This window comes from Dermacoccus abyssi, from assembly GCF_003515945.1.
GTDB classification, from domain to species: Bacteria; Actinomycetota; Actinomycetes; order Actinomycetales; family Dermatophilaceae; genus Dermacoccus; species Dermacoccus abyssi.
The window spans coordinates 56,168-113,010 of sequence record NZ_QWLM01000001.1 but is presented as its reverse complement, the minus strand read 5'-3'; the positions used below and the strand labels follow the sequence as shown (position 1 = coordinate 113,010).

General features: G+C 69.4%; 49 protein-coding genes, 1 tRNA gene and 1 pseudogene (1 of these 51 cut by a window edge). 26 read left to right on the top strand and 25 right to left on the bottom strand.

Going from position 1 to position 56,843, the window contains the following annotated elements:
- The first annotated feature begins 228 nt into the window (after positions 1–228).
- Positions 229–396: a DUF3117 domain-containing protein gene (locus D1832_RS00535; protein ID WP_082128596.1), complete on the top strand. Its 168-nt coding sequence runs from the start codon at positions 229–231 to the stop codon at positions 394–396.
- Between the two features lie 90 nt (positions 397–486).
- Here D1832_RS00535 and D1832_RS00530 read toward each other — a convergent pair whose 3' ends face one another.
- Positions 487–1,119, bottom strand: coding sequence for an O-methyltransferase (locus D1832_RS00530; RefSeq protein WP_118912166.1), 633 nt, complete (start codon positions 1,117–1,119; stop codon positions 487–489).
- A gap of 205 nt (positions 1,120–1,324) precedes the next feature.
- Here D1832_RS00530 and sigE point away from each other — a divergent pair, with 205 nt between their 5' ends.
- The 3 genes from sigE to D1832_RS00515 are packed head-to-tail and all read left to right on the top strand — an operon-like array spanning position 1,325 to position 3,121.
- Entirely contained in the window at positions 1,325–2,014 is a 690-nt protein-coding gene (sigE, locus tag D1832_RS00525) for an RNA polymerase sigma factor SigE (RefSeq protein WP_118912165.1), read from the top strand.
- Positions 2,011–2,595, top strand: a complete 585-nt coding sequence (locus tag D1832_RS00520) for an anti-sigma factor (protein WP_118912164.1) — start codon at positions 2,011–2,013, stop codon at positions 2,593–2,595. The genes sigE and D1832_RS00520 overlap by 4 nt, the downstream gene beginning before the upstream one ends.
- A gap of 31 nt (positions 2,596–2,626) precedes the next feature.
- On the top strand, positions 2,627–3,121 hold the full coding sequence (locus D1832_RS00515; RefSeq protein ID WP_182434598.1) for a twin-arginine translocase TatA/TatE family subunit: 495 nt from the start codon (positions 2,627–2,629) through the stop codon (positions 3,119–3,121).
- Positions 3,122–3,422: 301 nt separating this feature from the next.
- Here the strand turns inward: D1832_RS00515 and D1832_RS00510 are convergent, their stop codons facing one another.
- From D1832_RS00510 to D1832_RS00495, 4 genes are all read right to left on the bottom strand, one after another.
- Complete coding sequence (locus D1832_RS00510) at positions 3,423–4,556, bottom strand: Mrp/NBP35 family ATP-binding protein (protein ID WP_118912163.1); 1,134 nt, start codon at positions 4,554–4,556, stop codon at positions 3,423–3,425.
- A 99-nt stretch (positions 4,557–4,655) separates the two neighbouring features.
- Positions 4,656–5,255, bottom strand: coding sequence for a DUF1003 domain-containing protein (locus tag D1832_RS00505; RefSeq protein ID WP_118912328.1), 600 nt, complete (start codon positions 5,253–5,255; stop codon positions 4,656–4,658).
- 77 nt (positions 5,256–5,332) lie between these two features.
- Complete coding sequence (locus D1832_RS00500; protein ID WP_118912162.1) at positions 5,333–6,640, bottom strand: magnesium transporter MgtE N-terminal domain-containing protein; 1,308 nt, start codon at positions 6,638–6,640, stop codon at positions 5,333–5,335.
- Positions 6,637–7,281, bottom strand: coding sequence for a hypothetical protein (locus D1832_RS00495; protein WP_118912161.1), 645 nt, complete (start codon positions 7,279–7,281; stop codon positions 6,637–6,639). The genes D1832_RS00500 and D1832_RS00495 overlap by 4 nt, the downstream gene beginning before the upstream one ends.
- 258 nt (positions 7,282–7,539) lie before the next feature.
- On the opposite strand from D1832_RS00495, the gene D1832_RS00490 reads away from it, so the two are divergent.
- Positions 7,540–8,241 (top strand): L,D-transpeptidase family protein, encoded by a 702-nt coding sequence (locus D1832_RS00490; protein WP_182434597.1) that lies wholly within the window; start codon positions 7,540–7,542, stop codon positions 8,239–8,241.
- A gap of 79 nt (positions 8,242–8,320) precedes the next feature.
- Here the strand turns inward: D1832_RS00490 and D1832_RS00485 are convergent, their stop codons facing one another.
- Positions 8,321–9,823, bottom strand: coding sequence for an aminopeptidase P family protein (locus D1832_RS00485; protein WP_370562647.1), 1,503 nt, complete (start codon positions 9,821–9,823; stop codon positions 8,321–8,323).
- A gap of 107 nt (positions 9,824–9,930) precedes the next feature.
- On the opposite strand from D1832_RS00485, the gene D1832_RS00480 reads away from it, so the two are divergent.
- Positions 9,931–11,397: a threonine/serine exporter family protein gene (locus tag D1832_RS00480; protein ID WP_118912159.1), complete on the top strand. Its 1,467-nt coding sequence runs from the start codon at positions 9,931–9,933 to the stop codon at positions 11,395–11,397.
- Positions 11,398–11,403: 6 nt separating this feature from the next.
- Here D1832_RS00480 and D1832_RS00475 read toward each other — a convergent pair whose 3' ends face one another.
- Both D1832_RS00475 and D1832_RS00470 read right to left on the bottom strand, forming a co-directional pair.
- Complete coding sequence (locus tag D1832_RS00475; protein WP_118912158.1) at positions 11,404–12,225, bottom strand: hypothetical protein; 822 nt, start codon at positions 12,223–12,225, stop codon at positions 11,404–11,406.
- 23 nt (positions 12,226–12,248) lie between these two features.
- On the bottom strand, positions 12,249–12,755 hold the full coding sequence (locus D1832_RS00470) for a hypothetical protein (RefSeq protein ID WP_147362579.1): 507 nt from the start codon (positions 12,753–12,755) through the stop codon (positions 12,249–12,251).
- A gap of 24 nt (positions 12,756–12,779) precedes the next feature.
- Here D1832_RS00470 and D1832_RS00465 point away from each other — a divergent pair, with 24 nt between their 5' ends.
- Entirely contained in the window at positions 12,780–13,631 is an 852-nt protein-coding gene (locus tag D1832_RS00465; RefSeq protein WP_118912326.1) for a PHP domain-containing protein, read from the top strand.
- 95 nt (positions 13,632–13,726) lie between these two features.
- Here the strand turns inward: D1832_RS00465 and D1832_RS00460 are convergent, their stop codons facing one another.
- The 3 genes from D1832_RS00460 to D1832_RS00450 form a co-directional block, all read right to left on the bottom strand.
- Positions 13,727–15,544, bottom strand: a complete 1,818-nt coding sequence (locus tag D1832_RS00460; protein ID WP_118912156.1) for a BCCT family transporter — start codon at positions 15,542–15,544, stop codon at positions 13,727–13,729.
- Between the two features lie 332 nt (positions 15,545–15,876).
- Positions 15,877–17,385 (bottom strand): AI-2E family transporter, encoded by a 1,509-nt coding sequence (locus tag D1832_RS00455; RefSeq protein WP_241510792.1) that lies wholly within the window; start codon positions 17,383–17,385, stop codon positions 15,877–15,879.
- Between the two features lie 136 nt (positions 17,386–17,521).
- Positions 17,522–19,177: a DEAD/DEAH box helicase gene (locus D1832_RS00450; protein ID WP_118912324.1), complete on the bottom strand. Its 1,656-nt coding sequence runs from the start codon at positions 19,175–19,177 to the stop codon at positions 17,522–17,524.
- Positions 19,178–19,379: 202 nt separating this feature from the next.
- On the opposite strand from D1832_RS00450, the gene D1832_RS00445 reads away from it, so the two are divergent.
- Positions 19,380–20,093, top strand: coding sequence for a ferritin-like fold-containing protein (locus D1832_RS00445; RefSeq protein ID WP_241510791.1), 714 nt, complete (start codon positions 19,380–19,382; stop codon positions 20,091–20,093).
- A 79-nt stretch (positions 20,094–20,172) separates the two neighbouring features.
- Here the strand turns inward: D1832_RS00445 and D1832_RS00440 are convergent, their stop codons facing one another.
- The 3 genes from D1832_RS00440 to D1832_RS00430 all read right to left on the bottom strand — a co-directional run bounded on the left by D1832_RS00440 (position 20,173) and on the right by D1832_RS00430 (position 21,622).
- Positions 20,173–20,451, bottom strand: a complete 279-nt coding sequence (locus D1832_RS00440) for a GlsB/YeaQ/YmgE family stress response membrane protein (RefSeq protein WP_118912155.1) — start codon at positions 20,449–20,451, stop codon at positions 20,173–20,175.
- Positions 20,452–20,671: 220 nt separating this feature from the next.
- The gene (locus tag D1832_RS00435; protein WP_118912154.1) at positions 20,672–20,893 is read right to left on the bottom strand and encodes a DUF3107 domain-containing protein; all 222 of its coding nucleotides are present in this window, start codon (positions 20,891–20,893) and stop codon (positions 20,672–20,674) included.
- Positions 20,894–20,986: 93 nt separating this feature from the next.
- Positions 20,987–21,622, bottom strand: coding sequence for a TetR/AcrR family transcriptional regulator (locus D1832_RS00430; protein WP_118912153.1), 636 nt, complete (start codon positions 21,620–21,622; stop codon positions 20,987–20,989).
- 93 nt (positions 21,623–21,715) lie between these two features.
- On the opposite strand from D1832_RS00430, the gene D1832_RS00425 reads away from it, so the two are divergent.
- From D1832_RS00425 to D1832_RS00410, 5 genes and pseudogenes are all read left to right on the top strand, one after another.
- The gene (locus D1832_RS00425; protein WP_118912152.1) at positions 21,716–22,900 is read left to right on the top strand and encodes a ThiF family adenylyltransferase; all 1,185 of its coding nucleotides are present in this window, start codon (positions 21,716–21,718) and stop codon (positions 22,898–22,900) included.
- Positions 22,897–23,244: an MGMT family protein gene (locus tag D1832_RS00420; protein WP_118912151.1), complete on the top strand. Its 348-nt coding sequence runs from the start codon at positions 22,897–22,899 to the stop codon at positions 23,242–23,244. The genes D1832_RS00425 and D1832_RS00420 overlap by 4 nt, the downstream gene beginning before the upstream one ends.
- 36 nt (positions 23,245–23,280) lie before the next feature.
- Positions 23,281–23,643 (top strand): annotated as a pseudogene (locus tag D1832_RS16060) (UvrD-helicase domain-containing protein); the annotation flags it as partial.
- Between the two features lie 185 nt (positions 23,644–23,828).
- The gene (locus tag D1832_RS00415) at positions 23,829–26,486 is read left to right on the top strand and encodes an ATP-dependent DNA helicase (protein WP_241510790.1); all 2,658 of its coding nucleotides are present in this window, start codon (positions 23,829–23,831) and stop codon (positions 26,484–26,486) included.
- The gene (locus D1832_RS00410; protein ID WP_241510789.1) at positions 26,483–29,953 is read left to right on the top strand and encodes an ATP-dependent helicase; all 3,471 of its coding nucleotides are present in this window, start codon (positions 26,483–26,485) and stop codon (positions 29,951–29,953) included. Before D1832_RS00415 ends, D1832_RS00410 begins: the two co-directional genes overlap by 4 nt.
- A 16-nt stretch (positions 29,954–29,969) precedes the next feature.
- Here D1832_RS00410 and D1832_RS00405 read toward each other — a convergent pair whose 3' ends face one another.
- On the bottom strand, positions 29,970–31,124 hold the full coding sequence (locus D1832_RS00405) for a phosphotransferase (RefSeq protein ID WP_118912149.1): 1,155 nt from the start codon (positions 31,122–31,124) through the stop codon (positions 29,970–29,972).
- A gap of 41 nt (positions 31,125–31,165) precedes the next feature.
- Here D1832_RS00405 and nudC point away from each other — a divergent pair, with 41 nt between their 5' ends.
- The 4 genes from nudC (at position 31,166) to D1832_RS00385 (ending at position 35,079) form a co-directional block, all read left to right on the top strand.
- Positions 31,166–32,107, top strand: coding sequence for an NAD(+) diphosphatase (gene nudC / locus D1832_RS00400; protein WP_118912148.1), 942 nt, complete (start codon positions 31,166–31,168; stop codon positions 32,105–32,107).
- Positions 32,108–32,127: 20 nt separating this feature from the next.
- Entirely contained in the window at positions 32,128–34,248 is a 2,121-nt protein-coding gene (locus D1832_RS00395; protein ID WP_118912147.1) for an ATP-dependent DNA helicase UvrD2, read from the top strand.
- 160 nt (positions 34,249–34,408) lie between these two features.
- Positions 34,409–34,651: a hypothetical protein gene (locus D1832_RS00390; protein ID WP_118912146.1), complete on the top strand. Its 243-nt coding sequence runs from the start codon at positions 34,409–34,411 to the stop codon at positions 34,649–34,651.
- Between the two features lie 152 nt (positions 34,652–34,803).
- Positions 34,804–35,079, top strand: a complete 276-nt coding sequence (locus D1832_RS00385; RefSeq protein ID WP_118912145.1) for a WhiB family transcriptional regulator — start codon at positions 34,804–34,806, stop codon at positions 35,077–35,079.
- 41 nt (positions 35,080–35,120) lie between these two features.
- On the opposite strand, the gene D1832_RS00380 is transcribed toward D1832_RS00385, so the two are convergent.
- Positions 35,121–35,783, bottom strand: coding sequence for a hypothetical protein (locus tag D1832_RS00380; RefSeq protein WP_047310291.1), 663 nt, complete (start codon positions 35,781–35,783; stop codon positions 35,121–35,123).
- Between the two features lie 155 nt (positions 35,784–35,938).
- On the opposite strand from D1832_RS00380, the gene D1832_RS00375 reads away from it, so the two are divergent.
- Complete coding sequence (locus tag D1832_RS00375) at positions 35,939–36,586, top strand: M48 metallopeptidase family protein (RefSeq protein ID WP_206609324.1); 648 nt, start codon at positions 35,939–35,941, stop codon at positions 36,584–36,586.
- Positions 36,587–36,727: 141 nt separating this feature from the next.
- Positions 36,728–37,714 (top strand): NAD(P)H-dependent flavin oxidoreductase, encoded by a 987-nt coding sequence (locus D1832_RS00370; protein ID WP_118912144.1) that lies wholly within the window; start codon positions 36,728–36,730, stop codon positions 37,712–37,714.
- Between the two features lie 64 nt (positions 37,715–37,778).
- Here D1832_RS00370 and D1832_RS00365 read toward each other — a convergent pair whose 3' ends face one another.
- Positions 37,779–38,369 carry an NUDIX hydrolase gene (locus D1832_RS00365; RefSeq protein ID WP_118912143.1) on the bottom strand — a complete coding sequence of 197 codons (591 nt, stop codon included), beginning with the start codon at positions 38,367–38,369 and terminating at the stop codon, positions 37,779–37,781.
- Positions 38,366–39,970, bottom strand: a complete 1,605-nt coding sequence (locus D1832_RS00360) for a zinc-dependent metalloprotease (RefSeq protein ID WP_118912142.1) — start codon at positions 39,968–39,970, stop codon at positions 38,366–38,368. Before D1832_RS00360 ends, D1832_RS00365 begins: the two co-directional genes overlap by 4 nt.
- Positions 39,971–40,159: 189 nt before the next feature.
- On the opposite strand from D1832_RS00360, the gene D1832_RS00355 reads away from it, so the two are divergent.
- Positions 40,160–41,206 (top strand): YlbL family protein, encoded by a 1,047-nt coding sequence (locus D1832_RS00355; RefSeq protein WP_118912141.1) that lies wholly within the window; start codon positions 40,160–40,162, stop codon positions 41,204–41,206.
- 15 nt (positions 41,207–41,221) lie between these two features.
- Here the strand turns inward: D1832_RS00355 and D1832_RS00350 are convergent, their stop codons facing one another.
- Positions 41,222–41,749 carry a PPA1309 family protein gene (locus D1832_RS00350; RefSeq protein ID WP_227484842.1) on the bottom strand — a complete coding sequence of 176 codons (528 nt, stop codon included), beginning with the start codon at positions 41,747–41,749 and terminating at the stop codon, positions 41,222–41,224.
- Positions 41,750–41,888: 139 nt separating this feature from the next.
- Here D1832_RS00350 and D1832_RS00345 point away from each other — a divergent pair, with 139 nt between their 5' ends.
- The 5 genes from D1832_RS00345 to D1832_RS00325 all read left to right on the top strand — a co-directional run bounded on the left by D1832_RS00345 (position 41,889) and on the right by D1832_RS00325 (position 47,863).
- Positions 41,889–44,885, top strand: a complete 2,997-nt coding sequence (locus D1832_RS00345; RefSeq protein WP_241510788.1) for a UPF0182 family membrane protein — start codon at positions 41,889–41,891, stop codon at positions 44,883–44,885.
- Positions 44,886–44,971: 86 nt separating this feature from the next.
- Positions 44,972–45,045: transfer RNA gene (locus D1832_RS00340), tRNA-Met, on the top strand.
- Between the two features lie 180 nt (positions 45,046–45,225).
- The gene (locus tag D1832_RS00335) at positions 45,226–46,305 is read left to right on the top strand and encodes a hypothetical protein (protein WP_118912139.1); all 1,080 of its coding nucleotides are present in this window, start codon (positions 45,226–45,228) and stop codon (positions 46,303–46,305) included.
- Positions 46,306–46,439: 134 nt separating this feature from the next.
- Complete coding sequence (locus tag D1832_RS00330; RefSeq protein ID WP_118912138.1) at positions 46,440–46,826, top strand: RNA-binding S4 domain-containing protein; 387 nt, start codon at positions 46,440–46,442, stop codon at positions 46,824–46,826.
- Entirely contained in the window at positions 46,823–47,863 is a 1,041-nt protein-coding gene (locus D1832_RS00325; RefSeq protein ID WP_118912137.1) for an endonuclease/exonuclease/phosphatase family protein, read from the top strand. The genes D1832_RS00330 and D1832_RS00325 overlap by 4 nt, the downstream gene beginning before the upstream one ends.
- A 42-nt stretch (positions 47,864–47,905) precedes the next feature.
- Here D1832_RS00325 and D1832_RS00320 read toward each other — a convergent pair whose 3' ends face one another.
- Both D1832_RS00320 and D1832_RS00315 read right to left on the bottom strand, forming a co-directional pair.
- Positions 47,906–50,503 carry an FHA domain-containing protein gene (locus D1832_RS00320; RefSeq protein ID WP_118912136.1) on the bottom strand — a complete coding sequence of 866 codons (2,598 nt, stop codon included), beginning with the start codon at positions 50,501–50,503 and terminating at the stop codon, positions 47,906–47,908.
- 77 nt (positions 50,504–50,580) lie between these two features.
- Positions 50,581–51,663 (bottom strand): FHA domain-containing protein, encoded by a 1,083-nt coding sequence (locus D1832_RS00315; protein ID WP_182434596.1) that lies wholly within the window; start codon positions 51,661–51,663, stop codon positions 50,581–50,583.
- A gap of 214 nt (positions 51,664–51,877) precedes the next feature.
- Between D1832_RS00315 and D1832_RS00310 the strand changes: the two genes are divergently transcribed.
- Positions 51,878–53,317, top strand: coding sequence for an NAD(P)/FAD-dependent oxidoreductase (locus D1832_RS00310; protein ID WP_118912319.1), 1,440 nt, complete (start codon positions 51,878–51,880; stop codon positions 53,315–53,317).
- A gap of 76 nt (positions 53,318–53,393) precedes the next feature.
- Here D1832_RS00310 and hisN read toward each other — a convergent pair whose 3' ends face one another.
- The 4 genes in view from hisN to aroA are tightly spaced (at most 60 nt apart) and all read right to left on the bottom strand, a layout consistent with a single transcriptional unit that may run on beyond the window.
- Complete coding sequence (gene hisN / locus D1832_RS00305; RefSeq protein ID WP_047311030.1) at positions 53,394–54,221, bottom strand: histidinol-phosphatase; 828 nt, start codon at positions 54,219–54,221, stop codon at positions 53,394–53,396.
- A 60-nt stretch (positions 54,222–54,281) separates the two neighbouring features.
- The gene (locus tag D1832_RS00300) at positions 54,282–55,115 is read right to left on the bottom strand and encodes a phosphatase PAP2 family protein (protein ID WP_118912135.1); all 834 of its coding nucleotides are present in this window, start codon (positions 55,113–55,115) and stop codon (positions 54,282–54,284) included.
- Complete coding sequence (gene rsgA, locus D1832_RS00295; protein WP_047310281.1) at positions 55,112–56,185, bottom strand: ribosome small subunit-dependent GTPase A; 1,074 nt, start codon at positions 56,183–56,185, stop codon at positions 55,112–55,114. The genes D1832_RS00300 and rsgA overlap by 4 nt, the downstream gene beginning before the upstream one ends.
- Position 56,186: 1 nt before the next feature.
- On the bottom strand, positions 56,187–56,843 hold the end of the coding sequence (gene aroA, locus D1832_RS00290) for a 3-phosphoshikimate 1-carboxyvinyltransferase (RefSeq protein ID WP_118912134.1). Its footprint extends 690 nt past the window's final position; the window shows 657 of its 1,347 coding nt (coding positions 691–1,347); its start codon lies off the right edge, out of view; it ends in the stop codon at positions 56,187–56,189.

Genomic DNA, 56,843 nt, shown 5'->3' with positions numbered 1-56,843 from the left:
CCCGATTCAATCGCATTCACCCCGACGAATGGTGACGCGCGCCACTCCGCGATTTCGTCTGGCCGAAAAAGCGCGTCATACTAGTAGCAACAAGCCCCGTCGCGCACGCGCGACACGGCCCGTCACACCCGGTGGGCCCGTCGGTGAGCCCTCGTGGAACACCCGGTGGACGGCGGAGCGCGATCGAGAACGGCACGCGCCCGCGCGTGCACCTGAAAGGGGTCACCCATGGCAGCCATGAAGCCTCGGACCGGCGACGGTCCGCTCGAGGTCACCAAGGAGGGTCGCAGCATCCTGCTGCGTATGCCTCTCGAGGGCGGCGGCCGTCTCGTCGTCGAAATGAACGCTGACGAGGCGAAGGCCCTCGGTGACGCGATCAAGGGCTGCGTCGGCTGACGCACGCTGATCGCGAACCACGAAGAAGGCGCTCACCCGGTGACGGGGCGAGCGCCTTCTTCGTGTGTTTCTAGCTGAGTCGTCCGCTGATCAGCGCCTGACGCACACGAGGAGGCCGTCGCCCACAGGCAGCAGCGTCGTCATGAGGTCGTCGTCCTCACGGAGCGTCTTGGCCAGCGCGCGCAGGGTCATCGTCGTCTCGTCGCGTACCGCGGGGTCTGCCACGCGGTCGTGCCACAGCATGTTGTCGAGCACGACCACGCCCCCCGGGCGTACGAGGCGCAACGCCTGTTCGACGTAGGCCGGGTACTCGTCCTTCTCCCCGTCGACGAGCACGAGGTCGTACGCGCGATCGGCCAGACGTGGCAGCACCGTGAGCGCACTACCCGAGATGATGCGGGTGCGCTGCGGGGCGTGACCCGCGCGCTGGTAGACCGCGCGGGCTGCCCGCTGGTGTTCGAGACTCACGTCGATCGTCGTGAGGACCCCGTCGCTCGGCATGCCCTCGAGCAGCCACAGCCCCGAGCAGCCGGCGCCCGTGCCCACCTCGACGACGGTGCGTGCGCCCGTCGTCGCAGCGAGCATGCGAAGGGCCGCTCCCGCGGCGGGGCTCACCGGCGTCGCGCCGAGGTGCTCGCCCTGTTGGCGCGCAGCCTCGATGTGGGCCGGTTCGTACGCGAAGTCCTCGGCATACGCCCAGCTGGCCGGTTTGAAGCTCGTCATGAGGTTGATTCTATTTGGAAGCAAGTCTCGCCCGCGAACCGTCGGAGCACATCGATCGGCTGCGGAGGGAACGAACGGGTGGCCGTTCGCGTTGAAACCGTCGAAGAGGGGCCTGGGGCGACGCTCAGGCCACGCACAGACGGCCCGGCCAGGATGAGTACAGAAACCATGCGGTGTCGACTCGTTCGACCGGGAAGGACATGAGATGAGAAGCCAGGTGCCGGACACGGTCAGCGACCCGGTTCACCCAGTCAACACGCGCTCGCGCGTCGTCGTGCCCGAACGGGCACCCGAAGGCTGGGCTCCGCCGACGTGGGAGGAGATCGTCACCGAGCACAGCCCGCGCGTCTACCGCCTGGCCTACCGCCTCACGGGCAATGTTCACGACGCCGAGGACCTCACGCACGACGTCTTCGTCCGCGTGTTCAACTCCCTGAGCTCCTACCGGCCGGGAACCTTCGAGGGCTGGCTGCACCGCATCACGACGAACCTCTTCCTCGACCGCATGCGTCGGAAGCAGCGCATCCGCTTCGACGCGCTCGCCGACGATGCCGACACGCGCCTGCCCTCCACGGCCCGAGGCCCCGAGCAGGTCGTGCTCGACGCCGAGTTCGACGATGACGTGCAGCGCGCGCTCGACGCCCTCGCGCCCGACTTCCGTGCCGCTGTCGTCCTGTGCGACATCGAGGGGCTCTCCTACGAGGAGATCGCGGCCACCCTCGGACTCAAGCTCGGCACCGTGCGCTCCCGCATCCACCGCGGGCGCGCCGCACTGCGTGAATCGCTCGCGCACCGTTCGCCTGCGGCCCGCGAGGAGCGCCGACGCGCCGGTGGTGTCGTGCGCGCAGCCACCGACGGGCTCGGAGGGCCCCGCACAGCCCTAGGGATGTCGTGACGCGCCGCTACAGGGAGGGCCACCTCGGAGAGTTCGTCGACGCCTACGTCGACGGCCAACTCGACGAGACGAGCTCCCACCTCGCCGCACGACACATCATCAGCTGCGAGGGCTGCCGCCAGAGCGTCGAAGCCGAACGTGCCATCGTCCTGCAGGTGCGCCGAGTGCCCCTCGACCCCGGACGTCACGCTCGCCTCGTCGCAGGGCTCGTTGCGCTCGACACACGTGATTCGTCGTACGACACACCTCGTGGCGAGGCCGCCGTGCATTCCCCGGCGAAGGAGGAGCGGGTCCACCTCCTCTCCCCGGACGCCCCCGCGCAGTACAACCGATCTTCCCGACGCCCGGTTCTCGGCATGGTCGCGCTCGCGGCAGCCTGCGGCGCCATCGTCATGAGCAGCGCCGCCCACCCGCGCAGCACGGCACCCGGCGCCCCCACCATGGCGTCCAACGCCCAGACCACCGACCACTTCGACGCGCCCGAGGTGCGCGGCGAAGGGCCACGATCGGTTGCCCGCAGCGCCTGGTCCGTCGTCCTGATTCAGGCGAACGACGAGCGATCAGGCAGAATGGCTCCATGATCGAGATCGACTTGGCAGGGGTGACGCGCGCGTGAACATCCCGTTCATCGACATCAACTCCGGCGAGTTCATTCTCATCGTCATCATCGCTCTCGCGCTCATCGGCCCGAAGCGCCTGCCGGAATACATCGCGAAGTTGCGCACCTTCATCCGCACCGCACGCGACATGGCCGAAGGTGCCAAGACCCAACTCAAATCCGAGATGGGCCCCGAATACCAGGACATCGACTGGCGTCAGTACGACCCGCGTCAGTACGACCCGCGCCGCATCGTTCGCGAAGCCCTCTTCGACGACCCCGACGCCGACATCGCCGCCGAAGTCGGCCTCACCGAACGCCGAGCCAACGGCTCCACCGCGGCCGGCGCCGTCGGCCCCGACCACGCTGCATCCGGCGTCGGCGCCGAAACCCCCCGTGCAGGCGTCGGCGGCGAGGACACCCAAACGATCCCCATCGCCCCGCGCTCCCACATCACCGCCGAATACCACCCCGACCGCACCACGCCGTTCGACACCGACGCGACGTAGGCGCTCCCTTGCCCTATCTTCCGGTGATCTGACCTCGCAAGCTCGGTCAGATCCCTCGGTGCGACAGGCCATCGGGGGCGAGTCGGCTCCCAGCGCGGTCCGGTTGGTCTGCGCTGCTCACCTTCTCCCCGCGGGGCCAGTGCCCTCGCAAGCTTGGTCCTGCCTCGCGGCTCAGGCACGCTGGCTTCCGGGGTCCCCTTGGTCGTCGTGGCCGGCGCGCCGGCCACGCGGCGAAGCTGCTCGACATGACGAAGCGCCTCGGCCAGACCTTTCGGTCCGGCCGAGGCGCTTCGTGTTCGCCTTACTTGCGGTTCGGGGTGAGGCCCAAGCTGCGGCCCGCCAGGCCGCGCGCACGCGTGCCGAGACCCTTCGCGATCCCGCGCAGCGCCACCGCGGCGGGGGAGTCGGGGTTGCCCACGACGACCGGCGTACCCGCGTCAGCGCCCTCACGCAGCGTCGTGTCGAGCGGAATCTGGCCCAGCAGCTCGACCTTCGCGCCGATGGCCTGCGTCAGCGAGTCGGCGACCGTCTGGCCGCCACCCGCACCGAAGATCTCCTGACGCGTGCCGTCCGGCAACTCCAGCCACGACATGTTCTCGATGACGCCGGCCACGCGCTGCTTCGTCTGCAACGCGATCGCGCCGGCGCGCTCCGCGACCTCCGCGGCAGCCTGCTGCGGCGTCGTCACGACGAGGATCTCCGCCGTCGGGATGAGCTGCGCCACCGAGATGGCGATGTCACCCGTGCCGGGCGGCAGGTCGAGCAGGAGGACGTCGAGGTCGCCCCAGAAGACGTCCGCGAGGAACTGCTGCAGCGCACGGTGCAGCATCGGGCCACGCCACACGACGGGCTGGTTACCGGGCACGAACATGCCGATGGAGATGACCTTCACGCCGTGGCTGTCCGGCGGCAGGATCATGTCGTCAACCTGCGTCGGGCGCTGCTCGACGCCGAGCATGCGCGGCACGGAGAAGCCGTAGATGTCGGCGTCCACGACACCGACCTTGAGGCCCCGCTCCGCCATCGCGGCAGCGAGGTTCGTCGTGACGGACGACTTGCCGACGCCACCCTTGCCGGAGGCGACGGCGTAGACGCGCGTCATCGAACCCGGCTGCGCGAAGGGCACCTCGCGCTCGGCCTGACCGCCACGCAGCTGCTCACGCAGGTCCTTGCGCTGCTCGTCGGTCATGACGCCGAGCGTCACGTTGACGCCCGTCACGCCCTCGACGCCCATGACGGCCTTGGTCGTGTCCTCGGTGAGCTTCGACTTCAGCGGGCAGCCCGCGATCGTCAGAAGGATCGTGACGGCGACGTGGCCGCTCTCGGAGACGTCGACCGAGTCGACCATGCCCAGTTCGGTGATGGGCTTCTTGATTTCAGGGTCTTCGACCGTCGCGAGGGCAGCGCCGATGGCATCGAGAGTGGGAGTGGACATGCCATCCATCGTACGACCCAGTAGGAAGTGCTCATGCCGGGGCGACGTGGTGTTGCACACGTCCGCCTTGCCGCCCGGAGACGGCGGGAAGGACGCTGATCAGGCGCCGCTCGAGACGTCCTTGCGCCGCGGCTTGCGCTCGTTCTTCGGCCGCTCCGCGCGACCGCCCAACTCCTCGTCGTCCTCCGGTGAGGCGAGCATGCCGCGCTCCTCCATCTCCTCCAGGAGCGAGCGCAGCTCGGAACGGACGAAGTCACGCGTCGCGGTCTCACGCATCGCGAGACGGAGCGAGGCCACCTCGCGGGTGAGGAACTCGGTGTCGGCGAGGTTGCGCTCGTCGCGTGCCCGGTCCTGTTCGAGACCGACACGGTCACGGTCGTCCTGACGGTTCTGCGCGAGCAGGATGAGCGGCGCCGCGTAGCTGGCCTGCAGCGACAGGATGAGCGTGAGCAGCGTGTAGTTGAGCGCACGAGGGTCGAACTGGGCCGATTCGGGCATGAAGGTGTTCCACGCCAGCCAGATGGCGACGAACAGCGTCATCCAGATGAGGAACGTCGCCGTGCCCATGAAGCGCGCGAACTTCTCGCTCGCGACACCGAAGTTCTCGGAGTCCATCGAGAAGCGCGGCAGCACACTCGCGCGCTTCTCCTGGGGCTGATCGAGGCGCCCCGTGCTCTCGCCGCGTTCGTCGCCGCGCATCTCGCGGCGCGCTTCCTTGAGAGCGTCGCGGCGCATCTCCTCGCGGTTGTCGCGACGTTCGTCCTTGCCGCTACGGCTCATGCGTCCACCCCCGGCAGCTTGCGGTCGTGGTGAAGGTCGTGGCGCTCCTCACGCCAGTCCTCGGGAAGGATGTGGTCGAGCACGTCGTCGACCGTGACGGCGCCGAGCAGGCGCCCGTTGTCGTCGACGACGGGCAGCGAGACGAGGTTGTACTGCGCCAGCGTGCGCGTCACCTCACCGAGAGGAGCCTCGACGTTCAGCGGGTCGATGGTCGAGTCGACGACGTTGCCGACCGACGTGTGCGGCGGCTCGCGCAGCAGACGCTGCGTGTGCACCATCCCGAGAAAGCGTCCCGTGGGCACCTCGAGCGGCGGGCGCGCGATGAAGACGGCCGACGCGAGGGCCGGGTCGAGCTCCTCACGGCGCACGACGGCGAGTGCCTCCGCGATCGTGGCTTCCGGGCCGAGGATGGCGGGCTCGGTGGTCATGAGACCACCGGCGGTGTTCTCGTCGTAGGAGAGGAGGCGTCGCAGCGGCGCGGCGTCCTCGGGCTCCATCCGCTTGAGCAGGTCCTCGGCCGTCTCGGGCGGCAGGTCGCCGAGGAGGTCGGCGGCGTCGTCCGGTTCCATGGCCTCGAGGACGTCGGCGGCACGGTCGGTGCCAAGCGCGGCGATGATCTCGACCTGGTCGTCCTCGGGGAGCTCCTCGAGGACATCGGCGAGCTTGCCGTCGTCGAGGGCCGCGGCCACCTCGGCGCGCCGCTTCGGTGTGAGGTCGTGGATGACCTCGGCGAGGTCCTCGACGCGCAGGTCGTCGTACGCCTCGAGGAGTCGCTCGGCCGACTGCTCCTGGTGCTCGCGGTGCAGACCGAAGACGTCGCGGATGTCGTGCAGGCTCGTCTTGCCCGCGCGTCGACGCGCCAGCCGGTTCATGGCCCGCGACGCGCTCGAGGCGCTGCCGGACTCACGCACGAAGACCTTCGTGATGTTCCAGTCGCGGCGCTGGTTCTGCTCCATCAACATGTCCTCGACCGTGCCGACGAACTCCTCGGCCTCGGGGTCGCGCACGGTGACCTGGCGGTCAAAGAGCTCGGCACACACGAGGGTCTCGTTGTGGCGCTGCTCGAAGCGGCGCATGTTGACGAGACCGGTGGTGATGACCTTGCCCGCGTCGATGGAGGTGACGCGCGTCAGCGGCAGGAACACGCGGCGGCGCTGGACGACCTCGACGACGAGGCCGATGACGCGCGGGCTCGGATTCTTGCCGAAGACGACGACGACGTCACGAACTCGCCCCACACGGTCTCCGAGCGGATCGAAGACGGTGAGGCCGACGAGGCGGGCGACGAAGACGCGGGTACTCACGGGCTAACCTTAGCCGCGCCGCCGTCGTCACCCGACCCGGCTTCCGGCGAGGCAGGACCGCTTTCGTTCGTCGCCTGTTCGTCGGCGCGTTGCGCGGCACGGTTCGCGCGCTCGGCGGCGGCCCGTGCGGAGCGGGTGGGCCAGGACGCCGGACGCCGGCCGTCATCGGGACGGTCACCGGGCGTCTGCTGCGCCGGGGTGGGTGTGTCGGATGTCGAGCCACTCTCCGCGGCTGGCGGCGGCAGCTTCTGTCCGCGCAGCACGACCGTGGTGAGGTCGGGAACGAGCCGCAGAACTGTGGCCTCCTCACGCCACCGAGCCACGATGTCGCCTCCGGGAGCGTTGAGACGCCCCGCCTTGAGAGCGCCCGTGGCGGCTTCCCAATCGTCGTCCTCGGGCGAGACGACGGAGGCCTCCGCGTCGAACGAGACGAGGCGAGCGCGAGACTCCTTGGCCCGAGCGACGACGCTCGTACGCCCCACGTGGACGGGGCTGTACTGCTCACCCGGGCCCGTGACGACGTACGCGACACCGTCGACGACCACGTGCCAACACGGTGCAGACCCGGCCGCGGAGGTGAGCCACAGCAACCCCGACTTCGCGAGGGCTTCGGCGACGAGACGGTCGGTGGGTGCACTCATGCACGCAGTATTTCATTGCGATTTCGTTGCAGGTGCTCGCTACACGGCTCCGGCGGCGGAGCCGCATCGGGTTTCTCTGGCATGATGGACGTTGGTTTAGATGGAACGACGTACGAGCGCTGCGGGCGCGGTGTCGTCGACGGTTCGACGAACATCGACCTCTTGGGGAACCGGACGCCTCGCAGTTGCGTCATAGGTACGCGGGAGGGAAACCGCAGCGGCCGAGTGGTCGCCCGTTCCACGAGAAGGAGACGTGTCATGGAACACAACGAAATCAGCCGCCGCGGTGTCGTCGCGGGTGCTGCCGCCATGGGCGCACTGGCCGCCGTGGGTACCGGCGTGGCCACCAGCGCCTCCGCAGCCAACCCGGTTCTCAAGGCCGGTAGCCGCGGTACGTCCGTCACCGCGCTTCAGAAGCGCCTCAACTCGCTCGGCTACTGGTGTGGCACGCCCGACGGTGTCTTCGGTGCACTGACGGTGCAGGCCGTCCTCGCCATCCAGAAGGTCGCTGGTCTCGGCCGCGACGGGGTTGTGGGTGCCAAGACGTGGGGCGCCGTCAACCGCGGAACCCGCCCGGGCAGCCGTCGCGGTGGTAACCGCATGGAGGTCGACAAGCGTCGCCAGATCGTCATGGTCGTGCGCGGTGGTTCGGTGAAGTACATCTTCAACACCTCCACCGGCAACGGTGAGCTGTTCACCTACTACGGCCGCAAGATCCGCGCGACCACGCCGTCCGGCGAGTTCCGCATCAACCGTCGCGGATCGAACGGCTGGGACTACGGCGCACTCGGTGGCCTGTGGCGCCCGTTCTACTTCAACGGTGGCATCGCCTTCCACGGCTCCGCGTCCATCCCGGCCTACCCGGCCTCGCACGGTTGCTGCCGCCTGTCCGTGTCGGCGCAGAACTTCCTCATCGCGAACCGCCTGCTCTATATCGGCGAGCCGGTCAGCGTCTACTGATCGCGGACGCCCCCACGATCGACGACGGCCCGTCACCTCCTCTCGGAAGTGACGGGCCGTCGCTCGTCCGGGCAGAACGTCAGCGACTCCAGACGTCCTTGATCCAGGCCTCGACCTCGTCAGGCTCACGGGGAAGGGCCTTCGACAGGTTCTCGTTGCCGTCGGCCGTGATGAGCACGTCGTCCTCGATGCGCACACCGATGCCGCGGAAGCGCTCGGGGGCGAGCTCGTCGTCCGCCTTGAAGTACAGGCCCGGCTCGATCGTGATGATCATGCCCTCGCTGAGTTCGGCGTCCATGTACTCCTCCTTGCGCGCCAGGGCGCAGTCGTGGACGTCGAGGCCGAGGTGGTGGCTCGTACCGTGCACCATCCAGCGACGGTGGTACTGGCCGTTCTCCGGGTCGAGCGTCGCCTCGACGTCGACACCCTCGGGAAGAAGGCCCCACCCGTGCAGGCGCTCGGCGATGACGCGGATGGCCGCGGCGTGGACGTCGGAGAACTTCGCACCGGGTTTCGCGGCCGCGAAACCGGCGTTCTGAGCGTCGAGGACGGCCTGGTAGATCTCGCGCTGGGCAGGGGAGAAGGTTCCCGAGACCGGCAGCGTACGCGTCACGTCGGCGGTGAACAGCGAGTCGACCTCGACTCCGGCATCGATGAGGATGAGGTCGCCGGAGCGGATCTCGCCGGTGTTCTTGATCCAGTGCAGCGTGTTGGCGTGGTCGCCGCTCGCACAGATGGAGTCGTAGCCGACGCCATTGCCGGCGTGACGCGCGTGGAGTCCGAAGACGCCCTCGACCCAACGCTCACCGCGACCGCGGTGTACCGCTTCCGGAAGGTCGGCGACGACGGCCTCGAAGCCACGTGCCGTGGCGTCGCAGGCCTCGCGCATCTGGCCGACCTCCCACGCGTCCTTCGTCAGGCGCGCGGTGGACAGGAAGCGTGCCAGCTCGGCGTCCTTGGCCTGGACGGCCTCGGTGGCCGCCTCGTCGAGGTGGGAACGCACCTGCTCGATCTGGGCAGTGATGTCGGCGTCGGCGTCGCGCACGACGAGGACGTCGACGACGCCGGCGTCCTTCGCGACGGCGTCACCGAACTCGTCGATGTGACGGGCCGTCACGCCCAGTTCGTTCGACATGTCATCGAGTGTGGGTCGGGCACCGACCCAGAACTCTCCGTAGCGGCTGTCACCGAAGAACTCCTCGGTGTCGCGGCCTGCGAGGGGCTTGAAGAACATCTGGGCTTCGTGGCCGCCCTCGGGGCGCGGCTCGAGGACGAATACGGCGTCCGGTTCACGATCGGCGCCCAGACCCGTCACCCAGGCAAAGGCCGAGTGGGGACGGAACTGGTAGTCGCAGTCGTTGCTGCGGACCTTGAGTCCGCCTGCGGGGATGACGAGCCGTGCGTCGGGGAACTCCCGCGAGAGGGCCTCGCGACGGGCCGGCGTGAAGTCTGCGACCGCGGCGCGTGGCGTCGGTGTCGTGTCACGCGGCGCCCAACCGGAGGCGACGAACTCGCGGAACTGCGCGCCGCCGGGACGGCTTCGGTGCTCTGCTTGCTGCTGCTTCTCACTCACACCTCCCATTGTGCCCCTTCGCGCCGACACTGCGCCGGGTGGGCGGCTTGCCGACCTGGGGTGGGTATGTCGCACAATGACGGGTGGCTGATGGTGGATGCGACAAGGTGGTGAAAATGCCCGAGGGCAACATGCGTGGACGGCCCCAACGATCGACGCCGGGCGGTTCGACACGCGTGCGAGGACGAGCTCGATCGGTGCTGCGTCCGAGCGGTCCTCCGACGATGCCCATCGCGGTTCGGGGCGGGAGCGACTACGTCTCGGAGTGGCACACCCGCGCTGTCATCGACTTCTGCCTGCGTCTCGGCGAGGCCATGCTCGTAACCGGGGCCTCCGTCGCCGACACGACAGCTGCCCTGTTGCGGGTCTGCCGCGCCTACGGCCTCTCGAGCGTCCACGTCGACATCACCTACACCTCCGTGACGCTCAGCATGCACCGCGGCGTGCATCGCGACCCCATCACCGTCATGCGCATCGTCAGTTCGATGGGTACGGACTACTCGCGCCTCGAGGCGCTCCACTCCCTCGTGCGCGAGATCGGTGCCAGCGGCAGCGAGCCCGTCGACATCGAGGACAACCTCGGTGAGCTCGAACGCATCCTCGAGATGCCGCACTCATACCGTCGCGGCGTCGTGACGGCAGCGTGGGGTCTCATGGGCGCCGGTGTCGCCATGCTTCTCGGTGGTGGTCTCATGATGATCCTCATCTCCGGTGTCGCCACCGCGCTCATCGACTACGTCCAGGTGCGGTTCGCGCGGATGGGGCTGTCGACCTTCTTCGGACAGGTCATCGGGGCGACCATCGCAGCCGGCATCGCGGTGGCATTGCTCGTCATCCGCGATCACACCGGCGGCATCTGGTGGCTCGCACAAGTGCGCCCGAGCATCGTCGTGGCCTCGAGCATCGTGGTGCTGCTGGCCGGTATGTCCGTCGTCACCGCTGCGCAGGACACCCTGGACGGCTTCTACCTCACCGCCGGTGCGCGCACGTACGAGGTCATGCTGCTGACCGGCGGCGTCGTGGCCGGGGTTCTGCTCGTGCTGAGTCTCGCGCGTCGCATCGGGGTGAACCTGTACGTCATCCCCTCGGACGGGTTGGCGCAGAACGTCGTCGTCCAGATCCTCGCCGGAGCGCTGCTCGGCGGCGCCTTCGCCGTCTCGGCCTACTGCGCGCCCCGAGCGGTCCTCGTCTCGATCGTCACGGGCGGGGTCTCGTGGCTCCTCTTCGCCACGTTCAACATCCTGGGGGGCACCTCGCAGCCCGTTGCCTCCGGAATCGCGACCTTCCTCATCGGGTGTGCGGCACCGACGGTGGCGCGGCGACTGCACGTGCCGAGCATCGCAGTGACCGCCGCGAGCATTGTTCCCTTGCTCCCCGGTCTCGCGGTCTACAAGGGCATCATGTACTTCGTCACGGACAACGAGGACAACAACTGGGTCGACTCGTTCCTGCTGGCGATGCTCGTGGGGCTTGCGCTGTCGGTCGGCGTCTCCCTCGGGACGCTGCTCGGCCGTCAGATTTCCGCAGGCGCGGACTCACTCACCTCGAAGGTGTTGCGTCGCACCGTCCAGCAGACCGACTGACGCGCGTCACTTCGACGTCGACGACGCCGTGGGCTTCGTGGACGTGCTGCTCGAGGGTTTCGCCGAGCCGGTTGTCTTGTTGGACGAGGAGGGCGCCATCGAGGACGAACTCGACGAGGACGCTGTGCTCGACGAACTGGAGCTCGGCTTAGGCGGGTTGGACGTCGAGGTGGGAACGGGGGCCGGTGTCGTGCCGCTGGCGGTCGAACCCTTGTCGCCCTTCTTCGTCCACGTCAGGCCGGCGAGGAACGACGTGAGGGTGGCCTCGTCACGCTTCGCGTCGGCCTGGGCACTCGTCAGCGTGATGACGTAGAGGGCTTTGTCGTGCGCCACCATCGTGTAGGTCCGCTGCAGTTCGACGTTCTTCTCCGTCGACTTGGCCGTGAAGGCCACCGACTTCTCACCCCCGACGGTGCGCTCGGGGAGCCGCTCCACGCTCGCGCCGTCCTGGCGAGCCTGCATCATCGCCATCTGGACGGTCTTGTCGAGAGCCGGCGCGGGGGAGACCTTCGAGCGGGTGATCGCGATCGTGGGGGCGACGTTGTGAGCGACGGTGGCCGAGGAGAGGTAGGCGACGGCCTGGGCCTTCTTCGACAGGTTCCATCCGCTGGGCACCACGAAGTTGAAGACCTTGTCGGAACTCACGACGGCGCCGGGGCTCGGCGACGTCACCGGGTTCGGGTTGGGCGCAGCCGTCGTCGGCGACTGGGCACCGTTCGTGAACGTCGACGACGTCGGTGTGACGTCCTTCGGGTCGGCGCCCGAACTACAGGCCGTCAACGAGACGAGGACTGCAGCGGTGAGGGCGGCGACGACGTGGCGAGGCATGAAATCCAGCCTATCGACGTGGCTCACGCGCCCTGGGAGCGACGCGCGGCGCACCGCGCGAGCCACGGCGTGACCGGCCTGCGCCACAGCAGATAGACGGCCGAGACACCGACGACGACGGTGACGAGCCCCAGAAACGCTCCCGGGCCGAAGGAACGCACCGCGGAGAAGGCGAACGTGAAGGTGTAGACGGTGGCGAAGAGCGTCGCGAGAGGCCGTCCGCTGGTGCGACCGATGGCGCACAGCCGAGCGACCACGAGCCAGAGCGCCACGAACGTCACGCCGGTGCCTACACCGAACCAGTACGCCTGATCGGTGGCTCGCTCGAGCGCCTTGCCGTCGAGGGAGCGGTCGAACTCGTCGGCGAGGCGGGCCGTCTGGGCCCGGATACCCTCCCGATCGAGTGCCGTCGTGAGGGTCGACAACGCCTGGACGAGCGCGCCTGCAAGCATGAGCCACACCGCGTACCGCACGGGTTGGGGCATGGCCTCGCCTGTGGTCGTGTCGTCGTCGGAGCGGGAGGATTCCACGACGAGCAAGGCTAACGTGTGAGCGTGCGTATCGACCTTCACACCCACTCCACCTGTAGCGACGGCACGACGACGCCGGCTGAGGTGGTCGCAGAAGCGGCTCGCTCCGGCCTCGACGTCTTCGCCCTCACCGATCACGACACGACGCGTGGTTGGGACGAGGCAGCCGCTGCCGCCCGTGAGCACGGCATCGACCTCGTACCCGGCATCGAGGTCTCGTGCAAGCACGAGGGAATCAGCATCCATCTGCTTGCCTACCTCCCGCCCACGGACGGCGAACTGATCACCGAGCTCGAGAAGGCCCGCTCGTCGCGCCTCACGCGAGCGCAGCGCATGGTGGAGCGCTTGGGTGAGGATGTCGACATCACGTACGAGCAGGTGCTCTCCGTCGCCGGTGCCGATGCGACCATCGGGCGGCCGCACATGGCGGACGCTCTCGTCGCGAACGGCGTCGTCGCGAATCGCTCCGAAGCGTTCGAGCGCTACCTCTACAACGGCAGCCCGTACCACGTCGGCCATTACGCGCTCGATCCCGTGCGCGCCGTGGAGTTGGTGCGCGCGGGCGGTGGAGTGCCTGTCATGGCGCACCCCTTCGCCGAATCGCGCGGGCGCATTGTCGACGAGGACGTCGTGCGTGCCATGGCTGACGCCGGCCTCGTCGGCATCGAGGCGCACCACCGCGACCACGATGCCTCACAGGTCGAGCGGGCGCTCGCGATCGCCCGGGAGCGTGACCTCGTCGTCACGGGCTCCAGCGACTTCCACGGAGCCGGCAAGCCCAACCGATTGGGGGAGAACACGACTGCTCCCGACCAATACGAACGGCTGCTCGCCGGGGCTTCCGGCGGTACCGAGGTCGTGCGGGCCCGCCACTGAGCCGTGTGATCGCGTCGTGAAGTGAAGGACGAACGCCGTCGGCCCGGGAACCACGTGGTTCCCGGGCGACGGCGTTGCTCGAGTCTCGGGGCCGATCAGACGTCGTGACGCGGCGGCTGCCCCTTCGGGCGAACACGCGGACGTCGGGGCGTCTCACCGGGCACACGCGTGGCACGGCTGTCACCCGTGGCGACCTCGGTGGCGAGCGTCGAAACCCTCTCGGCGTGCTCGGACGGCACGGCGACGAGGCTGATGTCGTCACCGCCGTGCGTCTTGACGCCGCTGATGACGGCCTTCTCGATGAGGTCGCGTCCCTTCTGGGCGCGCAGCATCATCGGGTCGGAGTGCAGCTCCCGCACGAGCGCGACGCACATGAGCACCATGACGATGACGAACGGCAGCGAGCTGACGATCGTGATGTTCTGCAGGCTCGTGAGAGCGGCCGACGAATCTCCTTCGGCCAGGCCGGCGAGAAGCATGACGGCGGCCACGGCGCCGGTGGCGGCACCCCAGAAGATGACGACCCAGCGGCTCGGCTCGATGCGGCCACGCTCGCTCAGCGTGCCCATGACGATCGAGGCCGCGTCGGCGCCCGAGACGAAGAACACGGCGACGAGCACCATGACGACGACCGTGGTCACACCCGCGAGCGGGAAGTGGTCGAGGACGTCGAACAGGGCCGCGTTCGAGTCGACGGTGAAGACACCCTCGACCTTCTTCGCGATGTCGTGGGTCTCACGCTGCACGTCGATGGCCGTGCCACCGAAGATGGCGAACCACACGAGCGAGACGAGCGACGGCACGAGGAGAACGCCGGTGATGAACTGGCGGATCGTACGGCCACGCGAGATGCGCGCGATGAACATGCCGACGAACGGGGTCCAGCTGATCCACCAGGCCCAGTAGAAGACCGTCCAGCTCGCGAGCCAGTCGTGCATCGGCTGCAAGCCGGTGGCCTGGCTGCGCGACGCCATGAAGGGCAGCTGGTCCATGTAGTCGCCGAGGCCGGTCGGCAGCAGGTTGAGGATGAAGGCCGTCGGGCCGACGACGAACAGGAACACGGCGAGCACGAGGGCGAGCACCATGTTGAAGTTCGACAGGTACTGGATGCCCTTCTCGACGCCGGAGACGGCCGAGAAGATGAAGCAGATCGTCAGGATGACGATGATCGACACGAGTGCCGTGCCGCCGACCTTGTTGACCCAGCCGTTCTTCTCGAGGCCCGCGGCGATCTGCAGGGCACCGAGGCCCAGCGATGCGGCCGAACCGAACAAGGTCGCGAAGATCGCGAGACCGTCGATGACCTTGCCGACGGGTCCTTCGGCGCGGCGTCGTCCGATGAGCGGAACGAACGTCGAGCTGATGAGCTGGCTGCGCCCCTTGCGGAACGTTCCGTACGCGATGGCGACACCGACGACGGCGTAGATCGCCCACGGGTGAAGCGCCCAGTGGAACATCGTCGTCGCCATGGCGACCTGGAGGGCCTCGGGGCTCTCCGCCCCGGCACCGCTACGCGGCGGCGGGGTGACGAAGTGCGTGAGCGGCTCGGCGACCCCGTAGAACATGAGGCCGATGCCCATGCCGGCGCTGAACATCATCGCGATCCACGAGGTCGTCTTGAACTCGGGCTTCTCGTTGTCGTGACCGAGCGGAATGTTGCCGTAACGGCTCGCCGCCAGCCAGATGGCGAAGATGACGAAGCACGTGGCGAACAGGATGAACGCCCAGCCCATCGAGTCCATGACCCACCCGAGGGCGGTCGAGGAGCCCGACGACATCGTCTTGGGCGAGAGAAGACCCCACGCGACGAACGCGATGGCGAAGGTAGCCGTCACGCCGAAGATGATCTTGTCGAGAGTGCCCTTGTGGACGGCCTCGTGCTGGGGAATGGGCTCGTCGACGCCGACGAGCATTTCGTGGGACGAGTGCGCGGTCGACGAATCCGACGACGTGCCCTCGTCCGAGGTTGTGTGCTGCTGCGAAACGCTGTCAGGTTCCGCTGGTGGTGTCGTGTCGGACACGCGGAACCTCCCGTATCGGCCCCTTGCGGGCGCCTACTTTTCGTACTCGGACAACCGCTTTCCCCCGAAGGAAGGGAGACCGGTAACCGTGTGAGCCTACCGGGGGCCGTGACGCATAGCGAATGAAATCAGTTAAGCCGCCCCGTCAGACGGGTCACGTCCGAGCACGAAACGCCCCCGCCGTCGGAAGCGAGACCGAGGACGGGGGCGTGACCGACATGCGTTCAGCGCCGGAAGCGGCGGCGCAGTCCGCCGACGACGGACCGGGCGCGGTCGGAGGGTGCGGAGCCGTGCGGAATGACCTCCGACAGCGTGCTCTTCTCCCCGTCGTCCGCGGCTATCGCGGCACGTGATTCGGCGCCGATGCTGGTCTCCTTACCCCGCGCCTTCCGGTCGGCGAGGCGCCGAAGACGCTCCGTGCGCAGGGCCGCGGTGCGCCCCCGGTCGGTGCGGTACTCGAGATCGTCGGCGCTGATCGTGCCCGCCCGCAGGTCGATCTGCTCGCCCACATAGCGGAAGAGCACGGCGATCGTGGCGACGACCGGAACGGCGAGGAAGCCACCGACGACGCCGTGGCCCTCCGAGCCCGCCGCGATACCGAGCAGGACGAGCACGGGGTGCAGCGACATCGAGCGGCTCTGCAGCATCGGCTGGAGCACGTGGCCCTCGATCTGCTGCACGGCCACGATGATGCCGAGCACGATGAGCGCCGTCGTCGGACCCTGCGTCACGAGGGCGACGAGCACCGCGAGAGCACCCGCGACGAACGCACCCACGATCGGGATGAAGCCACCGAGGAAGGTGATGACACACAAGGGCAGGGCCAGGGGCACGTCGAGGATGACGAGACCGATTCCGATGAAGATCGAGTCGATGAGGGACACGATCGCCTGGGTGCGGATGAAGCCCGAGAGCGTGTGCCACGCGCGGGTGAAGACCTCGGTGAGGTGCGCGCCGGTGCGCTCACCCGTGACCAGACGCACCCACGGCAGGAATCGGTCACCGTCCTTGATGAAGAAGAAGGACAGGATGAGGCTCAGCACGAGCGTCACGAGGACACTGCCGACCGTCGTCACACCGGAGAACACTCCGGACGCGATGACGTCACCGGACTTGGTGATCTTGTCGTTGATCGTGCCGACCGCGTTGTCGATCTGTTGTTGCGGAACGTTGAACGGCGGGCCCTGGACCCACTCCTGAACCTGTGAGACACCCTGGGTCGAGCGGGTCGCGAGTTCCGGAGCCTGGTTCGCGACCGAGGGCACGATGGCGGAGATGACACCGCCGAGGATGCCGAGGGCGCCAAGGATCGAGAGGAAAGCCGCCAACGCCGGAGCACAGCCGCGTCGACGAAGCCACGCCGTCGGCGGCCACAGGACCGTGGCGATGATGAGGCCGAGGATGAGCGGCAAGATGATGACCCAGAACGGCGCGAGCGCGCGTCCGAGCAGGTAGAGCGTGACGATGACGACGCTGATACGTAGTGCCCAACGCGACATCGAGGCAAAGCCCGACGCGAGGATCTGCGAGCGATCGGCCATGGGGCCGTTCTCCGGCTCGTTCTCGTCCTGACTCTCACGGCGCGCATCGAGGTTGCGTTCGTCGAAGTTCTGGTCGCCGCTGTTGCGGCTGTCGTCCTGCTGGGGCGGAGCGTCCGCGTCGGCGTCGAGTGGCCTGGAATCGTCCGGGTTTGTAGCCGGCATCTCGTCGTCCTGGCGCTTGGTTGGCGTCATGGGTGGGCGACCTTTCGTGGCAGTGTCTTTGGGCCCACAGTAATGGGCGTGCGGTGCCGCCCGCGAGGTGGCGGAGCGGGGTGTCGCACGATGCAAAACAGGGTGCACCCCAAAGGATGCACCCTGTTTCGACCGATTAGTTCTGGTCGGCCGGCGGCGTGTTCGCGCCGCCCGAACCACCGCGCGTGCGGCGACGACGTCGGCGCGGCTGGCCGTCGCCGGAACCCTTGGAGGAGTCGGCTCCGTTGCTCTCACGGCTCTGACGGTCACCGCCACGTGGGCGATCGCCGTTCGAGCGGGAGCCGCCTCGGCCACCTTGGCCGCGGCCACCGGAACGGTTGTCGCGACCGCCACGACCACCGGAACGCTCGCTCGAGCGCTCACCGCCGGAGCGGCCCGTCTCGCCGAGGTCCTCGACGCGCTCTGCGCCGAGTCCTTCGCGGGTGCGAGCCGACTTCGGGAGCTTTCCCGTGGCGTTCGTCGGGATGTCGAGATCCGTGAAGAGGTGCTCGGAGCTCGAGTACGTCTCCTGCGGGTCCGGGATGCCGAGGTCGAGCGCCTTGTTGATGAGCGTCCACCGGTGCAGGTCATCCCAGTCGACGAGCGTGATGGCGATACCGGTGTTGCCCGCGCGGCCCGTGCGGCCGATGCGGTGGACGTAGGTCTTCTCGTCCTCGGGGCACTGGTAGTTGACGACGTGCGTGACGTTTTCGACGTCGATGCCGCGCGCGGCGACGTCGGTGGCGACGAGGACGTCGACCTTGCCCGCACGGAAGGCGCGCAGGGCCTGCTCGCGAGCGCCCTGGCCGAGGTCACCGTGCAGCGGTGCTGCCGCGAAGCCGCGCGCGTTCAGCTCGTCGGAGACCTTGGCGGCGGTGCGCTTCGTGCGGCTGAAGATGATAGTGAGGCCACGGTCCTTGGCCTGCAGGACGCGGGCGAGGAGTTCGACCTTGTCCATGGCGTGTGCGCGGTAGACGATCTGCTCGATGGCAGCCACCGTCTCGGCCTCGCTCGCGTCGTCCTGCATGGCGCGGATGTGCGTGGGCTGCGTCATGTAGCGGCGCGCCAGCGCAACCACGGCGCCGGGCATCGTCGCGGAGAAGAGCATGGTCTGGCGGGCGGCCGGCGTCATCGCGAGGATCTTCTCGACGTCAGGCAGGAAGCCGAGGTCGAGCATCTCGTCTGCCTCGTCGAGCACGAGCCCACCGACGTACGACAGGTCGAGGTGTCCGCGGGAGGCGAGGTCGATGAGGCGACCGGGCGTACCGACGACGACCTCGACGCCACGCTCGAGGGCTTCGATCTGCGGCTCGAACGCGCGGCCACCGTAGATCTGGACGATACGGATACCGCGGCGCTTGGCAGCAGCCTCGAGGTCGGAGGCGACCTGGACGGCGAGCTCACGGGTCGGCACGACGACCATGGCCTGCGGCTTGCCCTCGGGTGCCGGGACGGGGGAGTTCGACGTTTCGCCCTTCACGGTGACGCGGGCGAGGAGCGGGACGCCGAAACCGAGCGTCTTTCCGGTGCCGGTACGGGCCTGGCCGATGATGTCGTGGCCCGAAAGGGCCACGGGCAGCGTCATCGCCTGGATGGGGAAGGGGTGGACGATGCCCTTGTCGGCCAGGGCCGCCACGATGTCGGGGTGGACCCCGAAGTCGGCGAACGTCTGGGTGGCGATGGGCTCGGCGGGGGCCTCGGCCTCGATGGAGGTGATGCCGGCCGAATCGAGTTCGGCCGCGCTCGGCTGGGTCTGGGTCACGATCGTGCTTCCTGTCGGGCCCCGGGGCATGGTTGCCACGCCGGGGCGAAGGAGGGCCGATCGGAGGTCTTCTCGTTCACTGCGCTCACGCGGGGAACGACCTTGGGTGGACCTTGGGGGCGGCGGAGGGCCGACCTCGGTCGCGGCATCGTGGCCGACCGGGCACCTGCTGTCCATTTCAGTGTACTCGCCGCGCGACGAAGCAGTGGCTGCGGGCGATAGCATCGCCTTCATGAGCGACTCCGTGACGCCCGCGCCCGCCACTGCCGTCCTGCGCACCCTCGACGACCCGGACTACCGGGCCGGGGTCGTGGATCTTCTGAGCGTCATCGCCTACGGCGAGCTCTCCGGAGCCTTCGCCACCGTCGACGACGCCTCGCGTGCGCCGCGCCTCGACCACAAGCTGGCTCTCGCCCGCATGGCCCGGATGGACTTCGACCACTACGAGGAGCTCGCTGCTCGGCTGCGCGAGATCGGCGCCGAGCCCGAATCCTCGATGGAGCCTTTCACGGCCGCCATCGACGAGTGGCACCGCCGCACTCCGCCGGCCGACTGGTACGAGGGCCTCATGAAGGCCTATGCAGGCAGCGCTATCGCGAACGACTTCTACGCGGAGATCGCCCGCTACGTCGACCCCGAGACCCGCGCACTCGTCGAGCGCGCGGTCGGCGCTGACGAGCAGGATGCCTTCGTCAAGCAGGTGCTCGCCGAGGCGATCGCCGAGGATCCGCGCCTCGGCTCGCGTCTTGCGCTCTGGGGGCGCCGACTCGTCGGCGAGGCGCTCAGCCAGGCCCAGCGTGTGGCGGCGTCCCACGACGCCCTCACGGCCCTGCTCGTCGACGACGGCTCGGGCGTCGGCGCCGACCTCGCCGAACTGACGCGCATGTTCGAGCGGCTCACGACGAACCACTCCGAGCGCATGCAGGCGTTGGGGCTGACGGCCTGACGCCGTGTGGTGACGCAGACGAAGAGAAGTCCCCCGCAACCGTGTGGTTGCGGGGGATTTCTCGAATGCGAACGCGAAATCAGACGCGCGTGCCGTTCTTACGGCCCATCACGGACAGGTAGACCGTGATGAGGACCGCGGCGACGATGACGCCGAGGATCAGCGCGATCCAGTCGATGCCGTTCGTGCCCGACTTGCCGGAGATGGCCGTGTAGAGCCACGAGCCGGCAAGGGAGCCGATGGCGCCGAGCACGATCGTCATGAGGATCGAGATGTTCTGCTTGCCCGGCAGGACGAGGCGCGCGAGCGCGCCGATGATGATGCCCGCGATGATGGCGCTGATGAGCGTACCGATCATGATGATCTCCTTACAGTGCTGGCTGGGGCTGGTGTCCCCAACGCTTCTGTGCTCACTTAAGCGAACTTTCAGCCCACTTTCAACTATCCACCCGTGCGGGTGTGCTATCCCGTCGCCGTCTCGCGGGTCGTCGTGAGGCGCGTGCCGTCATCGAGTCTCGACACGGCGAGGCGCCGCCTTTCCCAGGGGAAAGCGGCGCCTCGCGCAGGGTTGGGATCACTCAGCCGCCGAAGCCGACGCGGCCCTTCTGCTCGGCTGCGATGTCGACGTAGGCGAGGGCGGTGGCCGGAACGGTGACCGAGTGCCCCTTCTCGTCGGTGAGCGTCAGCGGCGTGCCGGCGCTGAGAGCCGCGGCGACCGCCTCGCGCACGGCCTGGGACGACTCGTTGGACTCGATGACGATCTCTCGTGCGACGTTCTGAACGCCGATGCGGACCTCCATGGCCCCTCCTCGTGTGTCTCGGTGAATGGTGACGTGGTCGGCGGACGACTCGTGTACGCCGTCGACCGCCGACGGCCTGTTGAGGTCAACGCCTCAGCGCGTGATTTCATCCCCGGCGGTCTTCGGGAAACCGGTGAGGCCGCGCCAACCGAGGATGCCGACGATGCGCGCTGCCTCCTCGCGGGGGATGGGTTCATGCTGGGCGATCCAGTAGCGCGCCACGACCTGGGACATGCCGACGAGCGCGACGGCGACGAGCGTCGCCTCCGCCTCGGGCAGCCCGGTGTCCTCCCGTACGACTTGCGCGACGATGTCGGCCGTGTCGGCGAGGCTGCGTTCGACGCGCTCGGCGACAGCGGGCTCGTTCGTCAGGTCGGACTCGAAGACGAGGCGGAAGCCTGCGTCCTCACGCTCGACGAACTCGAAGAAGGCCCCGACGGCGGCGGCGACACGTTCGTTGTTGTCGGTGGTCGACTCGACGGCCTTGCGCACGAGTTCGGGGAACTCGCGGGTGTGCTGGTCGAGCAGCGCGAGGTAGAGGTCGAGCTTGCCGGGAAAGTGCTGGTAGAGCACGGGCTTGCTGACGTGCGCCCGCTCCGCGATCTCGTCCATCGCGGCGCTGTGGAACCCCGACTCGACGAACACCGACTGCGCGGCCTCCATCAACTGGGCTCGCCGGGCCGAGCGGGGCAGACGTCCGCGCTTGGTGGGGTCGTCCGTGCCGGTCATCGGGTGAACTCCTTCGTCGGCGGTCATAAGCTGGGTGTGACTTTAGCGCCCCGCCCCGCCAGAGCGGGCGGCAGCTAGCGGGAAGGAACATCTGTGGCATCGTCGCGACCACTCGACCCGGGTGAGCGCCTGCGTTACGCGCGCCACCTGACGCTGCCCGGTGTGGGCGAGACGGGGCAGCGTGCGCTGCGTGACGCACGGGTCCTCGTCGTCGGCGCCGGAGGTCTGGGGGCGCCCGTCGTCTCGTACCTAAGCGCGGCCGGGGTCGGGGTCATCGGTGTCGTCGACGACGACGTGGTGGAGCGTTCGAACCTGCAGCGGCAGGTCATCCACACCGAAGCCGGGGTGGGCGAGGCCAAGGTTTCCTCCGCGGCGCGGTTCGCGTCGCAGCTCAACAGCGGAGTGACGATCATGGAGCACCGGGTCCGCCTCGACGCCCGGACTGCGCTCGAGATTCTTCCCGAGTACGACGTCGTCGTCGACGGGAGCGACAACTTCTCGACGCGTTACGTCCTCAACGACGCGTGTGTCGCGTTGCGCCTTCCCTTGGTGTGGGCGTCGATCTCGCAGTTCTCGGGCCAGTTCGGGGTGGTTGTTCCGGGCGTCGGCCCGTGTTATCGCTGTTTGTTCCCGCACCCGCTCGCGGACGGGGAGGTGCCGGACTGCGCCGTCGGCGGCGTGCTCGGCGTGTTGCCGGGTGTCGTCGGCACGATGGAAGCGGTCGAGGTGATCAAAATCATCACCGGCGCCGGGGAGGTGGCCCGCGACGGGGTCTGGCTCTACGACGCGCTCTCGACGAGCCTGACGCGGTTGCCGCTCGCGCGTGACGCGCAGTGCGTCGTGTGCGGTGACGGGGACCAGCGTCTGTTCGAGGGGCTCGACGAAGCCGGGCGGGGGAGTGACGTCGGGGCCAGTGGGGCCGAGGTGGGCGAGGTGTGCGAAATCGATGCTGCGGAGCTGGCTGCGCTCGGTGACCCGTTCGTCGTCGATGTTCGGGAGCAGACGGAAGTGGACGCATCGCCCGTTCCCGCAGGGTGGGGTGAGGTCGTGGTCCGGCCGCTCAGCGCGTGGGAGTCGTCGACGGGCCGCGAGCTCCTCACCGCGGCACAGGGCCGTGACGTCGTGACGGTCTGTGCGGCAGGATCGCGTTCGGCCCGGGCCGCGCGGGTGCTGCTCGATGAGAGTCGCGAGCAGACGGGACCGCGGATCATGTCGCTCGCCGGTGGCCTGGCCGCGTGGCAGGAACACGCGGAGCCGACTTCTCGTGAGGTCGGATGAGCGCAGCAGGCGGGACATCTCGATCAGAACCTCGTCCGCACGAGAGGGCGCGTGAGGAACTGCGCGAGCGCGTCGTCGAGGTCGTCCACGACGTGCCCGAGGGCGCCGTGACGACCTACGGCGACATCGCCGCGGTCGTCGGAACCGGCGCCCGACAGGTCGGCCGCATCATGAGCGAGGGCGATGCGGCCTGGCCGTGGTGGCGCGTCACGAACGCCGCGGGTCGCCTTCCGGAGCACCTGCAGGCGGAGGCGCTCGCGGCCTATCGCGAGGAAGGAACACCGATCCGCGGTGATCACGCCGATCTGCGTCGCGCGCGATGGCGGCCCGGGTTCGACGAATGACGCGTCGTCGCGCGGTTGTCGGTGGCTGGTGATGGGATGACGCACATGTCGACGCCACCGCTCCAGCTCCGCTCGATGCCGCGCGCCACACCCGGCGGCGACCCCGCGGCCGCCATGCTGTTCGATGCGACACAGCAGGCGGTGCTCGACGCGGACGACCGAGTGCTGCACGTCGTGGGCGCGCCGGGTACGGGCAAGTCGACGCTCGCGGTGGAACTCGTGGCTCAGGCAGTCCGCGACGGCCTGGCCCCGGACGCCTGCGTTCTGCTCTCGCCCACGCGCACGCTCGCCGGCGAGCTGCGGGCCAGGGTGACCACGCGCGTCGGAGGTACATCGAGCGAACCGATCGCCCGAACGCCGCAGGCGCTCGCCTTCGGCATCCTGCGCGCCCGCGCCGCTCTTGAGGGGCTTCCCGCGCCGCGGCTGCTCGCCGGGCCGGAGCAGGACGTAGTGATCAAGGAGTTGCTCGCGGGACACCGCGCCGGGCTGGGCCGTGTGCCGAACTGGCCCGCCGATCTGAGCGAGGCACTGCCCACCCGCGGCCTGCGCAACGAACTGCGTGACCTGCTCATGCGTGCCGTGGAGTGGGGCCTTTCGTCGGACGAGCTGGTGGCACTGGGCCACGAGCACGGCGACCCGAGTGGTGTGCCGCGGCGAGCGTCCTCGACGAGTACGACGACGTCACGGCGCTGTCGCGCCCCGGGGCGTTCGACCCGGCGTGGATCCTCGGCGCGGCCGCCGAGGCGCTCCGCTCGAGCGACGACCTGCTCGCCCAGTACCGCTCGCAGTTCTCGCTCGTCGTCGTCGACGATGCGCAGGAGCTCACCCGCGCAGGCGTCGTCTTCCTCCGAACGCTCGTCGGGGCAACGCAACGACTCGTGCTCATCGGAGACCCGGACGTCACGGTGCAGGGCTTCCGGGGAGCCGACCCGCGCTACATGGCCGAGGTCGCCGAGGATCACGGCGCCACGCGGCGTCTCACGCTCGGCGTGGGGCATCGCGCGCCGCGCGCCCTGGCGGCCGTCCGCGAACGCGTCAGCGCCCGTATCGGTGCGGTCGACGGTGCGGCGCACCGCAGCGTCACCACGCGACCGGGCGGCCAGGTCGACGTCGCATTGCTGCGTAGCGCCTCGCAGGAGGCAGCGCACATCGCCGGTACGTTGCGCCGCTCCCACCTCGTCGACGGGGTGGCCTGGCGCGACATGGCGGTCATCGTGCGCGGCTCCGGCATGACCACGGCGCTGCGTCGGGCGCTCAATGCCGCCAAGGTTCCCGTCGCCATCCCGCCCGCCTCACTCGCGCTGCGAGACGAACCGGCGGTACGTCCTCTCCTGGCCGCCCTCGACCTCGTCACTGCGGGGGAAGAGACGGTGCCCGGTGACCTCGCGCTCGATCTGCTCACCTCCCCGCTCGGCGGTGCGGATCCGGTCGTCCTGCGGCGGCTGCGGCGTGCGCTGCGGCGCGAGGAACTGGCACTCGGTGGCGCTCGCACCTCCGACGAACTACTCGGTGCTGCGCTGTTCGAGCCCGTCCTGCTCGCGTCGCTCGGCCCGGAGGGCACCCCGGCTCGTCGGGTGGCGCGTGTCCTCGACGCCGGACGAGCCGCGTTCGCCCAATCCGGTGAGTCCGGCGACGCGGAGCACGTGCTGTGGGCCATGTGGCAGGCCAGTGGTCTCGCCGAGCCGTGGGAGGCGAACGCCCTCAGCGGTGGCGTGGCCGGCACTCGAGCCGACCGTGACCTCGACGCCGTCGTCGCGCTCTTCGGGGCAGCGGCCACGTACGCCGACCGGTTGCCCGGCGCCGCGGTACGCGACTTCCTCGACCACGTGCGCGGCCAGGACGTTCCCGGTGACCGCCTCGTCGCGGCGGCGCCGGACGACGACGCCGTCGCGCTGCTCACGCCGGCCGGCGCGGCCGGACGCGAGTGGCACACCGTCGTCGTCGCCGGGGTTCAGGAGGGCGTCTGGCCGGACCTTCGGCTGCGTGGTTCGGTCCTCGGCTCGGAGGAACTCGTCGACATCCTCGCGGGCCGTGGCCGTTCGCTGGCCGCGCGTCAGGCCGCTGTGCGGTACGACGAGACACGGCAGTTCGCCATGGCGGTCAGCCGCGCGCGCGAGAACCTCCTCGTCACAGCGGTTCGTGACGACGACGAACAGCCGAGCGTCTACCTCGACATCGTCGACCCGCTCACCACGTCGGCCGGAGCGGACGCCTTGCGCGAGTTCACCTCGGTGGCACGCCCCATGACGTTGGCGGGTGTCGTGGCGGAGGCGCGCCGGATGCTCGCCTCCACCGACGAGATCGAACGAGACGAAGCCTCCCGGCGCCTCGCCCGCCTCGCCGCAGCCGGTGTTCCGGGCGCTGACCCGAGCAGTTGGTGGGCCCTCGTCGCCCAGTCCGACGACCGACCGGTGCGCGCCCCTGAGAGCGTCGTGCGGGTGAGCCCGTCCAAGGTGGAGAGCTTCCACCGCTGTTCGCTCAACTGGCTGCTCACGACGAACGGTGCCTTCGGCCCTTCGATCGGAGCAAGCATTATCGGCACCCTCGTCCACGAGATCGCGCAGGAGTTCGCCGACACCGATCCCACCGCGATGCAGGCCGCGCTCGACGAACGCTGGCCACGTCTCGGGCTCGGCCAAACCTGGCTGGCGAGGGTCGCCAAGGAACGAACGAGTGGCATGATCGGCCGGCTCGAGGGCTATCTCGCCGACGCGAAGGCAGACGGTTGGTCCGGCGCCGGAGTCGAGCGGCCCTTCAGTGCCGTCATCGGCCGGGCCAAGATCTCCGGCATGGTCGACCGGCTGGAGAGCCACGACGGCCGCGGCCTGCGCATCATCGACTATAAGACGGGCGGGTCCAAGCCCAACGATGCCGAGGTGGTGGCGCACCCGCAGCTGGCCGCCTACCAGGCCGCGCTCGAAGCGGGAGCCTTCGGTCCGGGCGTGACGAGCGGCGGCGCCGCACTCGTTCAGCTCGGTAAAGCCGCGGGCGACAGCAGCCGAAGTCCCGCCAAGCTCCAGGTGCAACCGCCCCTCGTGGCCGACGAATCCCGCCAGGATCCGGCCGGGGACGAGGCTTCGACCGAAGCCTCCGTCGGAACGAGCGCCTGGGCGCGCGACCTCATGGAACGCACCGCCGACGGGATGGGCGCGGCTACGTTCCGCGCCGCCATCAACCCGGGATGCACGATCTGCCCGGTCAAGAGTTCCTGCCCTCTCCAGCCGGAAGGACGCACGCTGTGAGCGACATCCCCACCGAGCCCGCCACGGCTGCGTCGAACGGTCGGCGGTACGTCAGCGCGGACGAGATCGCGGACGCCTTGGGGCGCTACCGGCACACGCCCGAGCAGAAGGCCGTCATCGAGGCTCCGCTCGAGCCCCTGCTCGTCGTGGCAGGTGCGGGCTCGGGCAAGACCGACACGATGGCCTCACGCGTCGTGTGGCTCGTGGCGAACGACATCGTGCGTCCTGCGCAGATTCTCGGGCTCACCTTTACGCGCAAGGCAGCGGGTGAGCTCGCCGAGCGCATCGGGCAGCGCCTGCGCCTGCTCGAGGCGAGCGGGCTGTGGAAGCCACAGGCCGACGAGGACGGCACCGAAGGCCTCGGCGAGGCGCCCACCGTTTCCACCTATAACGCCTACGCCGGGCGCATCGTGAGCGAACACGGGCTGCGCCTCGGCATCGAACCCGACTCCCGGATGCTCTCCGAGTCGGCATCCTGGCAGTTCGCCCACGAGGTCGTGGCCTCGTGGGACGGGGACATGTCCGACATCACGGTGGGTGAAGCGAGCGTCAGCGCGGGGGTTCTCGCCACGAGCGGCGAACTCAAGGAACACCAGCGCGACGTCGACGATCTGCGCGCCTACTACGAGGGCCTGCTCGCAGGCCTCGAAACGATCCCGTACGCACCCCGCAAGCGCAGCCTGGGAGACGCTGGAAAGGCGCTGCGGATCAAGGCCAAGGGACATCTTCAACTGCTTCCGCTCGTCGAGGGTTATACGCGGCTGAAGGCCGAACGCTCGGCCCTCGACTTCTCCGACCAGATCGCCTTCGCGGCGCGATTGGCGGAGCGCTTCGAGCAGATCGGGGAGGGGGAGCGTCTGCGTTACCGCGCGGTGCTGCTCGACGAGTTCCAAGACACGAGTGCCGCGCAGATCAGTTTCCTCGCCTCGGTCTTCGCGCGCGGTGAGCAGCGTCCCGGCGTCATCGCCGTCGGTGACCCGCACCAGTCGATCTTCGGTTGGCGTGGCGCGAGTGCCACGACGCTCGCCTCGTTCCGTCAGGAGTTCGCTCTGCCGGGTGAGGACGTGACGCCGGTGGCGTCGCTGTCGACGTCGTGGCGCAACGACCAGGCCGTCCTCGATGTGGCCAACGTCGTGGCGGCGCCCCTCACCCAGGCTTCCCGTGTTCCGGTCGAGCCGCTGCGAGCGCGTCCTGACGCCGGGCCGGGCGCCGTGCAGGCGGCCCGCCTCGAGACGGATGTCGAGGAGGCGCGCTACGTCGCGCGGTGGATCGCGGAACGACGTGCCGTCGTCAATGCCGACGGGCACGAGCGAACAGCAGCCGTCCTGTGCCGCAAGCGCTCTCAGTTCGTCCCGGTTCTCGAAGCCCTCGACGCCGAGGGCATCCCGGCCGAAGCCGTCGGCCTGGGCGGCTTGTTGCAGACCCCCGAGGTCGTCGATCTCGTCTCGATGCTCTGGGTCGTCGACGATCCGGGTCGAGGTGATCACCTCATGCGGCTGCTCACCGGTCCGGCCATGCGCCTGGGCCCGGCCGACCTCGACGCCCTCGGCACGTGGGCCCGTGAAGTGCACGAGCGTCAGCGCGAGGAGGCCGCTGCAGCGCTCGCGCGTGCCGCCGAATCCGCCGGCAGCGCAGGGGAGGGCCAGTCCCCGGGCCGTTCGGAGGGCGAGGTGTCACCGGGTCTGCTCGCGCCGGTGGCGCGCCGGGAGGCAGATCTCGCCGAAGGCACCCGCGACGACATCAGCCTCGTGGAAGCCATCGGTGAACTGCCAGACGAATCGTGGCGTGGGCGGGACGACGAGCGCTTCTCGCCGGAGGCGTTGGTTCGGCTGGCGGGCTTTCATACCTCCTTGAACCGACTTCGTCTGCTCACCGGTTTGCCGCTGGCCGACTTCGTGGGTGAGGCCGAGCGAGTGCTCGGACTCGACATCGAGGTGCTCGCGCGGCCGGGGCACGATCCGTCGACGGCGCGCGCTCACCTCGACGCGTTCGCCGACGTCGCCGGTACCTTCTCGGCGCAGGCGGAGCGTCCCACGCTCGGAGGGTTCCTCGACTGGCTCGATGCTGCACGTGAGGAGGAACGTGGCCTGGAAATGCCGGCCATCGAGGTGAACCCCCGGGCCGTTCAGGTGCTCACCGTGCACGCGGCCAAGGGCCTCGAGTGGGATGTCGTCGCCGTGCCCGGCCTCGTCGAGGGTTCCTTCCCCGGGCTCGACGGGCGAACGCAGGCGGCCGGCGACGAGTGGGCCTTCTCGCAGCACAAGGTCAAGGGTTGGCTCTCGGGCCTCGCGAGCATCCCGTACGACCTGCGCGGCGACCGAGGCGGCCTTCCCGCGTTCGACTGGCGAACCGCCGCTGACTCGGACGACCTCAACGACCGTTACGGCGTCTACCGGGAGGCGGGCCAGGCTCACGAGCGTGTCGAGGAACGGCGCCTGGCGTACGTCGCGTTCACCCGCGCTCGCTCGGAGATGCTCCTCACCACTGCGCCGTGGACGAGCGGGAGCAAGTCGCCGCGGTTGGCGTCGAGCTTTCTCGAGGAGGTGATCGCCGCCGACCTCGCCGAGGTGCTGCAGTGGTCGCCGATGCCGCCCACGCTCGTCGACGGAGAACCTCCGACGAACCCCCTCGAGGAGAACGCGCACGAGGTCATCTGGCCCGTCGACGCGATGGCCGATCACCGCGCAGCCATGACGCCTGGTGCCCGCCTCGTCGAGCAGGCGCGCGAACGTCTCGCCGAGGGCGAGGACCTCGAAGCACCGGGTCAGGCCGGCCTGCCGCTCGAAGGCACCCCGGAGGACCGCGACCTCGAGGTCGAACTCCTTCTCGCAGAGCGCGCTCGTGAGCGTCGGCGTGAGGATCGTTCGGTCGTGCTTCCCTCCCACCTGTCGGCCTCGGCCGTCGTCGCGCTCGCGAGCGATCCGGCCACGTTCGCGCGGCGCCTGCGTCGACCCATGCCGAGCGAGCCGGCGGTCGCCGCGCGCCGCGGTACGGCGTTCCACGCCTGGGTCGAGCAGCACTACGGCTCGGCTGCGCTCGTCGATGTCGACGAGCTGCCCGGATTCTTCGACGAGGAACCGGCCACCGATGACGCCCTGCCGCGCCTGAAGGAGAACTTCCTCGCGAGCGAGTGGGCCGCGCGCACCCCGCTCGATCTCGAGGTCTCCGTCGAAACGGTCGTGGCGGGCTACGCCATTCGCGGTCGCATCGACGCCGTCTTCGCGCGCGCCGACGGTGGCGTCACCGTCGTGGACTGGAAGACAGGCGCCCGCCCGGACGCTGCGACGTTGCGCCAGCGCAGCCTTCAGCTCGCCACGTACGCCCTCGCGTACGCGCGCCTCAAGGGGCTCGACCCGGCCATGGTCGACGGGGCGTTCTTCTACGCCGCGAGCGGAGAGACGTACCGCCCGCTGATGCAGACCCAGCGTGAGATCGAGGAGTTGCTCGTCACCGCCACCGAGGGGTGACGGAAGCCGAGCGAACTCAGCTTCCGCGTTGTGGCAGGCGGGTCTTCGGGGTGTCGGCGTCCACGCGGGTGGCACCCGTGGAGGTGGCTCCGTCCTCGGCCGGGGCGTCGCCCTCGGCGCGCGCCACCCGCACCGGAATCTCCACGGTGAGATCGTCGTCCGGGGCGAGGTCGCCCTCGCCGACCGACTCGATGTCGGCGGGGTCGAGGGGAGCTTCGAGGTCGATCGGCTCGATGCCTGCACGGCGCGGCGGCGGAACGAGGCTCGTGTCGTCCTCCACGTCGAAAGCGAGCTCTTCGAGAGCTTCCGCGTGGTACTCGACCAGTTCCTCTTCGCCCATCGTGCGGCTCGCGAGCAGTGCGTAGGCGAGTTCCATCTCGCCCATGAGGCGGATGCGTCGTTCGAGGTAGCTGTCGGGACGGTCGGAGCGCTCGGCGGCGTACGCCTCGAATGCGGTGTCGAACGCCTGTTGCGGGGCGTGTGTCCACAGGAGGGAGAAGTCTCGGGCCGGGTCCGCCACGCCGGCGTGCTCCCACCCGGTGATCGCGCTGACCTCACCCTCGTCGACGAGAACGTCCTCACCGCGCAGCGGGCCGTGCGTCACGCACGTGGAGAAACGCCAGAGCTCGGGCGCCTCGAGAGCCTCTTCCCAGCGGGAAAGCAGCGCAGACGGTACGCGCTTGGTGTCGGCCGCGCGATCGAGATCGGCCAGCAGACGCTGGCGGTAGGTCTCGGCGTCGTAGCTCGGAAGCCCCGCCTCCTCGACAACACGCGGATCGACGTCGTGAAGCTTCGCGAGGGCGACACCCACGGCGCGCGCCGCCGCGGTGCGTCCCTGCAGGTCGTTCCACTCCAGGGCGTTACCGCGTGGCTGGGCGTAGACGGCGACCGCGGGCCCTTCCTTGGGGCGGGCCGAGCCCTCGACCCGCGGAAGGTCGAACGCAAGGCGGCGGTCGAGGAGCTGGACGAGCGCGTCCGAGGCAGCGAGTTCGGCACCCGCGGCACCCGTCAGGGCCGAGCGCACCACCCAGACACGGCCGTCCTGGCCGGTGACGTGGGCGCTCTGGTAGACCGCGCCGGCAGGCACGGCGAGACCTTCGACCTTGACGGGGCGGATGCCGGGCACGGCAGCGTCGGCGAGGGCAGCGAGAAGGACGGGGGAGCGCAACACCCCTTCACCGTATGTCGGACCCGCCGCCTACGCTGGGAGGCATGCCCGACGCCACGCCTTCTTTGCCGAATCTCCTGTTTGCGTCGTCGGAGATCGACCGTGACGCAGCGGCCCGCGCCGGGCACGGTTTCGTCCGGGGTCTGCTGCAGGACGCCTCGACGAAGGTGCTCGAGGTCTTCGGTGACCGCACGGCGCTGGACGGGCGTGCGCTCGGGTGGCGGGCGCCCTCCGCAGCCGACCTCGACTGGTACGAGAACGAGGGTGTCGTGCTCTACCTGGGGCGCGCGGGTGAGTCTGCTCGCCTCGCGCTTCTGCGCCCGGCCGACGACTCCCGCGAGGATCTGCTCACGCTCCGTCATGTGGCCCTCGACCTCGACCACGACGACCTGGCGGCCCTGACGACGGCCGTTGCGCTCTCGCACTGGCACGCCACGCACGGGCACTGCCCGCGTTGCGGTGGCGCCACGTTGCCGCGTCAGGCGGGATGGGTGCGTTATTGCCCGAACGACGAGTCGTTGCACTTCCCGCGCACGGACCCCGCCGTCATCATGGCCGTCGTCCACCCCGGTGAGGGCCGGGACGACGAGCGCATCCTGCTCGCCCGGGGGCCGCGCTGGAAGGGCCCGCACCGATCGGTGCTCGCGGGCTTCGTCGAGCCCGGCGAATCGTTCGAGGCCGCCGTCGCACGGGAGACCTTCGAGGAATCCGGCGTCGTCGTCGACGACGTGCGCTACCTCGGTAACCAGCCGTGGCCGTTCCCGGCCTCACTCATGATCGGTTTCGTCGCCACGGCTCGCACGACAGCGCTGACACCGGAGGACGGCGAGATCGAGGAGATCGGCTGGTACTCGCGCTCCGACATCGAGCGCGGCCTCGCCGAGGGCACGCTGCGGTTGCCGGGGCGCATCTCGATCGCCCGCTCCCTCATCGAGCACTGGTACGGCGCCGAGTTGCCCGACGGCGTCGAAGGGGGCGCCGCGTGAGCTCCGTCTCCCCAGGGGCGATGGATGCCGACGCCGTACTCGAAGGGCTCGACCCGGGGCAGCGCGAGGTGGCCGCGAACCCGCTCGGCCCCATGGTCGTGCTCGCGGGTGCCGGCACCGGCAAGACCCGCGCCATCACGCACCGCATCGCCTACGGCGTCCACTCCGGTGCGCTCGTCGGCCAGCGCACCCTGGCGGTCACGTTCACGGCCCGGGCGGCCGGTGAGATGCGCACGCGACTGCGCGACCTCGGCGTCCCACAGGTCGTGGCCCGCACCTTTCACTCGGCGGCCCTGAAGCAGTTGCAGTACTTCTGGCCCCAGGCCATCGGTGGAGGCGCCCCCGAGGTGATCAAGACGAAGGGCAGCATCGTCGGCGAGGCCGCCGGGCGCCTGCGCCTGCAGATGGACCGCACTGCCCTGCGTGACGTGGCCTCCGAGATCGAGTGGGCCAAGGTCTCGATGCTCACTCCGGAGACCTACCCCGTCGCCGCTCGACGAGCCGGACGTCAGCCGGCCGACCTCGACCTGACGGCCATGGCGCGGCTCCTCGACGCGTACGAGGACATGAAGTCCGCGCGCAACGTCATCGACTTCGAGGACGTGTTGCTGCTCATGACCGGCATCCTCGCCGAGCGCGAGGACATTGCCCGCACCGTGCGCGATCAGTATCGCCACTTCATCGTCGACGAGTACCAGGACGTCAACGCAGTCCAACAGCACCTGCTGTCGCTGTGGCTCGGCGAGCGCAAGGACCTGTGCGTCGTCGGCGACCCGGCCCAGACGATCTACTCGTTCACCGGCGCATCGCCCAGTCATCTGCGCACGTTCGCGTCGAAGTTCGAGGGCGCGAAGCGCGTCGAACTCGTGCGCAACTATCGCTCGACGCCGCAGATCGTGACGCTCGCCAACGAGGTGATGAAGAAGGCCGACCGCGCGTTCGGCAGCGTGACGCTCCAGGCCCAGCGCGGGTCCGGCTCGACGCCGCGCCTCGTCACCTACCCCGACGATGCGGCCGAGGCGCGCGGCGTCGTCGAGGACATCCGCGCCCTTCTCAAAGTAGGGGAGAAGCCGAGCACCATCGCCATCCTCTTCCGCACCAACGCACAGTCCGAGGCCTTCGAGACGGCACTCGCGGATGCCGGCGTGCCGTACCAGATCCGCGGGGGCGAGCGGTACTTCAACCGTGAGGAGGTCCGTCGGGGCATCCTCCTGCTGCGCGGTGCAGCGCGTAGCGACGACGGCTCCAAGCCCCTGCCCGACACCGTCGCCGACGTCCTCATGGGCGCCGGGTGGTCGCCACATCCGCCGGCTGCCGGGGCCACCCGCGAGCGGTGGGAATCGCTGCAGTCGCTCGTGGAACTGAGCAAGGACGTCGCGCGCACCGTGCCCGGGGCCCAGGTGCGTCAGTTCGTCGCCGAACTCGACCGTCGGGCCGCGGAACAACACGCGCCGAAGGTCGAGGGCATCACGCTCGCCTCCCTGCACTCGGCCAAGGGGCTGGAGTGGGATTCGGTCTTCTTCGCCGGTGCGAGCGACGGGCTGCTGCCGATCATGATGGCCACGACGCCCGAGGCGATCGAGGAGGAACGACGCCTCATGTACGTCGGCATCACGCGAGCACGCAAGAACCTGTCCCTGAGCTTCGCGCTGGCCCGTCACGAGGGCGGACGGGCCACCCGTTCGCCGTCCCGTTTCCTCGACGGCACCGGTTCGGTACTGGAAGGAGCGGCCGCTGCGCGCCGTCCGGGCGCTCGCAGCACCCGGACGAGCAAGCCGCTCAAGGCGGCGAAGTGCCGCACCTGTGGCCGCGATCTCGACACGGCCGCCGAGCGCAAGATCGGGCGCTGCTCCGAATGCCCGGCCACCTACGACGAGGGGCAGTTCGAGGCGCTCAAGACGTGGCGACGTGGCGCCGCGCAGCGCGACAAGGTGCCAGCCTTCGTCATCTTCACCGATGCGACGCTCGTCGCCATCGCCGAGACGCGTCCGACGACGCCGGCGGGGCTGCGTGCCATCTCCGGTGTGGGCACCTCGAAGGTGACGAAATACGGCGCGTCCGTGCTCGCAGTCCTCGCCGGCGCCGACCCGGAGGCAGAGGTCGAATCGCCGAGCGCGTTCGGGGAGTTCGACCCGGCCTGACGCGGATTTCGGGGCCGCGAGAAATCTCCCCGTTAATTCGGTTGCCCGCTTCTCGACGGCCCGACTACTGTGTTCTCACATCACGGCGGATGCCTCGCATTCGCGTGAGTAGGACCGAGAAAGCTCCGCTCGCCGAGCGGACCGACCAGGGAGGTGCCTCATGGACATCATCACCACGATGACGTCGTCCGCCTCCCTGCGCGCTGCCCGCGAGGCCTGCGGTACGGGTTTCACCTTCGATCTTTCGGGGTACCCGTCTGCCCTGGGCCACGCCGACGCTGAGCGCACCGGCGTCGTCGCCGCACAGAAGCTGAACATCGCTTCGGCCGGTGCGCGCGGCTACGGCAAGCGTCGTCCCCACCTTTCTCGGTTCTCCCCGCATCCGCTCGGGGGTCTGGTGTAGTCACACATCAGCCTTCGAAGCGAAGCCGCGAGATCCGAAACCCGGGTCCGCGGCTTCTTTCGTGTCGATGAGATGTCGACACGTCGAGCCGGTGGACCCGCCCGAGACACATCGCCCGATGAGCGGGCGTCATCCGTGAAGCGAGGAACACCATGACCGCATTGTTCGAAGACCTCATACCCGTGGCGGCGGCCCAGGTAGAGACTCCCTGCGCCACCGCCGACCCGGAACTGTGGTTCGCGCAGCAGCCTGCCGACGTCGAGTTCGCCAAGGCTCTGTGCAGCACCTGCCCCGTCGTGCGGGCGTGCCTGGCCGGTGCCAAGGAGCGCGAGGAACCGTGGGGCGTCTGGGGCGGTGAGCTGTTCGAACGCGGCGTCGTCGTGCCGCGCAAGCGTCCGCGCGGCCGCCCCCGCAAGAACGCGGCGTGATGCCGTCACCGGTGACCGCGGCGGTCTGCGTCCGACGGGGCTCAGGCCGCCCGGCGGCACGAGGCGGTGCACGACCAGAGGCGGTGCTCCACCTGGGGCGCCGCGATGTCGAAGGTCAGGCTCATCGAAAGGGCGTTGACGTTCGACGCCGTGAACGAGCGGACGAACAGGCCGGCGGCTCCGGCAGCGAAGGCGTGCAGCGCCGGAGCGACCGGAGTCTCCGGTCTGACCGTTGCCGCGGCGAAGGCGGGGTGGACGCAGTCGGGACACGGCCCACCGGCGCCCGCGACGGGGCCGACCGTGACGGTGCGTGAGGTGAAGGCCAGAGGAAGGACGGCCGGTCGAGGCCCGATCAACGGCCCCGGCAGATCGGGCACGTCCCCGATCGCTTCGTAGCGCCACGGCAGAGCGCCGATGAGCAGGTCGGGGGCGGGCACGGGACGCCGTCCGTCCCACTCGCCGACGGCGTCGACGAGGCCGGCCACGACGGAGACGACGGGGCGCACGAGAGCATCGGGGCCGGTGACGAGAACGCGGCACGGTCGCCGGACGGGAGCGGCGAGTGATTCGGCAAACTCGTGCCACGCGCGGACGGCCGCGTCCGGTGCGCGCCTCGAGCGCTCGGGGTCCTCGGGCACGAGGTGGCGCAGGGCTCGCCGTTCGGCGACGTGCGGGGTGGGGGTCGTGCCGCTGGGCTGGGACATGCTCGCTCCTCGTGCCTGGCCACCGTCTCCTGGGCGTGGCTTGGTCGACTCAGCGTGCCTCGCGTGTCGGGAAGCGAGTCCGCCGTTGTCCACAGCCGTCGCGGTTGTGGACAGGAGCCGGAGCGTTGTCAGCACTCTCCACTAGCGTTCACGTCATGACCAGCTCGAGCGATCGGCGCCCCACCCACCTCACGATCGACGACCAGCCCGTGGAGATTCGCCGTAGCAGCCGCCGTAAGCGCACCATTCAGGCGCGCTTCGAGGACGGTGTCGTCGTCGTGTTGGCGCCTGCTTCGATGTCGGCGCGGGAGGAGCGGCGCGCCGTCGAGGATCTCGTCCGGCGAGTGACGCGCAAGAACCGCTCGGCGCGCAACGACGACGCCCTCATGGAGCGTGCGACACAGCTCAGCCGCACGTACGTTCCCGGCGCGCCGGTCCCCTCGTCGGTGCGGTGGGTCTCGAACATGACGAGCCGCTGGGCCTCCTGCTCACCCGCCGACGGTTCGATTCGCCTGTCCGACGCCATCGTGGGTATGCCCGCCTACGTCGTCGACGCCGTGCTCCTGCACGAGGTGGCGCACCTCGTGGAACGCGGTCACGGCGTGGCGTTCCAGACCATCGTTCGCGCCGACCCGAAACACGATGTGGCGCAGGCGTATCTCGCGGGGGCGTCGTTCGGAGCACGCCGCACCGCCGATGCGCTGCCTCAGCACGGCCTTGACGACGACAACAGTGAGCGAGCCGCGACCGATGCCCACGCGACGTCGTCGCCCGGTGACGACGCGCCCTCGGTCGTGCGCTGACCACTTCCTCGCGGGTCTCAGAGCTCGTCCGGGGCATCTCGGGTCGTGGGCAGCGGCGACCAAACCGTCCGGCTTCACCCTCGTGGGTCGCGGTTTTCCGGCACGCTGGGGGCACGTACCCGACGAGAGGAATTGCTAGGCATGCGTACACGGTTCACCGAGCTTCTGGGCATCGAGCACCCGGTGGTTCAGGGCGGCATGATGTTCGTCGGACGGGCGCCCCTCGCAGCTGCGGTCTCCGAGGCCGGTGGCCTCGGCATCATCACCGCCCTCACCCAGCCGACGCCGGCCGAGCTCGTCCGGGAGATCGAGGCCGCGCGTGAACTCACGGACAGGCCGTTCGGCGTCAACCTCACGATCCTGCCGAGCATCAACCCGCCGCCGTACGAGGAGTACCTCGACGCGATCATCGAATCCGGTGTGACGATCCTCGAGACGGCCGGCGCCAACCCCGAGCCGTTCATGCCCAAGCTGAAGGACGCCGGCATCCGCGTCGTGCACAAGTGCACGAGCGTGCGGCACGCGCTCAAGGCGGAGCGCATCGGTGTCGACGCGGTGAGCATCGACGGCTTCGAGTGTGCGGGCCACCCCGGCGAGGACGACGTGACGGGGCTCGTGCTCGTACCCGCCACCGCCGACGCGCTCAGCATTCCGTTCATCGCCTCGGGCGGTTTCGCCGACGGACGCGGGCTCGCGGCGGCGCTCTCCCTCGGCGCGCACGGCGTCAACATGGGCACCCGGTTCATGTGCACGACCGAGTCGCCCATCGCCGACGGCGTGAAGAAGGCGATCGTCGACGCCACGGAGCGCGACACCGAACTCATCTTCCGCCCGCTGCGCAACACGGCCCGTGTGGCGAGCAACAGCATCAGTCGCGAGGTCGTCCAGATCCTCGAGGACGGAGGCAAATTCGCCGACGTTCGCGATCTCGTTGCCGGTTCGCGCGGCAAGAGGGTCTACGAGGACGGCGACCTCGAGGCCGGTATCTGGACGGCGGGCATGGTGCAGGGCCTCATCCACGACATCGTCCCCGCCGGCGAGATCGTGACGCGTACGGTCGCCGAGGCGGAGAACATCCTGCGCCGGCTCACGGCGACCTTCTCTCTCGATGCCGAGGCGCACAGCTGACGCCCCGAACGCATCAGCCCGCCACCTCCGCGTGAGGTGGCGGGCTGAGCTTCGTGTCGGCGAATCAGGTTCGGGCGGAGAGGTTCTCGCGTGCCAGGTGGATCGCTTCGACGAGGGATTCCTCCGTACCCTCGGGCAACGCGTAGACCGGCCACCACCGCACGTCGTCCGACTCGTCACTCATGACGAGGTCGCCGCTCCGGGCGATCGCGGCGTAGCGCAGGTCGAGGTGTTCACGGCACCAGTCGAAGACGGGCGGCAACGCGTGCGTGTCGACCTGGACGAGGTCGGTACTCACGAGGAGATCCCCGAGACCTGACTCCTCACGCCCCTCGCGGGCCGCCGCGTCGCGGACGCTCGCGTCGCCTGCTTCGAGGTGCCCGCCGAACTGGAACCACCGCTTCGCCTTGCCGTGCAGCGTCAACGCCACGTGTTCGAGCGACGCGTCGAGTACGACGAGTGACGCCGTGAAGTGCGTTCGCACGCCGTGGCGCCACATGCACTGCGGCTCGGCCTCGAGGACGTCGAGCATCCGCGCTCGCGTCGCCTCCAAGGCGTCAGTCGGCGCCTGCCACGCCGTGAGCGCAGCGCGGGCGTCGTCGCGCAGGGGCGCGAACGCCTCCGGCATGGGCTCTGCCTGGTGGGCGGGGCTCACTTCTCGGAGTCGGACGGACCCGAAGGCGCGTCGTCTCCGTCGTCGTCCTTGTCTTCGTCGGGGTCGCCGGCCTTCGCGTCGCCGGAGTCCGGCGTTTCGGAGGTCGCGCCGGCGGTGGACGCGCCAGGAGCGTCATCGGCGCGGTCGGCGTCCCACTCGGCGCGCCCCTGCGTGAGCAGCGCTTCGAGTTCGTCGTCCATGGCGTCACGCTCGGGCTCGGCCACCTCGACGCCGGTGCGCTTGGCGATGTAGTTCTCCGGGTCGGCGATGTCGTCCGCGGTCGGGATGAAGTCGGGGTGACCCCACGCCTCGTCACGCGTGGCCGCGTCGGACGCCTCGGCGAGCTTGCGCCACAGGTCGGCGGCCTCGCGCATCTGGCGCGGACGCAGTTCGAGCCCGACGAGTGAGCTGAACGTCTTCTCGGCCGGGCCGGCCGACGCGCGACGGCGGCGCACCGCCTCGGAGAGGGCCGCGGCGTTGGGCAGGTGGCCGCGCACGGCCTCGTCGGTGACGACGTCGACCCAGCCCTCGACGAGCGCGAGCAGCGTCTCGAGGTGGGCGAGGGCGCGCTTCTGCTCCGGCGACGGCTCAGGGGAGAACAGGTTGCCGGCGAGGGCCTCCTGCATCGCCTCGGCGTCGGAGGGGTCGATGTCGCGCACCTTCTCCTCGATGGCCTCGGTGTCGATGCGGATGTCGCCGGCGTAGCTCTGCACGGCTGCGATGAGAGCGGCGCCCAACCACGGCACACGCTCGTAGAGGCGGACGCGGGCTGCTTCGCGCACGGCGAGGTAGAGGTGCACCTCACCGGCGTCGACCCCGAGGCCGTCGGCGAACGACGCGACGTTGCCGGGCAGGATCGTCACGGCGTTCGGCGTGACGAGCGGCAGACCCACCTCGGTGCCGGTGACTGATTCCCCGGCCAGAGCGCCGATGGCCTGGCCGACCTGCATGCCGAACATCGAACTGCTCATCTGCTTGAGCATCGGCGTCATCTGCGACGACAGGCTCGAGATGTCGAAGCCCGCGGGCAGCATGCCCTCGGGGATGCCGAGCTGGGAGAGGTCGCCGGCGTCCATCTGACCGAGCTGTTTCATCATCGCGTCGGAGACGGCGTTGCCGACGCCGGTGGCCACGGGCTCGACGACCTTGCGCCACGTGGGCATCGTCGCTTCGATCCACTCGCTGCGTGACAGTGCGCGGGGACGGGCGCTCGGCGCGGCAAAGTCTGTGACGGCGTCGAGCCATAGGTTGGCGACCTGCGCCACCTGGGCGACATCGCTCTGCGTCGAGGCGGGGACGCTCGGGTCACCTTCGGCGGCGACGACGCGGCGGGCCACGTCACCGGCCATGCGCTCGTTGAAGGCCGAGCCGGTGTCCCCGCTCATCATGGCCTGGAGCTGGGCCTGCATCATGCCGAGCTGAGCCGGGTCGATGTTGCCCAGACCCATCTGACGCAGGGCGTCGACCATGCCGGCGTCGGGGGTGCCGCCCATGAGATTGCGCAGCATGTCCTCGAGACCGTCACCGTTGTTCCGGTTCTCGTCGCGGTCGTCGTCGTCGCGGCCCCCGTAGGGGTTCATCGGGTTGGGAACGTCGGGCATGGAAACCTCCGCACTGGGCGTCGTCGCTTTGCGACCGACACTACCGCTCGCACCAACTCGAACTCCTCGGCGTTCTTGCAGCCGCGGGTGAGAGGATGAGCGCCGGTCGGCACCTCGCCCCGTACAACATCGAAAGGTCGCTATGAGTTCCCGCGCCTCCTTCGTCACGATCAGCCGGGCCCACTCGTGATGGCCCTGCAGCGTCGAACGAAGATCGTCCTCTGCGTCTTCCTGCTGCTCGTGGCTGCCCTCATCGCCTCCGTCGCGATCAAGGTGCCGTACGTCATCCTGCGTCCCGGGCCGGCTCCAGACACGCTCGGTTCGCTCGACGGCAAGCGCATCCTCCAGGTCAGCGGCACGAAGACCTATCCGACGACGGGTTCGCTGCGCTTCACGACGGTCTCGATGTACGGAGGCCCGGGCAACCGTCCGAGCGCCCTCGAGTACGCCTTTGCGCTCACCGACTCGCACGCGGAGATCTACAAGGAGTCCGATCTCTTCGCTCCGGAGACGACGAGGGAGCAGGTCGAGCAGCAAAACGCCGCGGAGATGACGGGTTCGCAGAGTGCCGCCGAGGTGGTCGCGGCCCGCAAGGCCGGATTCACCGTGCCGGAGACGATCGAGATCGCCGCCGTCTCCGAGAAGGCCGCCGCGAAGAAGCTCCTGCGTACCAAGGACGTCATCACGAGCGTCAACGGCGTGGCGGTGAAGGATTCGCCGACCCTGCAGCGGGAGATGAAGAAGGTGAAGCCGGGGGAGAAGGTGAAGCTCGGCATCACTCGCGCCGGCAAGCCGATGACGCTCGAGGTGCCGACACAGGAGGTCGACGGGCGTGCCGTCATGGGAGTGGCCCTCAACCCCAAGGCCTCCCTGCCCTTCACGGTGAAGCTCGCCGTCGGCGACGTGGGCGGCCCCAGCGCGGGCCTCATGTTCACGCTCGCGATCTACGACACGGTGACGCCGGGCCCGCTCACCGGTGGCAAGCACATCGCCGGTACCGGCACGATGAATTCCGTCGGCGAGGTCGGGCCGATCGGCGGGGTCAAGGAAAAGGTCGTCGGGGCTCGTGAAGAGGGTGCTACGGCGTTCCTCGCACCGGCCGACAACTGCGCCGAACTCAAGGGCAATGTGCCGGACGGGCTGAGCGTCTACCGCGTGGCGACGATCGACGAGGCCGTCAAGGCCGTCGAAGGCATCGCGAAGAACGACACGAAGGGCCTCGCCCGCTGCGGTTGAGGCGCCGAGAGGTCGTCAGCCTGCGAGAGTGGCCTTCAGCGCATCGACGAGACCGGGGGCGATGTTCGTTCCGATGGCAACCTTGTCGTCGCTGTCCTCGGCCTTGCGCCGTACGAGGGTGATGATCTCGCCGCCACGCAGTGCAGCGACGAGGAGGCGGACGTCCTCGCGCTCCGCGTGAGAGGCGAGACGCTCCGTCGTGGAGCCTCGTGTGCCGAAGGTGTCGGTCTGCGCGCTCGGCGGCACGATGATGCGCTCCACCGCGAGTGCCACGCCTTCGACGTCATCGGGCCACGCCGTGTGGCCGAGGGCCTTCTCGAGGTCGTCGCCGACGATGGCGTCCTCCTGCTCGATGGCGGAGTACTCGTGGGGATCAATGTCCCCGAGCACGGCTGCGAGCGCGGGCTGGGCGCGCAACAGTTCGCCGTTGCGGGCGAGTGCGAAGAGCCGGGGCGCCTGGCCCCACCCTTCGGAGGCGACATGCACCTCGGTCTCGAGCGCACAGCGGGTCAGGGGTGACAGGACGGGCTTGACGGCACTCATGGATCCCATCGTAGGCGGCCCGGGGACCCCGCCCGCACGCGTGAGGTGGGCCACGGGTTAGGTTGAGGCAGAACGCTGGAACGAGTCTGCGCGCTGAGCGCGAACGAACGCGCGCTGCGCGGGTGAAGGGGTGGGGCCGGTGCCTGCAGATCGGGTGCCCGAAGGCGGCGAGCAGCAGGTTGCTCTCGACCCCCGTTCGGTCAAGCGTGCGAGGCGCCTCGGGCTCGTCGTCGGTGGGCTCATCGCAGCGATCTTCCTCGTTCGGCTCGTCGCCGGCGCGTGGACGCAGTGGGCCTGGTTCGACTCCGTCGGCTTCGTCGGCGTGCTGCGAACCCAGTGGATCACCCAGGGCGTGCTGTTCGTCATCGGGGCGCTCCTCACCGGCGGCGCGGTCTGGACGTCCCTCGCCGTGGCGCACCGGGCACGGCCCGTCATCGTGCCGGAATCCGACGATGAGCTCGTCATGGAGCGCTACCGCGGCGCCTTCGAGCCGATCCGTCGCCGAGTGTGGATGGCCGTCCCGGCGCTCGTCGGCTTCTTCGGTGGCGCGACAGCGGCCTCGCAGTGGAAGCTCGCCCTCCTGTGGTTGAACCGTGTTCCGTTCGGCACGAAGGACGCCCACTTCAACAAGGACATCGGCTTCTTCGTCTTCACCGTGCCGTGGCTGAGCTTTCTCGTCGGCTTCCTCACGATGGTGCTCATGCTCGCCCTCCTGGCGGCGCTGCTCGCGCACTACCTCTACGGCGGCCTCAACTTCCGCGGTGCCGGGGGAGGCGCTCATTCCCGCAGCCCCCGTACGTCGGCCGCGGCTCGCGTGCACCTGTGCGTCCTCGCGGCTGCGCTCCTGCTCGTGCGCGCCGGTTCCTTCTGGCTGTCGCGCTACGAGAGCACGACGGCTGCGGGATCGCGCATCACCGGCGTCACGTACACGGTCGATCACGCGATCATTCCGACGCGCGGCGTCCTCGCCCTCGCGGCGCTGTGCTGCGCGGCCATGTTCATCGCGACCATCGTGACGGGCACCTGGCGCGTACCGCTCGTCGGCGTCGCCATGATGACGGCGGTGGCGGTGCTCGTCGGTCAGGTGTATCCGGCGTTCGTCCAGCGCTTCCAGGTCAAGCCCTCGGAGGCGAGCAAGGAGACCCCGTACATCAAGGACGCGATGGCGGCCACGATGAGGGCCTACGGGCTCGGCGACATCGATCGGCGCAGCTACAGCGCGACGACCGACGCATCCGGTGGGCAGCTGCGTGGTGACACCGCGACGATGCGCGGTATCCGCCTGCTCGACCCCACCGTCGTCGGCGCCACGTTCCAGCAGCTGCAGGGGCGCGTGAACTACTACCGCTTCCCGGCCAGCCTCGACGTCGACCGCTACACGACGAACGGCGAGAAGCGCGACACCGTCGTTGCGGTACGCGGCCTCAACCTCGCTGGTGTGCCCGCCTCGCAGCGCAACTGGGTCAACGACCACACCGTGTACACGCACGGCTACGGCGTCGTTGCGGCCGACGGCGGAAAGCTCACGTCCGAGGGTGCGCCCGTCTTCGTCGAGAAGGACATGCCGACGAGCGGGGTGCTCGGCAAGTACGAACCGCGTATCTACTTCGGCGAGGACATGCCCGGCTTCTCCATCGTCGGCGGCCAGGGCGCTCGCGAACTCGACCACCCCGACGCCTCCGGTGAGCAGAAGCGCACGCGCTACGCCGGCAAGGGCGGCGTGGCGCTGTCGAACCCGATGAGCCGTCTCGCGTACGCCGTGACGTACGGCGACAAAAACATCCTGTTGTCCGACGCGGTGAGCGACGGCAGCCGCATCATCGACAACCGCGACCCGTCCGAGCGCGTCAAGGCCGTGGCGCCGTGGCTCACCACGGACGGCGACGTCTACCCGAGCGTCGTCGACGGGCGCGTGCAGTGGATCGTCGACGGGTACACGACGAGCGACAACTACCCGGGCGCGGCGAAGTCGAACCTTTCCGGTGCGACCTCGGACTCGACGACGGCGACCTCGCGCAACGTCCGTGCGCTGCGTGACGGCCAGGTCAACTACATCCGCAACTCGGTCAAGGCCACGGTCGACGCCTACAGCGGCGAGGTGAAGCTCTACGCGTGGGAGCCGAACGACCCGATGCTCAAGGCTTGGACGAAGGCGTTCGGCGGTTCGGTGAAGCCGATGTCGCAGATGAGCGCCGACCTCGTCTCTCACGTTCGTTACCCCTCGGACCTGTTCAAGGTGCAGCGAACGGTGCTCGAGACCTACCACCAGAACGATGCGGGTGAGTTCTTCAACGCGAGTGACCAGTGGCAGGTGCCGGACGACCCGACGGCCGGTGAGAACGCCAAGGGCCAGCCCCAGCCGCCGTACTACCTCACGCTCGCGATGCCGGGGCAGAAGGCGCCGAGTTACTCGCTCACGTCCACGTACATTCCGGTCGGTTCGCGACAGAACCTCACCGGCTACCTGTCGGTCGACTCCGACGCAGGCTCCGAGGCGGGCAAGAAGGCCTCGAGCTACGGGCGGGTGCGTCTGCTCGAGATGCCCGGTTCGACCTCGGTCACGGGCCCGGCGCAGTTCCAGAACGATCTCGACTCGACGACGCGCACCTCGGCCGACGGCAGCGTGCCCCTCACGCAGTTCCTCAGCCAGGCGCGACAGTCCGGTTCGACGGTGGCGCGCGGCAACCTACTCACGCTGCCCGTCGGGGGAGGCTTCCTCTACGTCGAGCCCATCTACATCCAGGCCCGTGGTGCAACGTCCTACCCGCTGCAGCGTGCGGTCGTCGTCGGGTTCGGCAACAAGCTCGCATGGGCGCCGACCCTCGAGGCGGCGCTCGACGATCTGTTCGCAGGAGACTCCGGAGCGGACGGGGCGCCGCAGCCGTCCCAGGACGACGCGAATTCGGCCAAGGACTCGGAGAAGGACTCCGGGAAGGATTCGACGACGAAGCCGTCGACCTCGTCCAACGCAACGCTCGACAAGGCCCTGAAGGATCTGCAGAAGGCGTACGACGACGGGCAGGCCGCCATGAAGAAGGGCGACTGGAAGGCCTACGGCGAGGCGCAGCAGCGTCTGCAGAAGGCTCTCGATTCGGCCACGTCGGCCGCGCCGTCGGGCTCGGTCACGGCGAAGTGAGGCGCGTCGGTGGCGGCGTGAGGCACCTCACGCCGCCACCGATTTGCGTATTCCGTTCACCTGCTCTTAAGGTTGAGGCATACCGACGCGGGGTGGAGCAGCTCGGTAGCTCGCCGGGCTCATAACCCGGAGGTCGCAGGTTCAAATCCTGTCCCCGCTACTGCGGTCCAACGTCGGACCACGGAAGGCCCGGAATCTCGAACGAGGTTCCGGGCCTTTTGCGTGCTCACGCAACAAGTTGGTCACAATGTCAGCTGGGTGTCCTCTCCGGGCCGAGCGCGTGGGAGGATTCGTCTTGCGACGTCGTCGCGCCTTCTTCTGCGCTTTCCCCGGAGTCTTCATGCCCTCTTCCGTCCTGCGTACGTGTCTGCGTCGCACCGCCGTCACGTCGGCGTTCTTCCCCGCACTCGTTCTCGGCGGGCTCGCCATCGCCCCCAGTGCAGCGGCCGCCGATGTCACGCCCCCGGTCGTGCTGACGGCCGACGACGCGGCGAAGGTGGCTCCGGCAACGACGGGCCAGCAGGAGGCTGCGGAGGAGACCGACGCGGCGAGGGCGACGCGAGCCCCTCAGACTGTGCCCGCAGCAACCGTCCCGTCCGCGGGCCCGGCCGCCGCCACAACGCTCGAGCGGTCCGCGACGGTGACACCTGCGCCGAAGCCCGCAGCCACGATGCCGGTCAAGACGCCCGCGGGAGAGTCCACGTCGAAGCCCTCCGGCGCCGTGCCGGAGAAGGTCTTCGGCATGAAGGCGCCGAAGAACCCTGAGGATGCGACGAACGACGACGAGATCCTCGCCTGGACGATCAAGAACGCCTCGGTGGCCGAGCGTCACCAGATCGCGGAGGAAATGGGTATCCGCTATCCGGCGGCGGTCGAGATTCTCGGCTCCGTGTGCGACAAGGGTCAGGGCTACATCGGCGTCTGGGCGATCAACCTTGCGGCGACCGAAGCGCGTTGGAACGTCACCCTCGACGGTCGCGGGTACGCCGGCGCCCGGGTGCTGCCGCAGAGCCACGACTACGGAGCCATCGGTGTGCCGAACGGCCGCCACGCGGTCGCCTTCGTCAACCCGGCCACGGGTGCCGTCGGCGCCCGCACCTCGACGTCGCTGCGCTGCGGCGTCGTGGCCCCGAAGCCCGCCACCAAGCCCGTCTCGAAGCCGATGGCGCCGAAGGCCCCGGTCGCCACGCCGCGTGCAGTCGCCCCGCGCCCCGCGTCGCCTGTGGTGGCCCGTCCTGCTGCCGTGCCGGCAGCAGCGCCGCAGGCTCAGGCCCCTGCGGCCGTCGGACCGACTGTGCAGACCGACTACGAGGCGCCGGCGCACACGGCGGCGAGTTCTCGCGCGAGCCTGACGGGCCTGGCCGTTGCGGGGGTGCTCGCCGCAGGTGCGGTTCTCCTACGCCGGCGGTTCATGCACTGATCGCTCAGCCCTTCGACGTCCGTTCCTCGCTCCGGCGAGGAGCGGACGTCGTCTTTTCGTCTCCTCGAGGCTCCAGGGGCGTTCTCGGAGCGAACATGCAGTCGGGCCGCAGCCTGCCTGCCTAGGCTGAGCGGGTGAGCACTCCTGTAAAGCGCGGCAGCGTCCGCGTCGACGTGTGGCTGTGGTCCGTGCGCGTCTACAAGACACGCTCGGCCGCGACGAGCGGCTGCAAGGCCGGTCACGTGAGAATCAACGGTGTGAGCGCGAAACCCGCCACGAACGTCTCCGTCGGTGACGAGGTGCGCGTTCGTCAGCACGGCTTCGATCGGATCCTCGGGGTCGTGGACCTCATCAGCAAGCGCGTCGGCGCCCCCGTCGCGGCACGCTGCTACGACGACCGCACCCCGGAGCGCCCCCGCGAGGTCATCCCGCAGGTGCCCGTACGCGACCGCGGTGCAGGGCGTCCGACGAAGAAGGACCGTCGGGAGATGGACCGACTGCGACAGGTCTTCGGCGGATGAGCGAGTCCGGCCCCGCTGATTTCACGGCGTCGGCTCCGCGGCAGAGTGTCGGTCCGAGCGGTCGTGGAGTTCCGCCGTTGCGGCGTACCGCCGGCCGGTTCGTGGCGGCCGCTTCGCTCGGGGTGGCGTTGCTCGCTTCCCTCATGTGGGTTGATGTTCTCGCCGGGAACGTCGTGCCGGTCCTTCAGGCCCTCACGCCGGTGTGGATCATCGCCGCGTTCGGTTGCCTCGCCCTCACGCTCGTTGTGCGAACACGAGCGAGCTTCGTCGCGCTGGTGCCGCTCGTGGTGAGCACACTCGCTGCTGCCGTCGCCCTGAGCAGTCACCCGGACGTGCCAGGCGAGGTCGCAGCCAGGGCCGGCGATCACCATCTTCGTGTGCTCTCCCTCAACAGCGAACTGGGAGAAGCGGAATCGGCCTCCGTCATGGAGGCGGTTCGCGAGACGAATCCGGACGTCGTCGTCTTCGTCGAGATGACGACGGCGCGTCTGCGCTCCCTCGACGAGGCAGGCCTCGCCCAGCGCTTTCCGCACCGCTCACGCGGCATGATCGACGACGGCTCACGCGGGACCGTGATCCTGTCGAGGTTCCCGACCGAGACGCTGGACGCCGACACCGAGCTCGGCCCGTGGGATCTCCAGTCGCCTGTGGTACGCGTGCGCGCACCGGGCGCACAGATCGTCGTCAAGGGCGTTCACACCTACCCGCCGCTTCGCGACGGTGTCGCGCAGTGGCGTCCCCAGCTACGGGCGGAGGGGGAGTGGCAGCGTGAGCGGACAGCCGAGCACGTCGTCATGGCGGGGGACTTCAACGCCTCGAGAGCCCACCCCGCGTTCCGGCAGTTGTCCCGCGGGATGGTGGACGCCTATCCGCACGTCCACGGTGCTTGGCGCCCCACATGGCCGATGGGCGGCTCGATCCCGGCCTTCAGCCAGATCGACCACATCCTGACCCGCGGCTTCGTGCCGGAGCAGGCGGGCATCGTCACCGTCGAGGGCACGGACCACGCGGGTGTCTGGAGCGACCTGCGCTACTGACGCGCCCGCGCAGCCGTCACATGCTCTTGCGGCGGCGCGTGCTCACGAGGGCCACGAGGAAGGCCACGACGAACTGCACGATGAGGATGGCAGCGCCGAGAGCCCACTTGCTGCTGTCGCGCAGCCAGAACGGATCCCACTCACGCTCGCGCCCGGGGATGGTGAGGCTCTGGTGCACGTCGCGGTCTGTGCGCCGAGCGCGAGACCCCAGCGGCTCGGGAAGATACTGCCCATGGCGCGCATGGCCGCCGAGTTGAGGTCGAACAGTCCGCCGGAGAACACCAGGGCGCCCATGATGACGATGACGAGCATCGGCATGACCTGCTCGTTCGTCTTCGCGAAGCTCGAGAGCGCGAGGCCGATACCGACAGCCGCGAGACCGGTGAGGAACGCGATGAGGTAGGTCTCGAGAATCGGGCTGCCGAGGGTGACCGCTGCGTCCGGAGCACCCTTGCCGAGGATGACGAGGGCCACCATGACGCCGCACTGCACGGCGATGAGCAGACCGTACGTGACGGCCTTGCTCCCGATGTAGGCGAACGGGGAGAGGCCGACAGCCTTCTCCCGAAGGAAGATCGGTCGCTCGGCGACGAGTTCTCGGATCGTCGCGGCGAGGCCCATGAACACCGAACCCATGACGATGAGCGTCATGATCTGACTCGATTCGGGGGTCAGCGTGACCTTGCTCGGATCACCCCCTGCGGCAGCGACTTCCTTCTCGAAGAAGACGGTGTGCAGCCCGTGGCTGCCCGGCACGAGCATGGCGAGGCCCGCCAGCGCGATGGGCAGCAGGAGCATGAATCCGACAAAGCCCCGGTCGGCCGCAATGACGCGGAACTGACGGCGGATGAGCGTCGACAGCTGGCGTCCGATCGTCTGCTGGCGCGGAGCCTTGTCCTCGGTCGTCGATGCCGGTGAGCGAGGTGCACTGAGCGGCGCGGAGACGTGGCTGTCCATGAGCGCAGAGCGGCGGAACGTGTCCTGCGAGCGCTCCGGGTCGTCGGTCACGGTGTTGAACACGTCGGCGTGGTCAGACGCGGAGAAGAACGGCAGCATCTCCTCGGGCGGGCCGAAAAAGGCCACCTTGCCGCCCGGAGCGAGCATGAGCACGCGGTCACACACGCCGAGGCTCGCCACGTTGTGGGTGATGACGACGACGGTGCGGCCGCCGTCGGCGAGGCCGCGCAGGGTGAGCATGACACGCTTGTCGAGGCCCGGGTCGAGGCCCGAGGTCGGCTCGTCGAGGAAGAGCAGCGACGGGCGGGTGAGCAGCTCCAGAGCAACCGAGGTGCGCTTGCGCTGACCACCGGACAGGCGCGCCACCTGGGTGTCGGCGTGCGCCGTGAGGCCGAGTTCGTCGATGACCTCCTCGACGCGCTCCTCTCGCGGCTCCTTGTCGAGGTCGTCCGGGAACCGGAGCTCGGCGGCGTAGCGCAGGGCCTGGCGGACCGTCAGCTCCGGGTGGACGACGTCGTCCTGGGGCACGACACCGATGCGGTGGCGCAGATCCTCGTAGTTGTCGTAGAGGTCACGGCCGTCGTAGTAGACCTCGCCCTCGGTGGCCTTCTGCGCACCGATGAGGGCCTTGAGCAGAGTCGACTTTCCGGCGCCGGAAGGGCCGATGACGGCGACGAGACTCGAACCTTCGAGGCCGAAGCTGACATCGTCGAGCAGCTTCTTGCCGTCGGGCAGGACGAACGAGAGGTGGTTGGCGACGAAGCTGACGTCACCTTCGTCCTCACTCGCGACGAGTCGGCCCTGCCTGAGCGTGAAGCGTGTGCGGCCGACGGCGAGCAGGTCGTCCTCGCGCAGGGTTCCGCGGTGAATGCGAGCACCGTTGATGTAGGTGCCGTTGCGGCTGCCGAGATCCTCGACGGCGAACGAGTCGCCCTGGGGGACGAGACGTACGTGCTGGCGGCTCGCGAGCAGGTCCTTGATGACGATCTCGTTCTCGAGACCGCGGCCGATGGTGATGGTGCCGGTCGGCGCGTTCATGGCCTGTGGAGCCGCACCCTGGACGGTCATGCGGCCGGTCGGCTGCGGTTCGACCTGCCCACTCCAGCTCTGGAAGACGTCGCCCGTTGCGCGGCGCTGTTCGGGGGCCCGTGGCGGGCGGGGGAGACGGATGGGCCCGGTCGTCGTGACGCCGGAACCGTCCTGGTTGGCCGGAGCAGCGGCCCTGGGGAGCGGGCCGCTCGCCGCCGTGGGGCCACCCGTGTGCGTGGCCTGAGTGTCACCGGAGGAGGTCTTGGCGCGCGGCATGGGTGCGGAAACGGGACCGGTGCCGGCGTGCTCGGTGGCGCTCGTGTTCGAGCCCGTGCGTTCTGCGGGGGCCGCCGAGATTCCGACCCGGAACGGGACGCCGCGTTCACCGCCGAGGCGAACACTCTCGCCGCCACGGAGTGCGACATATCCGCGCACCCGGTGTCCGCCGACCCACGTGCCGTTCGAGCTGTCGAGGTCGCGAAGCTGCCACGAGCCGTTCTCATGACGGATCTCTGCGTGACGGCGGGATACGTCGGCGTTCGCGAGGGGCACGTCCGCGGCCCGATCACGCCCCAACGTCAACCTCTGACCTGGGGACAGCCGGATGCGGCGCCCCTCCACCTCGATGTGCAGCTCCTGCTGAGCGTCGTTCACGCTCGTCCTTCCCCTTTGGTACGTGCTCGAACGAAGCTGACCACCGGCGTGCACGCCCGCCGGCGGTCGCGTGGCGATCAGACCGAGACGAGCCAGCCGTCGCGCACCTCGAACGTCGAGGCGCCGATGCCGATGCGGTCGCCCTCGTGCAGGTGCGTCTGTTCGACGCGGCGGCCGTTGACGAAGGTGCCGTTGCGCGAGCCGAGGTCGCGCAGGAGGAGGCCTTCCTCGTCGGCGGTGATGACGACGTGACGACGCGAGACGAGCATGTCGTCGAGGACGATGCTGTTACTGCGGCTGCGTCCGATCGTCAGGGAGTCGTCCGGCAGGTCGTCGTTCTGACCGATGACCTGCGGCGGGTTCGACTCGTACTCCTGCGGCGTGGCGGCCGAGCTGGCCGAGCTGTCGGCGCCGGTCTGGCCGAGGTTCGGCGCCGAGGCGTAGCTGGCGGGCGCCGCGCTCGCGGACGAGGATCCCTCGTTCCGCTCGGGCCGGGAGCCGCCGGTGTCGCCACCGTCACGCGGCTGCTGGGGCGGTGCGCTCTCGTAGGAGCGAGCAGAGTCGGCCTGGGGCGGTGCGCTCTCGTAGCGCGACTCGTTCCCGTACGCACCGTGTGAGGCGGAATCCGACGAGGGGTCGCTCGCGCGTGGCGCGTGGTCACTGCGATCCGGGGCGTCGAAGCGCGATGCGCCTGATGCACCCGACCAGCCGTATCCGGCGTTGTCGGGGTGGGAGCTCGAGATCTCCTCGGCGGTGGAACCGCTGCCCGCCGCACCGGCCCAGCCGGGGGCGGATGCGGACTGCGCATCGGACGGGAAGGAGCGCGAGGCTCCGGCGTCCGAACCCGCATTCGGCTCGAAGCCCCACGGGTTACCGAGGGGCGCCGATGCTTCTTCGCCGTGCCCGGCCTCGTCGCGGCGGGGCTCGCGTGCGCCCTCCTGCCCACCCTGCTGGTTCGGGTGAGACGCCTCGGACGAATAACCCCAGTTGCCCTGGGCGCCGAGGCCGGGCGCCGCCTCGCTCTGCGGGGGCGTCGGTTCGGGGGCCTTCGCTGCGGGGGCGTCGGGGCTCGGGCCCTGCCACGCCGGTTCGGCGCCGCCGGGCTGCGGGGCGCTCCACTGGATGGCGTGGGGCTGCCTCTGGTTGTGCTCGCCGTTCATCGCACACTCCGTCGTCTCGTGTCGCGTGGCGCGACCGAATCGTCTGACTCGTCCTGGCCTCGTGCGTACGGGTCGAATCTCGTCCCGGCACACCTGTTTCAGGCCTACCCTACCGGCCGGTGCGCCCCACGACTCGCCGCGCGGGTGAGTAAGCTTGGCGGCAGTGCGTGCTCGGGCCAGGCGAGACGCGCCGCGAGAGATGTGCGAGGAATTCATGGAGATTGAGAAGAAGTCCACGGGACGCCACCGCGTCGTCATCGTCGGCTCCGGCTTCGGCGGCCTCTTCGCCGCGACGAAGTTCAAGGACGAGGACGTCGACGTCGTGCTCGTCTCGTCGACGACGCACCACCTCTTCCAGCCGTTGCTCTACCAGGTCGCCACCGGCATCCTCAGCGAGGGTGTCATCGCCCCGAGCACGCGTGAGGTGCTCAAGAAGCAGAAGAACGTCGAGATCTTCATCGGCACGGTCACGGACATCGACGTCGATGCCAAGCGCGTCACGGCCGAACTGCTCGACTCCACTCAGGTCTACGACTACGACTCGCTCATCGTCGCCGCGGGCGCCGGCCAGTCGTACTTCGGCAACGACCACTTCGCCGAGTTCGCGCCGGGCATGAAGAGCATCGACGACGCACTCGAGCTTCGCGGACGCATCTTCGGCGCCTTCGAGACGGCCGAGCTCGCAGCGGCCGCCGGCCAGTGGGACGACGTGCGCTCGTTGCTGACGTTCGTCGTCGTCGGTGCCGGTCCGACGGGTGTCGAGATGGCAGGTCAGATCAGCGAACTCGCCAACCGCACGCTCGCCGACGATTTCCGTCACATCAACCCCAAGGACGCCCGCGTCGTCCTCGTCGACGCCGCACCGCAGGTGCTGCCGCCGTTCGGGGCGAACCTCGGCAAGAAGGCCCAGGGGCAGCTCGAGAGCATGGGCGTCGAGGTGCTCCTCGGCCAGATGGTGACGAACGTCGATGCCACGGGCATCGAGATGAAGACCGAGGACGGCACCGTCACGCGCATCGACTCGGTGTGCAAGGTGTGGGCCGCCGGCGTCGCGGCCAGCCCGCTGGGCAAGTTGCTCGGCGAGAAGACGGGTGCCGAGGTCGACCGCTCGGGTCGTATCGCAGTGCAGCCCGACCTGTCGCTGCCGGGCCACCCGGAGATCTACGTCGTCGGCGACATGATGAGCCTCAACAAGCTGCCCGGCGTGGCGCAGGTAGCCATCCAGGGCGGCCGTTACGCCGCGACGTCGATCCTCGCGCGTGTCAAGGGCCAGCCGTCCCCGGGCCCGTTCAAGTACTTCGACAAGGGTTCGATGGCCACCATCTCGCGCTTCTCTGCCGTGGCGAAGGTCGGTCGTCTCGAGACCGAGGGCTTCATCGCCTGGCTCATGTGGCTCGGCGTGCACCTGTTCTACATCATCGGTTTCAAGTCGCGTCTGACGACGATGATCAGTTGGGCCTTGGCCTTCCTCGGCGACAACCGTGACGAGCGCACGGCCACCGAGCAGCAGGTTCACGCACGCCTCGCGATCCACGAACTGGGCGACAAGTACCGCCCGAGCGTCGAGGTGCCGGGCCTGCTGGCCGAGTCCAAGACCAACCACGCCATCGAGGCCAAGGACGAGCCGGCTCAGATCGAGACGCCGAAGAACTGATCTGCGTCCCAGCGACCGTGACGAAGGCCCCAGCCGGAAACGGCTGGGGCCTTCGTCACGGTCGGAGGAGGCTGTGTCACTCACCTGGGATGAGGGAGGGCGCCGGGGAATTGTCGCCGAGGCGCGCGAGAACCTCGGCGTGGAGCAAGCCGTTCGTCGAGACGCCGTTGCCGCTCCAACAGCCGTCGCGCCCGTCGAGACCGCTGAAGCGCCCGCCGGCTTCGGTGACGATGGGCACGAGTGCCGCCATGTCGTAGTCCTCGAGCTCCGGCTCGGGCGCGATGTCGACGCTTCCCTGCGCGACGAGCATGTGGGAGAAGAAGTCGCCGTACGCCCGTGAGCGCCACACCTCCTTGCTCAGGCGGAACAGGTCCATGTCCTTGCCCCGCTCGGCCCAGCCGTTGAAGGAGGAGTAGCTGAGGGACGCGTCGGCCAGCGAGTCGACCTTGGAGACGTGGATCTGCGTCGCGCTCGTGAGGTTACGACCGGTCCAGGCGCCGGCGTCCTTGGCCGCCCACCACCGTCGGTGCAGCGCGGGCGCCGCGACGAGGCCCACCACGGGTTCGTCGCCGTCGACGAGCGCGATGAGGGTGGCCCAGACCGGGACGCCGCGGACGTAGTTCTTCGTGCCGTCGATCGGGTCGATGATCCAGCGACGCGGGCCCTTGCCCGTTTCGCCGAACTCCTCGCCCTTGATGGCGTCCCGCGGCCGCGCGCGCTTGAGGTTCTCCCGAATGACGCGCTCGGCCTCACGGTCGGCCTCCGTGACGGGGGTGAGGTCCGGCTTCGTATCGATGCTCAGGTCGGGCGCGCCGAAGCGCCCCATCGTGATCTCCTCGACGGAGTCGGCGAGCACGTGGGCGAGCCGCAGATCGTCGTGGTACGGGCTGGCTTCTCGAAGAATGGGGGTCACCCCGTCACGCTACCCGGTCGGCGCGGGTGTCCCCTCTCGCCGCGTGCTCCGTCAGCCGGCGACAGGCGTGTCGCCGGCGTCGTCGAGGCGGCGGTGGCGGGTGCGCAGCAGGAGCCGTGCCGTGTTGACGACGATGACGAGCGCGCCCCACGCGAGGCCGAGGCACCAGCCGGCCATGACGTCGGTGAGCCAGTGGTGGCCGAGGAAGACGCGCGAGAGTCCCATGAGCAGGGCCCACAGGGAGCACAGCACGACGGCGACCGTGCGCACCCGTCGTGAGCGGGCGGCGAGGAACACGAGATAGGCGACGAGCACCGCCGTCACGGTGGCGGTGACGGTGTGGCCGCTCGGGAAGGAGGGTGAGGACTCGTAGGGCGGCACCGCGAGAGCACGCGGCGGTCGGGAGCGCGCTGTGATGTCCTTGCCCGCTGCCGTGAAGGCCAGAGCTGAGCCGAGGCCGAGCGCCAGGACGAGGAAGGGCGACGCAGTGCGGCGCAGCCACGTGAACACGGCGAGGAGCAGCACGAGGATGATCGGGAAGTAGACCGGCCCACCGAGATGCGTGAAGGCGGTGATGGCCGAGTCGAGCCCGCCGCTGCGGTGGCTCACGGCCCAGTCGAGAACTGGCTGGTCGAAGCGGGCGAGATCGCCGCGTTCACGCACGCCCTCGTAGACCTCAGCGCCACCGGCGAGGCCGACGAAGAGCACGACGGCGCACACGAGGAGCACGAGCAGCGGGACGATGTCCGCGCCGACGAGTCCGAAGCGGTGGGCCGCCGGCTGGAGCAGTCGGGCGAGAGCCTCGCCGAGCGTGCGCACGCCGCCCGCGACGCGACTTGCCTCCTCGGCAACTCGGGTGCGTCGTTGCTCCGTCGGCGGCGTCATCGCCGTTCCATGTGCTCGTCCTTGTCGGGGACGTCCCTGGAGCGCAGGAGACGCCGCAACGACTCCAACCGCTGTTGCCCGCTCTCACCGGCGCCACCTTCGGCGACGAAGACATCGAGGGCACAGTCCGGCTCGTCGTGCGTGCAACCGCGTGGACAGTTCGCGGTGCCCGGCGCGAGATCGGGGAAGTGTTCGACGATCGTCGTCGGGTCGACGTGCGCGAGGCCGAACGAGCGGATGCCCGGGGTGTCGATGACCCAACCGCCGCCGGGCAACTCGAGGGCAACAGCGGACGTCGACGTGTGGCGACCGCGACCGGTGACGTCGTTGACGTGCCCGGTCGTGCGCGCCGCGTCGGGCACGAGCGCGTTGACGAGTGTTGACTTGCCGACGCCTGAGTGGCCGACGAGCACACTGACGCGACCGGCGAGCCGTTCGCGCAGTTCGTCCAACCCGTCGAGACGACGGGGCACTCGGCCACTGGAGGCGATGAGCTCCTCGCGCTGGTCGTCGCTCAGTTCCTGCGCCGACGTCACCGTGTACGGCACGTCGAGCGCGGCGTAGTTCGCGAGGAAGGCGGCCGGGTCGACGAGGTCGGCCTTCGTCAGCGCGAGCAGCGGGTCGAGCCCCGCATCGTACGCGGCGACGAGGCACCGATCGATGAGGCCGGTGCGCGGTTCCGGGTTGGCGAGCGCTGTCACCATGACGAGCTGATCGGCGTTGGCGACGATGACGCGCTCGTACGGGTCGGTGTCGTCGGCCGTTCGCCGCAGGACGCTCGTGCGTTCCTCGACGCGCACGATGCGAGCGAGCGTGCCGGCGTCGCCGCTCGTGTCTCCGACGAGGGCGACGCGGTCACCGACGACGACGGGCGTGCGGGACAGCTCGCGTGCCCGCATCGCCGTGATGCGCCGACCGTCGAGCAGCACCGACCAGCGCCCACGGTCGACACCGATGACCATGCCGACGACGGCGTCCTCGTGCTTCGGACGATCCTTCGTGCGCGGGCGCGAATTCCTGCGACCTGGGCGTACCCGAACGTCGGCCTCGCTCCAGTTGCGACCCGCCACGTCAGTGCGCTTCGGCGCTCGCGGAGACGAGCGCGCTCCAGCGTCGGTCGAACTCCGGCAGGGTCTTGCCGGTCGTCGCGATGTTCTCGATGACGACGCCCGGAACCCGCAGACCGACCACGGCGGCGGCCATGGCCATCCGGTGGTCGTCGTAGGTGCGGAACAAGCCGCCACGCATCTGGTCGGCAGGGCGCGGGCGGATGACGAGGCCGTCCTCGGTCTCGGACACGTCGACTCCGAGGGCGCCGAACTCGGCCGCGAGCGCGGCGAGGCGGTCGGTCTCGTGGCCGCGGATGTGGGCGACGCCGCGGATGCGCGACTCACCGTCGGCCAACGCGCACAGCGCGACGACGACGGGCGTCAGTTCCGAGGCCTCCGCGAGATCGACGTCGATGCCGCGCAGCTGCTGCGGGCCGGTGACGCGCAGACCCTCACGGTCGAGGGTGCACGTGGCGCCCATGCGCTCGAGCACGTCACGGATCTGGTCGCCCGGTTGCGTCGTGTACGTGGGCCAGTCCGCCATGAACACCTCACCGCCGGTGACGGCAGCAGCCGCGAGGAAGGGCGCGGCGTTCGACAGGTCGGGCTCGACCATGACGTCGAGGGAACGGATGTCGCTCGGCTCGACGGTCCAGCTCCAGGCGCCGTCGTTCTCGTC

Excerpts from the sequence above, each read along its gene's own strand:
- D1832_RS00530 (WP_118912166.1), bottom strand. The coding sequence starts at position 1,119 with ATGACGAGCTTCAAACCGGCCAGCTGGGCGTATGCCGAGGACTTCGCG.
- D1832_RS00390 (WP_118912146.1), top strand. The coding sequence starts at position 34,409 with ATGGACATCATCACCACGATGACGTCGTCCGCCTCCCTGCGCGCTGCC.
- D1832_RS00435 (WP_118912154.1), bottom strand. The coding sequence starts at position 20,893 with ATGGAGGTCCGCATCGGCGTTCAGAACGTCGCACGAGAGATCGTCATC.
- D1832_RS00430 (WP_118912153.1), bottom strand. The coding sequence starts at position 21,622 with ATGACCGGCACGGACGACCCCACCAAGCGCGGACGTCTGCCCCGCTCG.
- nudC (WP_118912148.1), top strand. The coding sequence starts at position 31,166 with ATGCCCGACGCCACGCCTTCTTTGCCGAATCTCCTGTTTGCGTCGTCG.
- D1832_RS00325 (WP_118912137.1), top strand. The coding sequence starts at position 46,823 with ATGAGCGAGTCCGGCCCCGCTGATTTCACGGCGTCGGCTCCGCGGCAG.
- D1832_RS00490 (WP_182434597.1), top strand. The coding sequence starts at position 7,540 with ATGGAACACAACGAAATCAGCCGCCGCGGTGTCGTCGCGGGTGCTGCC.
- D1832_RS00395 (WP_118912147.1), top strand. The coding sequence starts at position 32,128 with ATGGATGCCGACGCCGTACTCGAAGGGCTCGACCCGGGGCAGCGCGAG.
- D1832_RS00315 (WP_182434596.1), bottom strand. The coding sequence starts at position 51,663 with ATGAACGGCGAGCACAACCAGAGGCAGCCCCACGCCATCCAGTGGAGC.
- D1832_RS00480 (WP_118912159.1), top strand. The coding sequence starts at position 9,931 with ATGCCCGAGGGCAACATGCGTGGACGGCCCCAACGATCGACGCCGGGC.
- D1832_RS00420 (WP_118912151.1), top strand. The coding sequence starts at position 22,897 with ATGAGCGCAGCAGGCGGGACATCTCGATCAGAACCTCGTCCGCACGAG.
- D1832_RS00450 (WP_118912324.1), bottom strand. The coding sequence starts at position 19,177 with ATGCCCCGGGGCCCGACAGGAAGCACGATCGTGACCCAGACCCAGCCG.
- D1832_RS00475 (WP_118912158.1), bottom strand. The coding sequence starts at position 12,225 with ATGCCTCGCCACGTCGTCGCCGCCCTCACCGCTGCAGTCCTCGTCTCG.
- D1832_RS00385 (WP_118912145.1), top strand. The coding sequence starts at position 34,804 with ATGACCGCATTGTTCGAAGACCTCATACCCGTGGCGGCGGCCCAGGTA.
- D1832_RS00460 (WP_118912156.1), bottom strand. The coding sequence starts at position 15,544 with ATGCTCGTCGGCGTCGACGAGCCCATTCCCCAGCACGAGGCCGTCCAC.
- D1832_RS00380 (WP_047310291.1), bottom strand. The coding sequence starts at position 35,783 with ATGTCCCAGCCCAGCGGCACGACCCCCACCCCGCACGTCGCCGAACGG.
- D1832_RS00535 (WP_082128596.1), top strand. The coding sequence starts at position 229 with ATGGCAGCCATGAAGCCTCGGACCGGCGACGGTCCGCTCGAGGTCACC.
- D1832_RS00505 (WP_118912328.1), bottom strand. The coding sequence starts at position 5,255 with ATGCGCGGCGACGAACGCGGCGAGAGCACGGGGCGCCTCGATCAGCCC.
- D1832_RS00310 (WP_118912319.1), top strand. The coding sequence starts at position 51,878 with ATGGAGATTGAGAAGAAGTCCACGGGACGCCACCGCGTCGTCATCGTC.
- D1832_RS00510 (WP_118912163.1), bottom strand. The coding sequence starts at position 4,556 with ATGTCCACTCCCACTCTCGATGCCATCGGCGCTGCCCTCGCGACGGTC.
- D1832_RS00350 (WP_227484842.1), bottom strand. The coding sequence starts at position 41,749 with ATGAGTGCCGTCAAGCCCGTCCTGTCACCCCTGACCCGCTGTGCGCTC.
- D1832_RS00455 (WP_241510792.1), bottom strand. The coding sequence starts at position 17,385 with ATGACGCCAACCAAGCGCCAGGACGACGAGATGCCGGCTACAAACCCG.
- D1832_RS00495 (WP_118912161.1), bottom strand. The coding sequence starts at position 7,281 with ATGAGTGCACCCACCGACCGTCTCGTCGCCGAAGCCCTCGCGAAGTCG.
- D1832_RS00445 (WP_241510791.1), top strand. The coding sequence starts at position 19,380 with ATGAGCGACTCCGTGACGCCCGCGCCCGCCACTGCCGTCCTGCGCACC.
- D1832_RS00440 (WP_118912155.1), bottom strand. The coding sequence starts at position 20,451 with ATGATCGGTACGCTCATCAGCGCCATCATCGCGGGCATCATCATCGGC.
- D1832_RS00485 (WP_370562647.1), bottom strand. The coding sequence starts at position 9,823 with ATGGGAGGTGTGAGTGAGAAGCAGCAGCAAGCAGAGCACCGAAGCCGT.
- D1832_RS00300 (WP_118912135.1), bottom strand. The coding sequence starts at position 55,115 with ATGACGCCGCCGACGGAGCAACGACGCACCCGAGTTGCCGAGGAGGCA.
- D1832_RS00375 (WP_206609324.1), top strand. The coding sequence starts at position 35,939 with ATGACCAGCTCGAGCGATCGGCGCCCCACCCACCTCACGATCGACGAC.
- D1832_RS00335 (WP_118912139.1), top strand. The coding sequence starts at position 45,226 with ATGCCCTCTTCCGTCCTGCGTACGTGTCTGCGTCGCACCGCCGTCACG.
- sigE (WP_118912165.1), top strand. The coding sequence starts at position 1,325 with ATGAGAAGCCAGGTGCCGGACACGGTCAGCGACCCGGTTCACCCAGTC.
- D1832_RS00360 (WP_118912142.1), bottom strand. The coding sequence starts at position 39,970 with ATGCCCGACGTTCCCAACCCGATGAACCCCTACGGGGGCCGCGACGAC.
- D1832_RS00370 (WP_118912144.1), top strand. The coding sequence starts at position 36,728 with ATGCGTACACGGTTCACCGAGCTTCTGGGCATCGAGCACCCGGTGGTT.
- D1832_RS00355 (WP_118912141.1), top strand. The coding sequence starts at position 40,160 with ATGGCCCTGCAGCGTCGAACGAAGATCGTCCTCTGCGTCTTCCTGCTG.